This window comes from Rathayibacter sp. AY1G1 (assembly GCF_002932095.1).
Taxonomy (GTDB): Bacteria; Actinomycetota; Actinomycetes; order Actinomycetales; family Microbacteriaceae; genus Rathayibacter.
In genome coordinates this window covers 56966-111430 of record NZ_PSUZ01000011.1, presented here as the reverse complement: position 1 = coordinate 111430, position 54465 = coordinate 56966, and the positions used below count along the sequence as shown (strand labels likewise).

Sequence of the window (54465 nt, the reverse complement as noted above, 5' to 3'; positions counted from 1 at the left end):
AGCGTGGCGACCAGCTGCGAGCCGTAGCGCGCGTCGTGCTCGATGAGCCGCCCGAGCACCAGCTCGACGAACACCGAGCGCAGGTGGTCGGGGACCGCGCTCAGCAGCTGCACGGCGGAGGTGACCTCCCCGGAGTCGCTGACCCGCACCGGAGCGTCGTCGCCCGGAGAGCCCGGCAGCAGCATCCCGTAGCGTGCCGAGCGGAGGGCGCCGCCGAGCGCGGGCAGCGGAGTCGCGGCGCTCGTCCCGACGCGCAGCACGGCGCCCGGCCACGCGGCTCCCGCTCGTCGCAGCGCCGAGGTGACGACGGCGAGCGGATCCGCGCCGGTGGGGATCGCATCGGTCGCCTCGGTGGGCAGCACCGCCACCGCGCAGCCCTGGGCGTCGCGTCCGACCACGGCGCGGCCCAGGTGCGCGGCGGCGTCGACCAGGACACGGCGCGCCAGGTCCGGGGGCGCGTCGCCCTCGAACTCGGCGGCGACCACGGCGCACCGCCCGGCGCCGCCGAGTCCGAGCTGCCGCAGGTACACCGCGGCCTCGGGCTGCTCGCTGTCCTCCTCCACGAGCTCGAGCAGGCGGTCGGCGAGAGCGGAGTCGGCCGAGAGCGCCGCCTCCCGCTGCAGCCGGTAGACCCCCACGACTCCGGCGAGCTCGGTCACGGCGTCCAGCACTGCGGCGGGCCAGTCGTTCCAGTCGCCCCCGACGACGACCAGCCAGGAGGTGGCGCGGTGCTCGCCCGCTCCGGCGACGGTGAGGACCGACAGGGCGCCGCCGCGGGCGTCCGCGACCACGACCGGGCTGCGCCGGGCCGTGAGCGCCGCGTGCACGACCCGCTCGATCTCCCCCAGCCCCAGGGGCGAGGCGGAGGCCGCGGTCCGGCCGGTGGCGGTCAGCACCGACACGGGGAGTCCGAGCTCGCGCGAGGTGCGCGTGACGAGCTCGTCGAGCTGCTGCCCCCGGTAGACCTCCGTCAGCAGCTCCCGCTGGCGGGCGAGGGCGGCCGTCAGCCGGGCCACGCGGTCGCCGGCGAGAGCGTTCGACAGGTGCGCCGTGATCGCGCCGAACGACACATCGGCCGGCACGGCGATCAGCGGGACGTCGTGCTCGCGGCAGGCGACGACGAGGTCGTCCGGCACGAAGCCCAGCAGCCCCTCGCCGGCGAGCAGAGCGCTGGCACCCGAGTCCGCGACCGCGGCGACGAAGGCCGCGCTGTCCTGGGCGTCCCGACGCCAGACCAGACCGGTCAGCACCAGCTGGTCGCGCGAGATGTAGCGGCGCGGATCGAGGAGATCGGTCGTGAAGATGCCGTCGACCGGCCGCGCGAGCGCCCCGTCGCCGGCGACCAGCACGCGCAGCCGCAGCTGCGGCGCGTCGAGGACGTCCTGCAGCTGCATCAGCTGCCCCGGTAGGTCGAGTAGGCGAAGGGGCTGAGCAGGAGCGGGATGTGGAAGTGCGCCTCCTCGTCGTCGAGGCGGAAGGCGACGACGACCTCGGGGTAGAACGACTCGGTGCCCGAGGCGGCGAACCAGGCGCCGGTGTCGAAGACGACCCGGTGCACCCCGGCGGCCAGGCGCTCCGGCCCGAAGGCCGCCACGCGGCCGTCGTCGTCGGTGCGGGCCTCGGCGAGGCGCTCCCAGCCGGAGCCGACACGGGCGTCGAGAGCCACCGGGACCCCGCGCGCGGGGCGGCCGCGGACGGCGTCGAGCACGTGGGTGGTGACGCGGCTGGCGTGCCCGCTCATCGTGCGGCCTCCGCCCGGACGAGGCGCCCGTCGTCGAGGCCGCGGACCCGCAGCACCGTGATCTCCCGCAGCTGCTCCGCGACGATGCGGGCCTCCGTCTCGTCGTCGAGCCCGAGTCTCCGCTCCAGCTCCGCGACGACCTCGGCCCGGTCGCGGCCGGCCGCACGGAGGAGGAACACGCGCCCGAACCGCTCCTCGTAGGCGCGGTTGCCGGCCAGCAGCCGCCGGGTCAGCTCCTCGTCGCCCGTGCGGCTCGCCGCCTGCTCCGCGGCCGAGAACGCGGAGGAGCGCCCCGCGCCCGCGTGCCGCTCGCCGATCCGGGGGTGGTCGGCCAGCGCCGCCTCCACCTCCTCCTCGGTGAGCGTGCGCGCGGCCCGCTCGGCCGCGTCGGCGAGCGCGTCAGCCGACGGGTAGGGCGCGCCGGAGGCGACCTCGTCGGCCCAGCGGGGGACGGCGAGGCACGCGAGCAGCACGTCGCGGGCGGTCTCGGATCGGGTGTCGGTCATGCGGTCTCCTTCGTCCGGCGGAGCAGGGGCTCGGCCTGCGGCACGATGGTCGGATGGATCTGGTCGGGAGTCGGGACCTCGTCGGGCTGGTGCTCGCGGCGGGTGCGGGGCGCCGGGCGGGCGGCCCGAAGGCGCTGCGGTGCGACGCGGCGGGAGTTCCCTGGGTGGAGCGAGCCGTCGAGAGGCTCCGCGCGGTGGGCTGCGAGCGGGTGCTCGTGGTCCTGGGCGCGGAGGCCGGACGGGCGCGCCTCCTGGTGCCGCCGTCCGCGGACGTGGTCGTCGCGGCGGAGTGGGAGACCGGCCTCTCGGCGTCGCTCCGCGCGGGTCTCGCCGCGGCCGAGGGCGTCGCCGCGCTGGTCGCCCTGGTCGACCTGCCCGAGGAGCCGCCGAGCGTGGGGGCCCGGCTGCTCGCGGAGGCGCCGGTCGCGCCGGACGTGCTCGCCCGCGCGGTCTTCCGCGGTCGGCCCGGTCATCCGGTGCTGCTGGGACGGGACCACTGGCCGGAGCTCCTCGAGGGCGTGCACGGCGACTCCGGCGCGCGCGACCTGCTCCGCGCGAGGGGCGCGCGGGGGGTGGAGTGCGGCGATCTGTGGTCGGGAGCCGACCGCGACGGGCCGGACTGAGCGGTTCACGCCAGGCCCGCGTCGTCGAGGGCGGCGGCCAGCGCCCGCCAGGCCAGCGTCGCGCAGACGGAGCGGACGGGGTTGCCCGCCACCGCGAGCAGCGCCTGCTCCTCGCCGGCGAGTGCACCCTCCCGGTGCGCCATCGCCGCGAGGAACGCGTCGATCCGCTCCCGCATGTCCGACGCCGGCAGCCCGTCGAGACCGTCCACGAGCAGCGACGCGGATCCCCGCGAGACCTCGCACCCCCGCCCGCTCCAGGCGAGGCGCACCTGCTCCGCGCCGCCGTCGACGCGCAGCTCGATCCGGTCGCCGCAGGTGGGGGTGATCAGCTCGGCCCGGCCGAGGGCCGGAGTCGGGTCGGCCTGCCCGACGGGGTCCTTGGCGTGCGCGCGGATCAGCTCCGCCGCCTCGCTCACGGCCGGTCCTCCAGCTCGGCGAGCTCCGCGTAGGCCGTGCTGATCCCGGCGATCCGCTCGCGCGACTCCCTCGGCGACGCCCCGAGCACTCCGGAGGCCACGAGCGCGACCGCGCTCATCGCCGCCGCGTAGCTGTCCAGCGCCGTGCCGCTGTCGACCGGGCACTCCAGCCAGACCGCCGCGTGCTCCGCGTAGCGCCGGGCGGGCGGATCCGCGAGGAGCACCACGGGCACCTCGCGCGCGGCGAGCGTCCCGATCAGGGCCGCGAAAGAGGCGGGGCGGCGGCGGAAGCCGACCAGCACCACGACGTCCTCGGCTCCGAGCCCCTCGAGCTCCTCACCGAGCGACTGGCCGGGCTGCGGGGCGATCCGGACGCGTCCGCGCGCCTGCGCGAGCTGCTGGCGCAGGTGCAGCGCCACCGGGTAGCTGTTGCGCAGTCCGATCACGACGACCTCGCGCGCTCCCGCGATCAGCCGCACCGCCTCCTCCAGCCGCCCGTCGCCGAACGCGGCGGCCAGCCGGGCCAGGTTCGCCCCCTCGCTCTCGAGGTGCGCGGCGAGCGGATCCCCCTGTCCCTGCGCGGGACCGACCGGCACACCGGAGGACCGCAGCGTCCGGGCGTGCTCGCGCACCTCCTGCGAGTTCGAGAACCCCAGGCGGCGGAACAGCCGCGAGACCGTGGCCTTGGACACTCCGCTGTGCTGGGCGAGCTCGGTCGCCGTGTAGACGGCCAGGTCGCCGAGGTGGTCGAGGATGAAGTCGGCCGCCCGCTGCTCCTGCCGCGACAGCGCGGCGTAGCCGGCATCGATGCGGTGACCGATGCTCGTCGAGGGGGCCGGGGCGGGGGTCACGCGGTCGGCGTCCCGTCGGCGAGCGCCAGCACGGCCGCCTCGAACGCGTCGAGCGCGGTCGCGACGTCGGCCTCGGTCACGTTCTCGTCCGGGTGGTGGCTGACGCCGCCCTCGCAGCGGAGGAAGAGCATCGCGTACTCGGCGAGGTCGGCGACCGCCATCGCGTCGTGGCCGGCCTTGGAGAACAGCACCATCGGCTCCGCGTCCCCGGTCGCGCGGATGCCCGCCCGCACGACGTCCTGCAGCCGAGAGGAGGCGACGACCGCGGGGGCCGAGTGGGTCTCCTCCACCGTCAGCGCGAGACGGCGGCGCGACGCCGACTCCGACATCGCGTGCTCGATGGCGTCCCACGCCGTGTCGCGCTGGGCGTCGGTCTCGGCGCGGAGGTCGAGGCTGAACTCGACCCGGCCGGGGATGACGTTGACCGCGCCCGGGAAGGTCTCGAGCCGGCCGACCGTGGCGATCACGCCCTGCTCCCGCGCGATGCGCTCCACCGCGAGCACGGCCTCGGCCGCCCCGGTGAGCGCGTCGCGGCGGCGGTCGAGCGGAACTCCGCCCGCGTGCCCGGCCTTGCCGGTGAGGGTGAGTGCGAAGCGGCGGGCGCCCGCTATCGAGGAGACCACGGCGAGGGCGCGGTCAGCCTCCTCCAGGTAGGGGCCCTGCTCGATGTGCGCCTCGAGGTAGGCGAGAACGTCCTGCGTGTCGCGCGCGGCGGTGCGGATGCGCGAGGGGTCCAGCCCGAACTCGTGGAACGCCTCGACGAGCGTCGTCCCGTCGGCGTCCTCGAGCTCCCACCAGTGCTCGTCCCAGGTGCCGGCGAGGGCGCGGGAGCCGAGGAGCGCTGTGCCGAAGCGGGTGCCCTCCTCGTCGCCGAACGCGACGACCTCGACGGCGAACGGCAGGCGCCGGCCCGCCCCCTGCAGGCGCGACACCACGGCGATCGCGAGCATCACGCCGAGGATCCCGTCGTAGCGGCCCGCGTCGGGCACCGAGTCGAGGTGCGAGCCGAGCAGGAGCGCCGGGAGTCCCGGAGTCGCGCCCTCGTAGCGGCCGCACTGGTTGCCGGCCGCGTCCTGCCAGGTGCGCATGCCCGCCTCGGTCATCCAGCGCGCGGCCATCGCGTTCACCCGGGCGTGCTCGGGCGAGAGGTAGACCCGCTCGATGCCGTCGCGGCTGGAGGAGACCGCGGCGAGCTCGTCGCAGCGGGCCATGATCGCGGCGGCGTCGAGGGCGGGGGCGGCGGTGGCGGGCGCGGTGGCGGGGTCCGTGGTGGTGCCGGTCATGCGCGTGCCGCCCCGTAGACCTCGTAGGCCCCCGCGACTCCGCCGCCCACCGGCACGGAGGCGCCCGCGCGGCGCAGCACCGCCTCCAGCGCCGCCAGGGTGGTCAGCACCGCGTCCGTCCGGGCGTTGTAGCCCATCGTGCCGATGCGCCAGACCTTCCCGTGCAGCGGCCCGAAGGACGTGCCGATCTCGATGCCGAAGTCGGCGAGCATCTCCCCGCGCACCGCATCACCGTTCACGCCCTGCGGGATGCGCACCGCGACGACGTTCGTCATCTTGTGCCCGACGTCGCCGAACACCTCGAGATCGAGGCCGCGGACTCCGGCGAGCATCGCCGACCCGTGCAGCGCGTGGCGGGCGACCGTCTCGTCCAGGCCCTCCTCGACGACGATGCGGGCGCACTCGCGGGCGCCGTAGAGCATCGTGGTCGCCTCGGTGTGGTGGTTGAGGCGGCGCGGCCCCCAGTAGTCGAAGATCATCCCGAGGTCGAAGTAGTTGGAGCGGACGCGGCGGGCGCTGACAGTGTCGCCCTCGTCGCGGATCCCCGCCTCGATGCTCCTGCGCGACTCGATCACCGCGACGGCCTTCTCCGAGAAGGTGACGGGAGCCGATCCGGACGGGCCGCCCAGGCACTTCTGGAGCCCCGCGGTGACCGCGTCGAGCCCGAGCTCGTCGGTCGCGAAGGCGTTGCCCGCGAGGGAGGCGGTGACGTCGGTGTAGAAGAGGGCGCCGTGCTTCTCGCAGAGGGCGCCGAGCTCCTCCAGCGGCTGCGCCATGGTGGTCGACGTGTCGCCGTGGACCACGGCCAGCATCTTCGGCTTCACCCGGGCCAGGGCCTCGGCGATCGCCGAGACGGGGAAGACCTGCCCCCACTCGGCCTCGATCACGTGCACCTCCGCGCCGCAGCGCTCCGCGATCTCCCGGAGGAGGTGCCCGAACCGCCCGAAGACCGGCACGAGCACGCGGTCGCCCGGCTCCAGCATCGAGACCAGCGCCGCCTCGATGCCCGCACGGCTCGTGCCGTCGACGAGCATCGTCTTCTCGTTGCGGGTGCGGAACACCTGCCGGTACAGCTCCTGCGTCTCCGTCATCGTCGCCGTCATGAACGGGTCGTACTGCCCGACCAGCTGCGCCGACATCCCACGCAGGACGCGCGGATCCGCGTTGATCGGGCCCGGCCCCATCAGCAGGCGCGGCGGCGGATCGACGGGCAGGAACGGTGCGGGCGCGGTCATGGGCCACCTCTTCACGAGCGGGAGAGAAACAGTCGTTTCACCCGGAGAGCCTATGCGACGGACGTTTCGCCGGTGTTTCGCGGTGTGGGGGGTCGAGATTCTCGACAGACGCTCCTCCACAGGCGTCCTCCGGAAGCGGGTCCTCCCGATCGGACGCACCTGCGGCCCGCGTGTCGGTGGTCTCTGGTTCAATACGGGTATGACGGATGGGATGCGGCAGGGACTCGAGGAGGTCCGCGCCCTCGGCGACCGCGCGGCGCTGCTCGCCCGCTCGGCGGCTCCGCTCCACCTCGCCTCCGCCGAGGCGCTGCACGAGGCGTACACGGCTGCTCTGCGTCGCCCGGAGGCGTTCGCGCGCGGCGGGTCTCCCGCCGAGTCGCGCGACCTCGTGGAGCGCTCCGTCCGGGCCGAGCTCGCCGTCGCACTCGCCGTGTCCGAGCGTGTGGCCGCGCGCGAGCTCGAGCACGCCCGCCTGCTGGTCGACCACCTGCCCTGCACGCGCGCCGCGCTGGCCGAGGCGCGGTTGCGCTGGGAGGCGGGGCAGATCATCTGCGGAGTCGCGGCCACCCTGCCGCCGGCCACCCTCCCGGAGTTCGACGAGCGCGCCGCGGGACTGGCCGCCTCGATGACGCCGACCCAGCTGCGGCGACGCCTCGCCCGGCTGCGGGACGAACTCCACGAGAGTCCTCTGGCCGACCGGCACGCCCGCGCTCGGGAGGACCGGTCGGTCCGGGTCTCGCCCGAGCAGGACGGCATGGCCACGCTCTGCGCGACCCTCCCCGCTCCGGCCGCTTTCGGTGCGCTCGCGCGGCTCGACCGGATCGCCCGCACCCTCCGCGACGGGAGCGGTGCAGCGGAGAAGCGCACGCTCGCGCAGCTGCGGGCCGACGCCCTGGTCGACCTGCTCTGCGACGGCGACGTGTCCGGCACGGCGCCGGGCGACGAGCGTCCGCGCACGTCCGCTCGCGGCATCCGGGCCGAGGTGCGTCTGACCCTCGCCGCGAGCACCGCGGCCGGGCAGGACGAGACCCCCGCGGAACTGGACGGCTACGGCCTCATCCCGGCCGGCGTCGCGCGCGAGCTCCTCGGAGCCGACTCGGCCGTCACCCCGGTGCTCACCCATCCGAGCACGGGCGCCGTGGTCTCCGTCGGACGCACGCACCGCCTCCCTCCCCCGCGGATGCGCCTCGCCCTCCAGCTGCGCGACCGGACATGCCGCTTCCCCGGCTGCACCCGGCCCGCGGCGACCGCCGAGGCCGACCACACGCTCGAATGGCGTCACGGAGGCGCCACCGCCCTCGACAACCTGGCGTCGCTCTGCGTCGCCCACCACCACGTCCGCCACGGCGACCGCTGGACCTACACGCTCCACCCCGACGGATCGGCCGACTGGACCACCCCCACGGGCCGCCGCGTGGTCACCCGTCCACCCGATCCGCCCGCGCCGCCAGCCCCGCCGCAGCGCAGGCCGAGCTTCAGCGATGCGCCGCCCCCGTTCTGACGGCGGAAGGAGCCGCGCTCCTGCGGGCATGCTCCAGCGCGTGCTCCAGCGGGCGTGCTCGTGCACGCCCGCTCGCGCCGCGCGGGTCCGATCCACCGGCCTGTCTCAGCCGAGGGCCGAGCCGTGGAAGACGGTCGTCCGACGCGCCCGCCGACGAACCGGTCCACCGAGCCCGCACTCGCTGCACCCGGGCCCGTTCCACCCTCCGGGCTCGGCGCCCGTGCTCACCGCTGAGATCGCACCCGAGGACAGCGATCACCGCAGCGACTCGGGCGCGACGGCGCAGCTTCCGCCTCGGATCCACGACGAGGGACGGAGCGACGGAGCGACGGAGCGACGGAGGAACGGAGCGAGAGAGCGAGAGAGCGAGAGAGAAAGAGAGCGAGAGAGAAAGAGAGCGAGAGAGAAAGAGTAAGAGAAAGAGAAAGAGAAAGGGGCGGAGAGCGGGAGAACGGGTCACGGCGTCCGCCCCGATTCACGACGAGGGAGAGGACGAGCTCGGGGCGTGGCCCCCTCAGACCGTGCCGGCCAGCTCCAGCAGCGCGAGATCCGACCCCCGCGGTCCCACCAGGCAGAGCCCCACCGGAGCGCCGCCGACACTCGACCGCGGCACCGACAGCGCCGGATACCCGCCGATCCCGGCGACACAGGTCAGGCCGAGCGTCGCCGTCCGCGCCGCGTCGATCGCCTCGGCCGACGCATCGAGGGCCGGCGCCACCGACGACGTCGACGGCAGGAGGAGCACCCGCCCCTCGAGCGCACGGTCGAGCGCCTCCCGGAACCCCGCGACCCGCGCCCGTGCGGCCGCCTCCGTCTGCTCGTCGACGAGCGAGGCCGCGTCGAAGCGCGCCTGGACGTCCGCCGCCAGCACTCCCGGATGCGCCGCGACCCACGAGCCGCTCGACCGCCACGCCTCCGCCGCCTGCACGAGCCGGAACGCCTCGAGCATCTCCGCCACGGGCGGCAGCTCGACCTCGTCGGCGCTCATCCTCTCAACGGCCGATCGGAACGCCGCCATGACGGCCGCGTCCACTCCGCCCAGCAGTGCCGGCGCCACCGCGAGACTCCGGACCGGCGGGCCGGACGGCAGGCAGACCTCGGCCACCCGCCTCAGCGTGCCGAGGTCCCGCGTGAGCCACCCGACGGTGTCGAAGCTCGGCGCCAGCGGCAGCAGCCCCTCGACGGGCACCGCACCGTGGGTCGTCCTCAGCCCCCACAGGCCCTGGTAGGAGGCGGGTACCCGGATCGATCCCGCGGTGTCGGTCGCCAGCCCGACGGCTGCCTGCCCGAGCGACACGGCGGTCGCCGGTCCGCTCGACGATCCGCCCGGGATCGCTCCGGGCACGGCCGGATTGGGCGGCGTCCCGTAGCCGGAGTTCCGGCCGGCGATGCTGTAGGCGAACTCATCGGTCTGAGCGATCCCGCGCACCGACGCTCCCGCTGCGAGCAGCTGCGCGACGGCCGGAGCGGTCGCCGCCTCGATCGGCGCGGAAGCGAGGCGGGCCGGCACTCCCGCGCCGATCCGCTGGCCCTCGATCGCGAAGAGGTCCTTGACCGCGACGTCCAGTCCGTCGAGGGTCCCGGAGCCGGCGGCCGGCACGAGCGGCGCGCCGACGGCCCGCCAGACACGGGGGTCCAGCGCGGGCGAGGGCGCCTGCACCTGCGCGGCGCGCACCCTCCAGGTCCCGCCCTCGCGCGACCACAGCTGCGTGACGAGCCCGCGCCCGCCACGGGCCGGAGCGTTCACGCTGACCACGAGCGCCGTGTCCGCATCGACCGCCCGCACGTGCAGCTCGACCAGCTCCCGCACCGGCGCCCCGCCGCGACGACCCCGGAAGCCGGTGATGACCGCGTGGCCGACGAGCAGTCCGGAGGCGTCGCCCCGGAGCGTCGTCGGCGCGTCCACGAACGCGTCGGCGAGCGCCGCGACGTCGTCAGCCCCGAGCGCCGCCTCGTACGCCAGAACCGCGTCCACCAGCCCGTCCGGCAGGTCACCCTCGAGCGTCGTCACCCGCGGGTCAGTCATCGAAGTCGGCCGTCCGGACGCGGGCGTGCACGCCCTTCACCAGGTCGACGACCTGCGAGATGTCGAAGTCGGTCGCCGCGCTGAGGTAGGCGTAGGCGTGAGCCGGGTCCATCCCGTAGCGGGCCGCCAGCAGCGCGATGGCCGCGCGGACGCACTTCTGCACGGCGACGTCCAGGTCCTCGTCCATCCCGGTGGGCACGAGGAACTCGCCGGTCTCCCCCATCGGCCCGAGCAGCTCCCCGAACGCCGCGATCGCCTCGGCACGCGGGACGACCTCCAGGCGCACCCGGACGCGCAGGCTCGCCTCCATCGCCGTCAGCGCCACCTCGCCGTCGCCCTGCGCGAAGTGGGGATCGCCGACGTACGCGAGCGCGCCCGGGACCTGCACGGGAAGGTAGAGGCTGGTTCCGGCGGTCAGCAGTGCGATGTCGATGTTGCCCCCGTGCGCACCGGGCGGCACGGAGTGCGGGCGCTCCTCCCCTGCGACGGCGACGCCCATGATCCCGAGGAACGGCCGGAGCGGGAACCGGGCGGCCCGCTCTCCTCCCGGCACCAGCGGGATCACGCCGCGGAGACCGCCCTGCGCGTCCTCGTCGACGCGCGCGAAGACGCTGAACGGCCCCTCCTGCAGCGGGTACTCGCCCGGCAGCGCCCCGCGGCCGTGCCGGTTCGAGACGACTCCGTACGGCACGCGCGGCTCGGCCTCGAGGAGGGTCATCCGGAGCAGGTCCCCCGGCAGCGCTCCCCGGACGGCGATCGGCCCCGTGACCACGTGCGGCCCGTCCGTCTCGCCGTCGCGGAACGGCCCGTCCGCGGCGAGCGCGACCGCGTCGCGCAGCACCCCCTCCGGAGCGACTCCGTGGCGGCCGAAGAAGGCGACCGGATCGCGGCCCTGATCCTCCAGCACGCCCTCGTGGCTGAGCGTGTCGATGACGACCTCGGCCCCCGAGTCGACGGTGAGCACGGACACGTCCGCCGCGCACGGCAGGCGCCCCCACAGCACCGAACCCGGCTCGGCCGGCAGGTAGTCCACCCCCGGCGGCACTCCCTCACCGGGCTGCACCGCCCACTCCGTCCACCGCATGCGCGTCCGCCTCCCGCGCGGCCCGTCCGCGCCGTCCGACCCTAACCGCGCCGTGTTTCGAGCATGTGCACGCGTGTGCCACGATTCTCCAGACCCGCCCCCGACGACAGGACTCCTGTGCTCCGACGCCTGCGCACCCGCTCCGAGGGCGCGACCCTCGGCCTGATGCTCGCCCTCACCTTCTCGACCGGCATCATCGACGCCGTCGGGTACCTCGGGCTCGACCGCGTCTTCGCCGGCAACATGACCGGCAACGTCGTCATCCTCGGCATGGCCCTCTCCGGCGCGGCCGACCTGCCCGTGGTCGGGCCCCTGATCGCGCTGGGCGCCTTCATGATCGGCGCCGTGATCGGCGGCCGGGTGCTCCGCCCGGTGAAGAAGGGCTGGACCTCGCGCTCGACCTGGCTCTTCGCGGTGGTCGGCATCCTGCTCGGCGTCCTGGCGATCGTGCTCGCGGTCGTGCCCGAGCACCCCGAGCCGCTCGCCTTCACCGTCACCGGCGTGCTGGGCGGGGCGATGGGCCTCCAGGCCGCGACCGCCCGCCACCTCGCCGTCAAGGACGTCACGACGGTCGTCGTCACCTCGACGATCACGGGCCTCGCTGCGGACTCCCGCCTGGCGGGTGGTTCCGGTCAGCCGTGGTTCCGCCGCGCGGCGGCGATCGTCCTGATCGCCGCGGGTGCCGGAGTCGGCGCGCTCGCCCTGCTGGTCGGACTCTGGCTCGGCCTGGCGATCGCCGCGGTCATCACGCTCGTCGCGACGCTGCTGGGCGAGCTCGTCGTCCACTCCCGGTACGCTCCGGCGCCCGCCGACGCCGCCGCCTGAGGCGGCGCCTCCCGGCGCGTCAGCGCGGCAGCTGCTGGCAGTGCGGGCAGAGGTGCGAGGAGCGGTTCATGAACGGCACCCGCTCGATCGCCGCGCCGCACCGGGCGCACGGCTTCCCCGTCTGCCCGTAGGCGTGCAGGCTGTGCGAGAAGTAGCCGGAGGCACCGTTCACGTTCACGTACTGCGCATCGAAGCTGGTGCCGCCCTCGGCCAGCGCCCGTTCGAGCACCGAGCGCACCTCGGCGAAGAGGCGGCGGATGCGCGCCTCGCCGAGCGACGAGCTCGGCCGCTCCGGGTGCAGCTCCGCCGCCCACAGCGACTCGTCCGCGTAGATGTTCCCGATGCCGCTCACGAGCGTCTGGTCGAGCAGCGCCCGCTTGATCCCGCTGCTCCTCCTCGCCAGCGACGCGACGACCGAGCCCAGGTCGAAGGAGGGGTCGAGCGGATCGCGGGCGATGTGCGCGACCTGCGAGGGCACGGCGCGCAGCCAGCCGCCTCCGCGGACCTCCTCGCCCGCGTAGCCGCCCGGCGCTCCGTCCGGGGTCGGCACCAGAGCGTCGACCGCCATCGAGCCGAAGATCCGCTGGTCGACGAAGTGCAGGGCGAGCTCGCCGTGCTCGGGGTGCTCGATCCCGATCCGGATGCGCGCCAGCCGCGGCAGCGCCGCATCCGCCGTGCGCAGCAGCACCTGGCCGCTCATGCCGAGGTGCACCAGCAGCGCTTCGTCGCGGCCCGCGGGCAGCCAGAGGAACTTCCCGCGCCGCACCGCCGCTTCGAGCCGGCGCCCGACGAGCAGGCGCTCGAAGGTCCCGTGCGGATGCACGTGCCGCTTCAGCGAGCGCTCGTCGACGATCTCGACGCCGGTCACCAGGGAGCCGGTGACCGCGGGAGCGAGACCCGCCCGCACCACCTCGACCTCGGGCAGCTCGGGCACGGTCAGTCCGAGACCGTTGGAGCGACGGGTGCGCCGGGGGCCGCCAGACGCGTCCACGCGTCGAGCGCGGCGGCCATCTCGGCCGCCTTCTTGCTCGTCCCCTCGCCGCGGGCGGTGACGAGTCCGCCGACGATCACGGTGGCGACGAACACCTTGTTGTGGTCGGGGCCGGTGGCGGCGATCTCGTAGCGCGGGGCCGGCGCACCGCGCTCGGCGGCCGCCTCCTGCAGGCTCGTCTTCGGGTCCATCGAGACGCCGAAGCGGAGCGGATCGGCCCGCAGAGGGGCGATCAGGCGCAGCACCAGGTCGCGGGCCGCGTCGGGACCGGTGCCCAGGTAGACGGCGCCGATGATGGCCTCGACGGTGTCGGCGAGGATCGACGCCTTGTCGCGGCCGCCGGTCAGCTCCTCGCCGCGTCCGAGGCGGAGGAACTCGCCCAGGCCGATGCCGCGGGCGATCTCGGCGAGCGCGACGGTCGAGACGAGGCTCGCCCGGCGCTTGGCCAGGTCGCCCTCGCTGAGGGCGGGGTACTCGGTGTAGAGCATGACGGTCACGGCCTGCCCGAGGATCGAGTCGCCGAGGAACTCGAGGCGCTCGTTGTGCGGGATGCCGCCGTGCTCGAAAGCGAACGACCGGTGCGTCAGGGCGAGCTCGAAGAGCTCACCGTCGAGGCTCACGCCGAGCGTGGCCTCCAGACGCGACCGGTCGTCGCTGGAGGGTCGTGCGGAGGTCTGGTTCACCATGGACCGCGGTCCGTTCGTCGAGGGGCGGTGCTCCCCGCGCCGTGCGGACCAGGAGCGGGATCAGACGTCGGCGACCTTGCGGCCCTTGTACTCGAGGAACAGCGCGGTGCCCGCGGAGTCCTCGACGACCTTGGCGCGGTGGGGAAGGCTGTAGACGACCTTGCCGTTCTCGATGGTCTTGACGAGGGTGGGGACCTCGGCCTTCCACTGCGAACGACGGGCGTGGGTGTTCGCGCGGGACTTCTTCCTCTTGGGAACAGCCATGATTCTCTCTTCTCTACCTCTAGTCGGATTCGGTGCGGGCGGTCGCGCCCTCACCGCTGTCTGCGGAAGCTCTGTCGGTGGAAGCTCCGGGCGCTGCGGCCCCGCCGTCCCCCTCGCTCAACCCTGCGAGCGCGGCCCACCGTGAGTCGCGCGGCGCCTCGGGTTCGGGCGTGGAGGAATCGGCCAGCCGCTCCCCCGTGACGGGGTCGAGGCCCGGACAGTCCGGCCGGCAGACCGGCTGGAACGGCAGCGACAGAACCACCGCATCCCTGACCAGAGGTTCAAGATCCACGTGGTCGTCGTGAACCTCATAGTCGAAAGCTTCGTCAGAAGAGTACGCGAAAAGTTCCTGGAACTCGACATCGACAGGCAGGGAGATGTCGGTCAGGCACCGGCTGCACTCGCCGTCGGCCCTCGCCGACACCTCGACACTGGCCAGGATCCCCTCGTGCACGGACTCGAGCCGGACGTCGAGATCGACGGCCGATCCCTTGCGGACCGCGACGATCCCCTCGCCGAACTGCTCCGGCGCCTCGAGCTCGAGGCGGTGCTCGCGCATCTCGCCCGGTCGCCTCACGAGGTCGCGCACGTTCACGGTGAACGGCGTCTTCTTGAAAGTAGTCACAAGGGTCCAGCCTACCCCTCCCGGGCCCCTCCGGGGCGGGAGGGGCCGGGAGGAGCCGGGAGGGGCGGAGTCCGGGCTCAGGCGCCGCCGGCCTCCAGCGTCACGTCGATCGGCGCGTAGTCGGCACCGCTCGTGTCCACTCCCTCGTCGGCGAGCTCCGCGAGCGCCTCCTCGACGTACTCGTTCGAGTAGGCGGTGGCGGGCGGGTCCGCGCTGATGATCGTCGCCCCCGTCTCGTTCTCCGTCTCCTTCGCGATGTCGACCGTCTGCTGCCACGCGGCCTCGTCGATCATCCCGACGCCGCTCGTCGAGGGCCAGATCAGCTTGTTGACCTCGTTGGTCATCCAGAGCTGGTGGCTGGTGCCGAGGGTGGATCCGGCCGCGGTGACGATGTCGGCCGCCGCCTGCGGATCGTCCTTCGCGAAGATCCAGCCCTTGATCGAGGCCTTGATGAAGGCGACCGTCTGCTCGGCGTACGCGTCGTCGTCGGCGAGCCTGCCCGCGTCCGCCCAGATCGCGTCTTGGAGCATCGCGGTGCCCACGTCGTTCCAGCTGATGACGTTCAGATCGTCCGGCCGGTACAGCTCGCCTGTGGCGGGATTCACGGTCTCCAGGACCTGGGCGTACTCGTTGTAGGTCATCGCCTGGGCCGCGTCGATGTCGCCCGCGAGGAAGCCGTTCATGTCGAACTGCTGCTGCACCAGCGAGATGTCGTCGAGGGAGACGCCGTCCTTCTGCATGCCGGCGAACAGCTCCCACTCGTTGCCGTAGCCCCAGCTGCCCACGCTCTTCCCGGCGAGGTCGGCGGGCGAGGTGATCCCCTTGTCCTTGAAGGAGATCTGCGTGGTGGCGCTGCGCTCGAAGATCTGCGCGACGTCGGTGATCCCGGCCCCCTGCTCGATCGAGCCGAGGACCTTGGGCACCCAGGAGATCGCGTAGTCCGCGTCGCCCGAGGCGAGCACGTCCTGAGGGACGATGTCGCCGCCTCCCTCGGCGATCGTCACGTCGAGGCCTTCGTCCTCGTAGTAGCCCTGGTCGAGCGCGGCGTAGTACCCGGCGAACTGCGCCTGGGCCACCCACTGCAGCTGCAGGGTGACCGGCGTGAGGCCGCCGGAACCGGAGTCCGACCCCGGGTCGGAGCCGCCGGAGGCGCTGCAGCCGGTGAGCGCGAGGCCCACGGCCGCGAAGGCGGCGGTCGTCGTCAGGGTGATGCGGGTGCGTCTGGTCACGGGTCCTCCTGGTGCGGTCTGCGGGGTCGCCGGTGCGGCGCGCCCCGTGGTGCGGCGGTGCAGGTGGTGCTGTGGTGCAGGTGGCGCTGATGATGCGGGCGGTGCGGATGGTGCGTCGGGTGGAGTCGGGAATCGGGAGTCGGGAATCGGGAGGACCGAGGAGGGTGCGGGGACGCGCGGCGCCGCGCTCAGCGCAGCCGGCTGCGGCGCAGCGCGAACGCCTCGAGCGCGGCCGTCACGCAGTAGAACGCGAGGCCGACGAGCACGGCGCCCAGGACGTAGGCGTAGGCGAGCGCGTAGTCGCTGCCCGAGGCCGCCGTCGTGATCGACTTGCCGAGCCCGCCCACGGGTCCGCCGAAGTACTCGGCGACCAGCGCCGAGATCACCGCGAGCGAGGAGGCGATGCGGAGCCCCGTGAAGACGTAGGGCACCGCTCCCGGCAGCGTGATCGTGCGGACGGTCTGCCAGGGGGTCGCCGCGTAGGCCTTCAGCAGGTCGCGGTGCACCGGAGCGGCCTGCCTCAGCCCGCGCAGCGTCGTCACGTACACCGGCACGAACACGGCGAGCGCCGCGACGAGCTGCCTCGCGGTCTCGGCGTTCGCTCCGAACATCGTGTAGAGCACCGGAGCGAGGGCGACGATCGGCACGACGGCGGCCGCGGCCACGATCGGCGCGACCAGTCCGTCGAAGACCCGCGCGAGCGCCGAGAGCCCGGCGACCACGACCGCCAGCACCGCGCCGACCAGCAGGCCGACCAGCGCGTTGCGGCCGGTCACCGCGCTGCCCTCGGCGACGGAGCCGAGGTTCGCGGCGAACTCCTGTCCGATCGCCAGCGGCGACGGGAGCACGAACGGCTGGATCGCCAGAGCGGTGACCCCGGCCTGCCAGAGCAGGACCGCGGCGATCCCGAGCACGAGCGGCGCGAGCACGCTGCGCGCCAGCGCCGTCGTGCTCACCGGTTCTCCACTCCGCGCGGCACGGCGGCGGGATCGCCGTGCAGCAGCTCGCGCACGGCGCTCACGTCGCGGAAGAACGCCGTGTCCTCCCTGACCGCCGCGTCGCGCTCGGATGCTCCGGGGAGTCCGACCGGGAGGACGTCGCGGATCCTGCCCGGCCGCGGCGACATCACCACGACGCGGTCCGAGAGGAACACCGCCTCCGGGATCGAGTGGGTGACGAAGACGACGGCGGCGCCGGTCTCGCGCCGGATCCGCAGCAGCTCCGTCTGCATCCGTTCGCGGGTCATCTCGTCGAGCGCCCCGAACGGCTCGTCCATGAGGAGCAGGCGCGGGCTCTCGGCGAGCGCCCGCGCGATGGCGACGCGCTGCTGCATCCCGCCGGAGAGCTGGTCCGGGTAGGAGTCGGCGAAGTCGCCGAGCCCGACCAGTGCCAGCAGCTCGTCGACGCGCGAGCGCCGGGCGGTCGCGGCGACGCCGTGCAGCTCCAGCGGCAGGGCGATGTTCGCCCGGATCGTGCGCCACGGCAGGAGGCCCGCCTGCTGGAACGCGATCCCGTAGTCCTGGTCGAGCCTCGCCTGCCGGGCCGTCTTGCCGAACACCGCGATCGAGCCGGAGTCCGGCTCGTCGAGGTCGGCGATCAGCCGCAGCAGCGTCGACTTGCCGCAGCCGGACGGGCCGATCAGCGAGACGAACTCCCCCGCGGCCACCTCGAGCGAGACGTCCTGGAGCGCCGTGACGCTCGCGGCGCGGGCGGTGGTGAAGGTCCTCGTGACGGAGTCGACGACGACCGCGGATCCTGCAGGGCTCATGCGGGCTGCTCCCCTCGGCGGTACGGACGGAGGAGGGTGCCGAGCAGAGCGACGGAGCCGGCGGCCGCGAGGCCCACCAGCACCGCCCCGAGGATCGGCGCCCAGGGCTTGGCGGGGTCGCCTCCGGCAGCGGAGGCGAACTCGATGATCATGCGGCCGATCCCGCCGCGCAGGCCGATCGAGACCTCGGCGACGATCGTGCCGACGACGGCGCTGACCGCTCCGAGCCGGAGGGCCGGCAGCAGGTAGGGCACGCTCGCCGGGAGCCTCAGGCGCACCAGCGTCTTCCACCAGCCGACGCCGTAGACGTGCATCAGCTCGACCTGGTGGGCCGTCGGCGAGCCGAGCCCGCGGAGCGCCCCGATCGAGACGGGGAAGAACGCGAGGTAGGAGGCGATCAGGGCCACCGACATCCAGTTCTCCCAGGTCACCGGTCCGAGCTCGAGCTGCGACCCCCAGCGCCGCACCAGTGGGGCGATCGCGATCAGGGGCACCGTCTGGCTCAGCACGATCCAGGGCAGCACCGCCGACTCCGCCGTGCGGAACCGCTGCATCAGGAGAGCCAGGAGCAGCCCCACGACCGTGCCGACGACCCAGCCGACCGCGGCGATCCCGAGCGAGAAGGCGCTCGCCCCCACGACGGCCGACCAGAGCGCCGGGGCGTTCCGCGCTCCGGTGACCGGCTCGCCGAGCCGGGCCGCGATCTCCCAGAGGTGGGGCATCGCGATGGCGCTCGTGCGCGGGAGCACCGTGACTCCTCCGACGACCACCCCGGCCTCGGGCCCGAGCGCCTTCCAGCCCTCCCACACCAGCGCGAGCAGGAGGAGCCCGGCGGCGCCGAGCACGAGCCCGCGCGCGAGGGCCGGTCTCATGCGCGGGCCACGATGTGCTCGCGCAGCTCCGGAATGATCCGCTCGCCGTACACGCGCAGCGTCTCCTCCTTGTTGTCGTGCTGGAGGTAGCCCGCGAACTGCGTCACGCCGATGTCGGCGAGCGCCCGGAGCTTCTCGACGTGCTCGTCCGCCGTGCCCAGCACGCAGAAGCGCTCCACGATCTCGTCCGGCACGAAGGCGGTGTGGCTGTTGCCCGCGCGGCCGTGCTCGTTGTAGTCGTAGCCCTCGCGCCCGGCGATGTAGTCCGTCAGCGCCTGCGGCACCGCTCCGGAGGCGCCGTAGCGGCCCACGATGTCGGCCACGTGGTTGCCGACCATCCCGCCGAACCAGCGGCACTGGTCGCGCATGTGCTCCCGGTCGGTGCCGATGTACATCGGCGCCGCGACGCAGAACTGCAGCGACTCGGGATCCCTGCCGGCGTTCGCCGCCGCCTCCTTGACGGCGCCGATCATCCAGCGCGCGATGTCCACGTCGGCCAGCTGCAGGATGAAGCCGTCGCCGACCTCGCCCGCGAGCTTCAGGGCGAGCGGGCCGTAGGCGGCCACCCACATCTCCAGGGACGAGCCCCGGCTCCACGGGAACTGCAGCGTCTGGCCGTTGTACTCGACCGGACGGCTGTTGGCGAGCTCGCGGATGACGTGGATCGACTCCCGCAGCGTCTTGAGCGTCGTCGGAGCTCCTCCGGTCACCCTCACCGCCGAGTCGCCGCGTCCGATCCCGCACACCGTGCGGTTCCCGTACATCTCGTTGAGCGTCGCGTGCAGCGAGGCGATGACCGTCCAGTCGCGCGTGGCGGGGTTGGTGACCATCGGGCCGACCGTGATCCGGTGCGTCCTCTCGAGGATCTGCGAGTAGATCACGTAGGGCTCCTGCCAGAGCAGGTGCGAGTCGAAGGTCCACGCGTAGTCGAAGCCGTGCGTCTCCGCGAGGACGGCGAGCGCGACGGTGCGCGAGGCGGGCGGGTTGGTCTGGAGGACGACTCCGAAGTCCATGGGGTTCCTTCTGCTCGATCAGGTGCTGGCTCGGATCGGGTGCCGGCTCAGATCAGGTACTGGCTCAGACCGCGCGGGATGTACGCCCCGTCGCCCTTCGTGCCGACGTAGGAGCCGTCGTCGACGACGACCCTGCCGCGGGAGATCACCGTGTCGACGTGGCCGTCGATCTCGAAGCCCTCCCAGGCCGAGTAGTCCATGTTCATGTGGTGGCTTCGGCCCTCGCCGATCCCGATCGAGGTGTGCCCGCTCGGGTCGTAGACGACGACGTCGCCGTCGGCCCCGGGCTGGATGACGCCCTTCCTCCCGTACATCCCGAACATCCGCGCAGGGGTGGTCGAGGTGAGCTCGACCCAGCGCGGCAGGGAGATCTGCCCCGACACCACGCCCTGGTACATCAGGTCCATCCGGTGCTCCACCGAGCCGATGCCGTTGGGGATCTTCGAGAAGTCGCCGATCCCCATGTCCTTCTGGCCCTTCATGCAGAAGGGGCAGTGGTCGGTCGAGACCATCTGGATGTCGTTGGTGCGCAGCGACTGCCACATGTGGTGCTGATGCCCCTCCGCCTTCGAGCGCAGCGGCGTGGAGCACACCCACTTCGCGCCCTCGAAGCCCGGCGCGCCGAGCTGCTCCTCGAGCGAGAGGTAGAGGTACTGCGGGCAGGTCTCGCCGAAGACGTTCATGCCGCGGTCGCGGGCCTGCGCGATCTGCTCCACCGCCTGCTTCGCGGAGACATGGACCACGTACAGCGGCGCGCCGGTGAGGTCGGCGATCATGATCGCCCGGTGCGTCGCCTCCTCCTCCGCCTGCCAGGGGCGAGAGGTGCCGTGGAAGTACGGCGCGGTGTTCCCGGCGGCGAGGGTCTGCTTCACCAGTTCGTCGATGAGGGCGCCGTTCTCGGCGTGCATCATCATCATCGCGCCGTTCTCCGCGCCCTTCTGGAACGCCCGGAGGATCTGCCCGTCGTCCGAGAGGAACACGCCCTTGTAGGCCATGAACAGCTTGAAGCTGGTCACCCCCTCGCGCATCAGCTCGTCCATCGCGACGAGCGAGGAGTCCTGCACGTCCGAGAGGATCTGGTGGAAGCCGTAGTCGATCGCGCAGTTGCCGGCCGCCTTCTCCTGCCACGCCTGGAACCGGTCGACGACGCTCTCGCCCGGGTACTGCACCACGAAGTCCACGATCGACGTCGTGCCGCCCCAGGCCGCGGCGCGCGTGCCGGTCTCGAAGGTGTCCGAGGCGGAGGTGCCGCCGAACGGCATCTCCATGTGCGTGTGCGCGTCGATCCCGCCCGGGATGACGTACTTGCCGCTCGCGTCGATCACCCGGTCGACGTGGGCAGTCAGGTCGAAGCCCAGCAGCGTGGAGCCGGGGGCGAGGACGGCGGCGATGGTCTCGCCGTCGATCAGGACGTCTGCGGCTCCGGTGCCGGTCGCGTTGACGACCGTCCCGCCGGTGATGAGGGTCTTCATCGGTCTTCCCCGTCTCGGTCTGCGGTCACGGCTTCGGAATGCTGGTGTACGACTCCGGCCGGCGGTCCCGGTAGAACTGCCAGTCGTCGCGCATCTCCTGCACCATGTCCATCTCGAGGTCGCGGATCAGGATCTCCTCGGTCTCGCCCGAGCCCCGCTCGCCGACGAACTCCCCCCGCGGATCGATGATCTGGCTGGTGCCGTAGAAGTCGACCGCGAGGTCGCCGTACTCGTTGTCCTCCCGGCCGACGCGGTTGGGCTGCAGCACGAAGTAGCCGTTCGCCACCGCGGCCGCCGGGCCCTCGACCTCCCAGAGGCGGTTCGACAGGCCGGGCTTGGTGGCGTTGGGGTTGAAGACGAGGTGAGCGCCGTTCAGGCCCAGCTCCCGCCAGCCCTCCGGGAAGTGGCGGTCGTAGCAGATGTGGACGCCGACCTTGCCGACGGCGGTGTCGAAGACCGGGTAGCCGAGGTTCCCGGGCCGGAAGTAGAACTTCTCCCAGAAGCGGTCCAGGTGCGGGATGTGGTGCTTGCGGTACTTGCCGAGGATCGTCCCGTCGGCGTCGACCACGACCGCGGTGTTGTAGTAGACGCCGGTCTGCTCCTCCTCGTAGATCGGGAGGATCATCACCACGCCCAGCTCCTTCGCGAGGGCCGCGAAGCGCTGCACGATCGGCCCGTCGGCGGGCTCGGCGTAGCGGTAGTACTTCTTGTCCTGGGTGATGCCGAAGTACGGGCCGTAGAACAGCTCCTGGAAGCAGACGATCTGCGCGCCGTCGGCTGCGGCGTCCCGGGCCATCCGCTCGTGCTTGTCGAGCATCGACTCCTTGTCGCCGGTCCAGGTCGTCTGGGTGATCGCTGCGCGGACGATGGTCATCGGTACCTCCATGCTCGGGCGTCCCTGTCCGGCTCCGGTGTGCTCCGCCAGGCGGTGCGGAGCCGGGGACGTGGACCCACTGTGGTCCCCGCCGGGCCCGAAGGCAATGACGGACCGTCCGGCTCCGGGGACAGGGCTTCATCGTCGGGGTTCGACGTTTCCCCGGTGTTTCCGGCGCGGATCCGCAGCATTAAGGCTCGCCGGGGGAGGAATCCGTCGGTGCCGCTAGCGTGGGCGGATGCGCATCACGATCCTGGCCGGAGGCGTCGGCGGCGCCCGCTTCACCTCGGCGGTCCGCGAGCACCTCCGCGATCTCGAGGCCGCCGGCGGCGAGGCGAGCGAGATCACCGTCGTCGTCAACACCGGCGACGACATGTGGCTCACCGGCCTCAAGGTCTGCCCCGACCTCGACTCGATCACCTACGCGCTCGGCGGAGTGAACGACACGGAGCGCGGCTGGGGGCGGGCCGGCGAGAGCGAGCGGGTTTCGGCCGAGCTCACCGCCTTCGGTGTCGGCTGGCCGTGGTTCACCCTGGGCGACCTCGACCTCGGCACCCACATCGCCCGCAGCTCGATGCTGCGCGACGGCCTCACCCTCTCGGAGGCGACCGCCCGGATCATCGCCCGCTGGCCGCTGGGGGTCCGCCTGCTGCCGATGTCGGACCAGGACGTCGAGACCCACGTCGAGGTCGAGCTCCCCGGCGAGGGCGTGCGGCTCCTCCACTTCGAGGAGTGGTGGGTGCGGCTGCGCGCGTCCGCGCCCGCCCGCCGGTTCGTCCAGCAGGGGGTGGAGAGCGCCCGCCCCGCCCCGGGCGTGCTGGAGGCGATCGCCGACACCGACGCGGTGCTCGTCGCCCCCTCCAATCCCGTCGTCTCGATCGGCACGATCCTCGGCGTCCCCGGGATCGCGGACGCCCTCCGCCGGACCTCCGCACCCGTCGTGGGCGTCTCCCCCGTCATCGGAGGCGCGGTGGTGCGCGGCATGGCCGACGCCTGCCTCGCCGCGATCGGCGTCGAGACCTCCGCCGAGGCCGTCGGCCGGCACTACGGAGCCCGGAGCGGGGGCGGCCTCCTCGACGCCTGGCTCGTCGGCGAGGAGGACGCGGACGCGGTCCCGGCGCTCGAGTCGGCGGGGCTCCGCGCCCGCTCCGTGCCGCTCTGGCTGACCGGCCGGGACACCTCCGTGCGGCTCGCCGCCGACGCTCTCGCCGCCGCGAGGGGCTGAGCGGAGCCTCCTCCCGGGGCCGCGCACCGCGTGTCGCAGCGCGGATGCGGTCACGCCTCCCACGGGGCGCCCCGTTCCCTTGTACGGTCGGAGGCGGACGAACTCCCCGATTCACCCCCGCATCGGATCCGGAGCCCCTCGGTCGCGCGCCCGACCGCGTCCTCACCACGTCTCCGAGCCCTGCGGAACCGCGTGCCGTCCCGTCAGGAGGACACCATGGAGCCCAGCTCGAGGATCAGCACCGAGCGGATCGAGCCCGACATCGTGGTGATCCGCCCCGTCGGCCGGCTCGACCTGTCCACGGCGTGGGAGCTCGAAGCGGTCCTCCAGCGCGCGCTCGAGGCGGGAGAGGTCCGCGTGGTCGTCGACCTGGCGGCCGTCGAGTTCCTCGACTCGTCCGGGCTCGGCGTCCTCGTCGCCGGACTCAAGGAGGCGCGGAAGGCGGGCGGCGAGCTGCGCGTGGCCGCCGCCGGCGAGCAGCCCGCCATGGTGCTCGGCCTGTCCAACCTCGACCGCCTGCTCGGGAGCGCCGAGACCGTCGAGGAGGCCTACCGTGCCTGAGCGCTCCTTCGTCGTGCGCACGCCGCCCGAGGACGGCGTCACCGCCGTCCACGAGGCGCTCGAGGAGCTGTGGCTCGAGGAGCCGGGCGTCGCGCCGGTCGACCGGATGTCGTTCGAGACCGCGCTGGTCGAGCTGACCTCGAACATCGTCCAGCACGCCCGGTCGTACCGGCACATCATCTGCCTGGTCGAGATCCGCGTCGACGCGACCGAGCTGCGCGCCTCGCTCAACGACTCCGCCGAGGAGGCGCCCGCCGAGGTCGCCGATCCCCGCGACATGCCGGACGAGTGGGACGAGGCAGGCCGCGGGATCCCGTTCATCCACGCCCTCGTCACCGAGTTCTCCTACCGCCGTGTCGACGGGCAGAACCTCTGGGCACTCGCCCGGACCCGCACGTGAGCGAGCCGACCGAGCGCGCCCGCCTCGCCGCGATCGCCGAGCTCGGGATCGGCCTGAGCACCCCCCAGGAGCGCTTCGACAGGATCACCCGCATCGCCCGCCGGCTCCTGCGCGTCCCCCTCGCCGAGATCAACATCCTCGAGGAGTCGACGCAGTTCACGAAGTCGCCCCAGCGCTCGGCGCGGGCGAGCAGGATGCTGCGCGCCGACTCGATGTGCGACGTCACGGTCCAGCAGGGCGACATCCTCGTCGTCGAGGACGCCACCGCCGATCCGCGGTTCGCCGACCGCGGAGTCGTCACCGGATCCCCTCACGTGCGCTTCTACGCGGGCCGCCCGCTCGTCGTGGGGGACGGCCTCCGCGTCGGCACGATCTGCATCATCGACAGCGAGGTGCGCGGCTTCTCGGAGGAGGAGCGCGAGATCCTCGAGGACCTCGGCCGGTGGGCGGAGCGGGAGCTGCGCGAGATCGCCTTCTCCGGACGCGCGAGCGAGACGCAGGAGCGGCTCCGGCCCCCGCGCCTCGACCTCGGCGAGTGGAGCCTCGACTCGCTGACCACGCCGCTGCACGACGTCGCCGGCGACTACACGGCGTGGCGTCGCAGCGGGGACGATCTCTCCCTCGAGCTGGTCGACGTGATGGGCAAGGGGGTGTCGGCGGCGATCGTCGCCTCCGCGATCCGCTCCGCGTTCCAGGCGCGGCCGGAGCTCCCTCCCGCGGCAGCCGTCGAGGCCGTCAACCGCCAGCTCCTGCCCGACCTGACCGCGACCGGGATGTTCGCGACCGCGCTGATCGCCCGGGTCGACCTCGCGAGCGGCGCCGTCGCGTTCGTGGACAGCGGCCACGGCCTCACCCTCCTGCTGCGCGCCGACGGCACCACGGAGCGGCTCGCCTCCACCGGCGTCCCGCTCGGCATCGCCGCCGACGTCTCCTGGGAGGAGGAGCAGCGCGTGCTCGCCCCCGGCGACGCGCTCTTCTCCTGCAGCGACGGCCTGCTCGACGTCTTCGGCGGGCGCCTCGACGCGCTCGACCGTCTCGCCGAGCTGGTGCGGAGCAACGACGACCCCGCTCTCTTCGAGCGTCTGCATGCTCTCGCAGACGACGCGCACGACGATGTGACAGCGTTGGTGCTGCGGCGCTCCGCAGCGCCCGCCCCCTCCTGATCCTGATCGAAAGGACCTCCCCCATGCCTGGTGCACTCGTCCTCGCCGGCGGCGGCCTCGCCGGAATCGCCTGGGAGCTCGGCGTCCTCCGCGGCCTCGCAGACGCCTCCCCCGAGGCGGCCCGCCTCCTGCTCGATCCGTCGACGACCTTCATCGGCACCTCCGCGGGCTCCGCGGTCGCCGCGCAGCTGAGCACCGGCACCGGCCTCGACGAGTCGTACGAGGCCCAGCTCCAGGAGGAGTCCGCCGAGATCGGAGCGGACGTCGACGGTGAGCGCCTCCAGGCCCTCTTCGCCGCGGCCGTCGAGGGCGCGACCTCGCCCCAGGACGCGCGGCGCCGCATCGGCACCCTCGCGCTCGAGGCCGAGACGCTCCCCGAGGACACCCGCCGGGCCGTCATCTCGGCCCGCGTGGGCGACGCCGACTGGCCCGAGCAGCGTCTGCTCATCACCGCGGTCGACACGGCCACCGGTGAGCTGCGCGTGTTCGACCGCGAGAGCGGTGTCGGCCTCGTCGACGCGATCTCCGCCAGCTGCGCCGTCCCCGGGGTCTGGCCTCCCGTCAGCATCGACGGCGTCCGCTACATGGACGGCGGCGTCCGCTCCGGCAGCAACGCCGACCTCGCCGCGGGAGCCGACTGGGTCCTGATCGTCACTCCGCTGCCCGGAGTCGGCACGCCCGGCGCGGGCCTGATCCCGACCGGCGAGCTCGACGCCCTCGCGGACTCGCGGGTCGAGGTGGTCTACGCCGACGAGGAGTCGGTGCGCGCCTTCGGCCCGAACTCGCTCGACCCGGCCGTCCGCGCCGCCTCCGCCCGCGCCGGACGTGCTCAGGGCGCCCGGCTCGCCTCGCGGATCGCCGCGCTGGTCGGCGCCGAGTAGCCGGTCTCAGCGCCGCACGCTGTAGCGCGTGAAGACCGTGCCGTCGGCGAAGCGGTGCTCCTCGCGCAGGTCGAGGCGCGCATGGAACCCGCACGGGAGGAAGTGGGTCCCGCCGCCCACCGCCACCGGCACCGTGTAGACCTGCACCTCGTCGACGATCCCGGCGAGCAGCGCGTGCCGGGCGAGGGTCGGCCCGCCGATCGAGACGTCGTGGTCGGCGGCGCTGACCTGCGCGGCGACGACGACCGGGTCGAACCCGCCCTGGACGCGGGTGCGGCGGGTCTCGGCCGACTCCAGCGTCGTCGAGTACACGACCTTGTCGGCCGCCCGCCACATCTCCTGGAAGTCGCGGATGAACGCGAACTCCTCCGCCAGTGCCCAGGTCTGCTCCCACGCGCGCATGACCTCGTACATGCGCCGCCCGTACAGGTACGTGCGCACCCGCCCCTCGCGCTCCGTGATGAAGCGGTGCACGGCGGGTCGCGGCTCCGCCCAGGCGAATCCGCCGTCCGCGTCGTTCACGTAGCCGTCGAGCGACGCGATCGAGCTGTAGATGAGCGCGCCCACGTCGGCCTCTCTCCGTGGCCGGCTTCGGGACCGCCCACGGGCGCGACCGTAGGCCTCCCGCCTCCGTCCGGCAATGTCCGCCGGGGCCTCTGGCGCGGATCGACGGGTCGCCGCTGCTCCTGGTGGCGCTCCCGGCGGTCGGCGCCCCCTCCCGGACCGCGTACCGTGGTCGTGCCGCAGGGAGCGGCCGTGAAGGGTTCAGGATGAAGATCAGCCAGCTGCGCCACTTCGTGGCGGTCGCCGAGGAGCTGCACTTCGTGCGCGCCGCCGAGCGCCTCGGCATCTCGCGGCAGAAGCTCGACTCCTCCGTCGCCGCCGTCGAGCTCGACCTCGGCAAGCCGCTCTTCGAGCCCGGTGCCGCCGCCACGACCCTCACCGCGGCCGGGCGGCAGCGCCTCGCCTCGGCCCGCGAGGAGCTCGCCGCGCTCGGCGACGAGCCGGAGGCGGCCCCGAAGTCGGGAGGCAAGGCCAAGGCCTCCAAGGGGACCGGGCGCGCCCCGATCGTCAAGGGCCAGCCGAAGCCCTACAAGCGCCGCCAGTCCCGCTGACGCGCAGCGTCCGATCGACGGAGGTGGTGGGCCCTACCGGGCTCGAACCGATGACATCCACGGTGTAAACGTGGCGCTCTACCAACTGAGCTAAAGGCCCCCGTCGCGGGAGCACCCGCGGACGATCGACTCGATCCTACGGCAGGCGGAGCGGCCCCCTGCGGGCACTAGCCTCGGCACATGACCGCCGACAGCGACTCCCGCGCGAGGCGGCGCGCCGAGAGCCGCTGGCCCGCCTCCGCCGCGATCCTGGTGGCCGTCGCACTGAACGTGGCCGGCCACAGCGCCGACACCTCGGTGGTCCGCCTCGTCGCCGCCGGCATCACGCTCGCGCTGCTCGTGCCGCTGTTCGTCGTGAACCCGCACCGACTCGACAGCGAGACGCGCTGGTCGCGCGGGGTCTCCATCGCCCTGGCGGTCGTGCTCGCCGTGGCGAACCAGGTGAACGTGGTCGCCGTGGTGATCGACCTCGTCGACGGGACGGCCGACGGCCCGCCGCTGCTGCTCACCGCACTCCAGGTCTGGGTCACCAACGTCGTCGCGTACGCGCTGCTGTTCTGGGAGCTCGACCGCGGCGGTCCGGTCGCCCGCGGAACGCTTCCCCGCACCGAGCTGCCGGCGGCCGACTTCGCCTTCCCGCAGGACACCTACCGCGACACCGCGCCCGAGGTCGCCGCGACCTCCTCCGAGCGCGCCGACTGGCGGCCCGGCTTCGTGGACTACCTCTCGGTGTCGACGACGAACACCATGGCGTTCAGCCCGACCGACACGATGCCGCTGTCGAGCCGGATGAAGCTCCTGATGATCGCCGAGGCGTTCACCGGATTCGTCCTGCTGGCCCTCGTGATCTCGCGGGCCGTCAACATCCTCAGCTGACGACCGGGGCGGTCCGCCTCCGGAGGGTCAGACGTGCGCGGGGGCGAGCGCGTCGATCGCGGCGCGGTAGGCGTCGATCGAGCGAGGCTCGCCCGGGGCGGTCATGAACGTGTCCCGGATGACGCCGGCCTTGTCGATGAGGAAGGTCGCGCGGGTCGCGTAGCCCTTCGCCTCGGTGAACACGCCGTACTGCTTGGCGACGTCGCCGTGCGGCCAGAAGTCGGAGAGGAGCGTGAAGTCGTAGCCCTGCTTCTCGCCCCAGGCGCGCAGCGTGTGCTTGGAGTCGACCGAGATGCCGATCAGCTCCACGTCGGCGTGCTCGAAGAGGGAGAGGTTCTCGCGCAGCGCGCAGAACTCGCCCGTGCAGGTGCCGGAGAAGGCGAGGGGGAAGAACACCAGGGCGACGTTGCGCCGCCCGTGGAAGTCGCCCAGCTGGATGCGCTCGCCGTACTGGTTCGCGAGTTCGAAGTCGGGAGCCAGGGTCAGCTTCTCGAGAGCCATCGGTCCGATGTCCTTCCGTGCGCACGAGAGTCGCGCGAGCACGAGGGGCAATGCTAGACCCGCTCCGCGCAGACTCCAAGGAACGGCCCGTCTCCCCCGATCACGGGCCGGTCGACGCGTCCCGTCTGGCGCTCTCCTACAGTCGTCGGCGCACATCCCTCGTGGATCACCACAGTGCGATTCCAGGTTCGGGGCACGGGAATCGCTAGGCTGACGGAGGTGCCCGCGCGCGGCTCGTCATCCGAGCCCCGGATCCGCGGATCCGCACCGCTTCATGAGAGTGATGTCTCGGGCACGATCTGCCCCCAGAGAGAGGTCGAGGGTGACTGTTAACGATCAGGACCCGTATTCCGTCGGTCACGTGGACTCGGACCCCGAGGAAACGTCGGAGTGGAACGAGTCGCTCGATGCGCTCGTCGAGGAGCGGGGCCGGGGTCGCGGGCGCGACGTCATGCTCAGCCTCCTCAAGCGCTCCAAGGAGCTCCACCTCGGCGTGCCGATGGTGCCCACCACGGACTACATCAACACCATCGCGCCCGAGAACGAGCCCGACTTCCCGGGCGACGAGGACGTCGAGCGCCGCTACCGCGCGTGGATCCGCTGGAACGCGGCCATCCTCGTGCACCGCGCGCAGCGTCCCGGCATCGGGGTCGGCGGCCACATCTCGACGTACGCGTCGAGCGCCTCGCTGTACGAGGTCGGCTTCAACCACTTCTTCCGCGGTCAGGACCACCCGGGCGGCGGCGACCAGGTCTTCATCCAGGGCCACGCCTCCCCCGGCCCGTACGCGCGCGCCTTCCTCGAGGGACGCCTGAGCGAGCACCAGCTCGACGGATTCCGCCAGGAGAAGTCGCACCGGGGCGGCGGGCTCTCCAGCTACCCGCACCCGCGGCTCATGCCGGAGTTCTGGCAGTTCCCGACCGTCTCGATGGGCCTCGGCCCGATCAACGCGATCTACCAGGCGCAGGCGAACAAGTACCTCACCAACCGCGGCATCAAGGACGCCTCCGACCAGCAGGTCTGGGCGTTCCTCGGCGACGGCGAGATGGACGAGGTCGAGTCGCGCGGTCAGCTCCAGGTCGCCGCGAACGACGGCCTCGACAACCTGAACTTCATCGTCAACTGCAACCTCCAGCGCCTCGACGGACCCGTCCGCGGCAACGGCAAGATCGTGCAGGAGCTCGAGTCGTACTTCCGCGGCGCGGGCTGGAACGTCATCAAGCTCATCTGGGGCCGCGAGTGGGACGACCTGCTCGCCCGCGACACCGAGGGCGCGCTGCTCGACCTGATGAACAAGACGCCCGACGGCGACTTCCAGACCTACAAGACGGAGGACGGCGCCTACGTCCGCGAGAACTTCTTCGGCCGCGACCCGCGCGCCAAGAAGCTCGTCGAGGGCTACTCCGACGAGCAGATCTGGGGCCTGCGCCGCGGCGGCCACGACTACCGCAAGATCTACGCGGCCATGAAGGCCGCGACGGAGCACAAGGGCCAGCCCACCGTCATCCTCGCCCACACCATCAAGGGCTACGGTCTCGGCCGCAGCTTCGAGGGCCGCAACGCGACCCACCAGATGAAGAAGATGACGCTGGACAACCTCAAGTCGTTCCGCGACACCATGCGCATCCCGATCACGGACGCGCAGCTCGAGGAGAACCCCTACCTCCCGCCGTACTACCACCCCGGTCAGAACGACGAGGCGATCGAGTACCTGCAGGAGCGCCGCCGCGCGCTCGGCGGCTACCTCCCCGAGCGCCGCTCGAAGTACACGCAGCTGAACCTCCCCGAGGACTCGGCGTACGCGGTCGGCAAGAAGGGCTCCGGGACGCAGGAGATCGCCACCACCATGGCGTTCGTCCGCATCCTCAAGGACATCCTCCGGTCGAAGGACTTCGGCAACCGCGTCGTCCCGATCATCCCGGACGAGGCGCGCACCTTCGGCATGGACGCGTTCTTCCCGAACGCGAAGATCTACAACCCGCGCGGCCAGCACTACACGTCGGTCGACCGCGAGCTCCTCCTGGCCTACAAGGAGAGCCCGCAGGGTCAGATCCTCCACGTCGGCATCAACGAGGCGGGCGCCCTCGCGGCGTTCACCGCGATCGGCACCTCGTACTCGACGCAGGGCGAGCCGCTCATCCCGGTCTACGTCTTCTACTCGATGTTCGGGTTCCAGCGCACGGGCGACGCGATCTGGGCGGCCGGCGACATGATGTCGCGCGGCTTCATGATCGGCGCCACCGCAGGACGCACCACGCTGACCGGCGAGGGCCTCCAGCACGCGGACGGGCACTCCCCGATCCTCGCGGCGACCAACCCCGCCGTCGTGAGCTACGACCCGGCCTACGGGTACGAGATCGCGCACATCGTGCAGTCCGGTCTCGAGCGCATGTACGGCGGGAAGCACACCGACCCGAACGTCATGTACTACATCACGGTCTACAACGAGCCGATCGTGCAGCCGAAGGAGCCGGAGGACGTCGACGTCGAGGGCATCGTCCGCGGCATCCACCGCATCTCCTGGGGCCAGTGGGACGGGCCGAAGGCCCAGCTCCTCGCCTCGGGCGTCGCGGTGCCGTGGGCGATCGAGGCGCAGAAGCTCCTCGCCGAGGACTGGGGCGTCTCGGCGGACGTCTGGTCGGTCACCTCGTGGAACGAGCTGCGCCGCGACGGCATCAAGGCCGAGCAGCACAACTTCCTCCACCCCGAGGACGCCGAGCAGGTGCCGTACGTGACGCAGAAGCTGGCCGACGCGAAGGGCCCCTTCGTCGCCGTCTCGGACTTCTCGCACCAGGTCCCCGACCAGCTGCGCCAGTTCATCCCGGGCGACTTCGCGACGCTCGGCGCGGACGACTTCGGCTTCTCGGACACCCGTGCGGCGGCGCGGCGCTACTTCCAGATCGACGGCCCCTCGGTCGTCGTGCGGACGCTGCAGCTGCTCGCCAAGCGCGGCGAGGTCGACCCCTCGCTCGCCGTCCAGGCGATCGAGAAGTACCGCCTCCTCGACGTCAACGCCGGCACCACCGGCAACGCGGGCGGCGAGAGCTGACGGACGAGTCCGTGCTCTCGCAGGAACCCGCACCGTCGAGTGCGCGGGGTCCTGCTCCTGCGGCGGAGCGTCCGGCCACCCGGCCGGGCGCTCCCCGCACGAAGGAGCAGACCCTCGCCTGGCTGCGCACCCTCGCCGGTGAGCTCTCGACGCAGACGATCAAGCGACTCGAGGACACGCTGCCCTGGTACGGCAGCATGCCCCCCGGTCGGCGCTCGGCGGTCGGCCTCGTCGCCCAGGCCGGCATCACCTCGTTCATCTCGTGGTTCGACGACCCGTCGGCCACGCCGTGGATCGCGGCGGACGTGTTCGGAGCCGCTCCCCGCGAGCTGCTGCGCTCCGTCTCGCTGACGCAGACGCTGCAGCTGATCAAGGTGACGGTCGAGGTCGTCGAGGACCGGATCAAGAACGGCGGGGAGGACCTCCGCGAGGCGATCCTCCTCTACTCGCGCGAGATCGCCTTCGCCGCGGCCGACGTCTACGCGCGCGCCGCCGAGGCCCGAGGACTCTGGGACGCGCGCCTGGAGGCGCTGGTCGTCGACTCGATCCTCACGGGCGAGGCCGACGACGAGCTGCCCAGCCGGATCGCCGCCCTCGGCTGGCACGGCCACGGCGAGGTCGCCGTCCTGGTGGGCACCGCCCCCAAGATGCTCGACGTCGACCAGCTGCGCCGCACGGCCCGGCACATGGACGCCGACGTGCTGATCGGCGTGCAGGGCAGCCGGCTCGTCCTGGTCATCGGCCGCGCCGAGCCGAGCGAGAACGCCACGGAGGAGACCGGTCCGCCGGTCGCGTTCCTCGAGATCGCGGAGGCGCTCGAGCCCGGCTTCGGGACGGGCCACCTCGTCCTCGGCCACGAGGTGCCGACCCTGGTCGAGGCGTCCCGCAGCGCCCGCGCGGCCCTCGCCGGGTTCGCGGTCGCCCGCTCCTGGCGGAACGCGCCGCGACCGGTCAACGCCGACGACCTCCTTCCCGAGCGCGCCCTCGCCGGCGACCCGCTCGCCCGCCAGAGCCTCATCACGCAGATCTACCGGCCCCTGCAGAAGCACTCGACCGAGCTTCTGACCACGCTGTGGGCCTACCTCGACAACGGCCGCTCGCTCGAGGCGACCGCCCGCGAGCTGTTCGTGCACCCGAACACGGTGCGCTACCGCCTCAAGCGGGTCGCCGAGGTGATCGGCTGGGACGCGACGGGCGCCCGCGAGGCGCTCATCCTCCAGTCCGCCCTCATCCTCGGCTCCATGAGCGACCCGGACGGCGCCGTCCGCCGGAAGCCGTCCCGACGCTGAGGCCCTCCGCTCGCCGAACCCCTCCCGCCCCTGAACACTTGTAGACCCGCGACAAGCTCTTTGTGCTTTGTCAGTGGCTCCACGCGCCGCACGTGCGAGCGCAGATCGGAAGACTGGATACCGTGATCGTCGTCGTCGCCCCGGGTCAGGGCTCCCAGACCCCCGGATTCCTCGCCCCCTGGCTCGAGATCCCCTCCGTGGCCGAGCAGGTCGCCGCGCACTCGAAGGCGGTCGGCATCGACCTCGCCGCGCACGGCACCGTCTCGGACGCGGACACCATCCGCGACACCGCGGTCGCTCAGCCCCTGATCGTCTCCGCGGGACTCGTGAGCCTCGCCGCCCTCCTCGAGGGTGGACGGCGCGATCGCATCGCGGGCATCGCCGGCCACTCCGTCGGCGAGATCACCGCGGCCGCCGGAGCCGGGGTCCTCACCGAGGCCGACGCGCTGGTGTTCGTCCGCGAGCGCGCCCGTGCCATGGCCGCTGCGGCCGCCGCCGAGCCGACCGCGATGAGCGCGGTCCTCGGCGGCGACGAGCAGGCCCTGATCGCCCGTCTCGACGAGCTCGGCCTCGAGCCGGCCAACTACAACGGCGGCGGGCAGATCGTCGTCGCCGGCGCGGTCGACGCGCTCGAGGCACTCAAGGCGGAGCCGCTCCGCGGGACCCGCGTGATCCCCCTGCAGGTGGCCGGCGCCTTCCACACCCGCTACATGGCGCCCGCCCGCGACTCCCTCGCCGGCGTCGCCGCCGGGCTGACCCCCTCCGACCCGACGCTCCGGCTCTGGACGAACCGCGACGGGTCGGTCGTCGACTCCGGTGCCGCGTTCCTCGAGCTGCTCGTCGGCCAGGTCGCCTCCCCCGTCCGCTGGGACCTCTGCATGGCGGCCTTCGCCGACGCGGGCGTCACCGGGATCATCGAGCTGGCACCCGCCGGCGCGCTGGTCGGCCTCGCCAAGCGCGGCCTCAAGGGCGTGCCGAGCATCGCCATCACGACCCCCGACGACGTGGACGCCGCCCGCGCCTTCCTCGACGAGCACGCCGCCTAGCAGGAGAGACCCCATGACGACCCCTTCCCTCACCCAGTCCAGCGGCAGCGCGTACACCCGGATCCTCGGCATCGGCGCGGCACGCGGCGACCTCGTCGTCCCGAACGACGACCTGATCGAGCCGATCAACTCCTCCGACGAGTGGATCCGCCAGCGCACCGGCATCATCGAGCGCCGCCGCGCCTCCGCCGACATCCACGCGGTCGACCTCGCGACCACCGCCTCCCTCGAGGCGATCGAGAAGGCGGGCATCCGCCCGGACCAGATCGGCGTCGTGCTCGTCTCCACGATCAGCAACACCGTGCAGACCCCGTCGCTGGCCGCGCTCCTCGCGGACCGCATCGGCGCGAACCCCGCCCCGGCGTACGACATCTCGGCCGCCTGCGCCGGCTACACCTACGGCATCGCCCAGGCCGACTCCTTCATCCGCTCCGGCCTGGCCGAGTACGTGCTCGTCGTCGGAGCCGAGAAGCTGTCCGAGCTGGTCAAGTCGACCGACCGCAGCATCTCCTTCCTCCTGGGCGACGGCGCGGGCGCCGCGGTCGTCGGCCCCAGCGACACCGCCGGCATCTCGAAGACCGTGTGGGGATCCGACGGCTCCAAGTGGGACACCGTCGGCATGGACAACCCGCTCGCGGCCTACCGCGACGGCACCGCCGAATGGCCCACCCTCCGCCAGGACGGCCCGTCGGTCTTCCGCTGGGCGGTCTGGGAGATGGCCAAGGTCGCCAAGCAGGCGCTCGCGGAGGCGGGCGTCCAGCCCGAGGACCTCGCCGCGTTCATCCCCCACCAGGCGAACATGCGCATCATCGACGAGCTCGCGAAGCAGCTGAAGCTCCCCGAGACCGTCGCTATCGGCCGCGACATCGAGACCACCGGCAACACCTCCGCCGCGTCGATCCCGCTCGCCACCCACCGCCTGCTCGAGGAGCACCCGGAGCTGCACGGCGGACTCGCGCTGCAGATCGGCTTCGGCGCCGGACTGGTGTTCGGCGCGCAGGTCGTGGTGCTCCCGTGACCGGCGCGACCCCACCCCTAAACTGACCTACGGTCACTGACGAACACCCGAAGAACCCCCAAGGAGAGAACCATGGCACTGTCCAACGAAGAAGTCCTCGCCGGCCTGGCCGAGCTTGTCAACGACGAGACGGGCATCGCCACCGACTCCGTCGAGATGGACAAGTCGTTCACCGACGACCTCGACATCGACTCCATCTCGATGATGACCATCGTCGTCAACGCCGAGGAGAAGTTCGACGTGAAGATCCCCGACGACGAGGTCAAGAACCTCAAGACGGTCGGCGACGCGGTCCGCTTCATCGTCAAGGCGTCCGAGTAGTCGTCGCCCGCGCACCCCGTCCTCGTGGCGGACACCCCGGCCGGCGATCGTCGGCCGGGGTGAGCCCGGCACCCACCCACACGGAACAGAGAAGCTCGTCATGACCAAGAAGATCGTCGTCACCGGAATCGGTGCCAGCACTCCCCTCGGCGGGACCGCCCGGGAGTCCTGGAACGCACTCCTCGCCGGCGAATCAGGCGTCCGCTCCCTCGAGCAGGACTGGGTCGCCCAGTACGACATCCCGGTCACCTTCGCCGCCCAGGCCAAGGTCCGCCCGGAGGAGGTGCTCTCCCGCCCCGAGGCGAAGCGCCTCGACCCCTCCAGCCAGTTCGCGCTCATCTCGGCCCGCGAGGCCTGGGCCGACTCCGGCATCACCGACGTCGACCCGCTCCGCGTGGGCGTCGACTACTCGACCGGCATCGGCGGCCTCTGGACCCTCGTCGACGCGTGGGACACCCTCCGCGAGCGCGGACCCCGCCGGGTCCTCCCGATGACCATCCCGATGCTCATGCCCAACGCGGCCGCCGCCGCCATCAGCATGGCCATCCCCTCCCGCGCCTACGCCCGCACCGACGTGTCGGCCTGCGCCTCCAGCACCGAGGCCCTCGCGAACGCCTACGAGCACATGCAGCTCGGCCTCGCCGACGTGGTCGTCGCCGGCGGCACGGAGTCGGTCGTCCACCCGCTCCCGATCGCCGCCTTCGCGTCGATGCAGGCCCTCTCGCGCCGCAACGACGACCCGGCGACCGCCTCGCGCCCCTACGACGTCTCCCGCGACGGCTTCGTCCTCGGAGAAGGCGCCGCGACGCTCATCCTCGAGACCGAGGAGCACGCCCTCGCCCGCGGAGCCCGCATCTACGCGGAGCTCGCCGGCGGCGCCGTCACCAGCGACTCGTACCACATCACGGCGCCGGACCCCGAGGGCTCCGCCGCCGCCCGCGCCATGATCGGCGCCCTCGAGCAGGCCGGAGCCGCGCTCACCGACGTCACCCACGTCAACGCCCACGCGACGAGCACCCCGGTCGGCGACATCGCCGAGTACCGCGCCCTGCTGCGCGTCTTCGGCGACCACCTCCCGAACATCGCCGTCTCGGCGACCAAGGCGTCCACCGGCCACCTCCTCGGCGGCACCGGCGCGCTCGAGGCCATCTTCACCGTGCTCGCCCTCCACGAGCGCACCGCACCCCCCACCATCAACCTCTTCGAGCAGGACCCCCAGATCCCCCTCGACGTCGTCACCAGCCCCCGCGCCCTCGGCGACGGACCGCTGGTCGCCATCTCGAACTCGTTCGGGTTCGGGGGGCACAATGCTGTTGCCGCTTTCCGGACGGTGTAGCGGGGCGTAGCCCCGCTCCACCGTGCGGAAAGCGGGCTGCGCCGCTCCTTGCGCGGCGCAGGCGCGTCCGCTGGGGAGGGGGGCGGGGTTTCCGAGGGCCGGTGCGGTGCGGCGACGGTGATCCGCTGGAACGCGGATCCCCGGATACGCCTCGTGCCGCGAGGGATCTGCGCCGCCGTCTGGTGCGGGCTGGTGAGCACGCCGTGCTGGTGGGGAGCGCGGGCTTCGCCTCGGGTCGGATGCTCGGATCAACGAAGCTGTCCGGGTGGGAGCGCGGGCTTCGCCGCGACTCGCGTCGGATACTCCGATCGCGGAAGCTGTCCGGGTGGGAGCGCGGGCTTCGCCGCGACTCGGGTCGAAAGCTTCGGTTCAAGCAGCTGTGCTCGAGGGGAGCGCGGGCTTCGCCGCGACTCGGGTCGGATGCTCGGATCAGGGCGGCTGCGCTCGTGGGGAGCGTGCGACTCGCCATTACTCGGGCCGTCGGCGTCGTGCGCGACAGAGGTGCGGGCGGGTCCACGAGTCTTCCGACGCCCTCCGCCGGAACGCGGTGCTCCGCCCACCGTCTGGTCGACGTGCCAGCGAGCGGCAACCGTGAGGCGACGACGCGCCTTCGAGGCGGACCTCTGCCGGAACGGGGGGTCCGCTGGCCGCCTGGTTCAGGGAGGCGGGAGCGAACGATTGCCGCGAGGCGTATCCGCCGATCCGCGTGCCAGCGGATCGGCGTCGCCGGACGCCGGCCGCTCCACGGAACCCGACCACCCGACCGAGCCGACTGCGCGACGCCGCGCGAGGAGCGGCGTCGAATGAACTCAGCCGACCCCGTGCATCCAGACGACGGGGGCGAAGTCGCCGCCGTAGCGGAAGGGCTCGAGCTCGTCCTCCCAGGCCTGGCCGAGGGCGAGGCGCAGCTCGCGGTGCAGCTCGATGGGGTCGGCGCCGGCGAGCTCCATGGCGGAGCGGATGCGGTCCTCGGGCACGACGGTGTTGCCCGCGCTGTCGGTCTGGGCGTAGAAGATGCCGAGCTCGGGCGTGTGCATCCAGCGGCCTCCGTCGACGCCGGGCGAGGGCTCCTCGGTGACCTCGTAGCGGACGTCGGCCCAGCCGCGGAGAGCGGAGGCGATGACGGCACCGGTTCCGACCGGGCCCTCCCAGGCGAATTCGGCGCGCAGTGTGCTGCGGAGCACGGGCTGCTCGATCCAGGCGAAGTTCACGGCACGACCAAGAGCGCGACCTGTCCCCCACTCGAGGTGGGGGCAGAGCGCGCGGGGGGCGGAGTGCACGAAGAGCACACCCCGAGTCTGCTGCGCCACCATGGTGTCCTCCGTTCGTCCCGGTGCGTCTTCCCCAACGACCCGGACCACGGAACACTCTGCGGTGCGCCTTCTTCGATTATGACGGTGGACGTGCCACCACGCCCGATCATGCAGGAGCGGCGGACCTCCGTCAAGGCGGCTCGCCGCGCCTGCTCGACCGGCCGTGGGCGGCTCCTGCCTATACTCGGGTCGTCCGCGCCGCCGGACGCCGCACACCGCCAGACGCCCGCCGGGAGGAGCACCGTGTCCGTCCGCGACGGCCTGCTCGCCCTGCTCACGCTCGGCCCCGCCTACGGCCTCCAGCTGCACGCCGAGCTCCTCGACCGTGCCGCGCACCGGCCCCGGGTCAACGTCGGCCAGATCTACTCGACGCTCGACCGCCTGCGCGAGCGGGGCCTCGTCGTCTCGGCCGGGTCCACCGACGACGGCCTCCCCCTGCACGCGCTCACCGACGAGGGCCGCGCGGAGGCGGCCGCCTGGCTGACGGGTGACGGAGCGTCCCCGGAGGAGGACTGGGACGACGTCCTCGACCGGGTGCTGCTGGCCTCGAGCCTGTCCGGCGCCGACCTCGCCGCCGTCCTCGACGCGTACGAGAGCTCGCTGCCCGCCACCGCCGACGAGCAGGCGGAGGAGGAGGACGCGCACCCGCAGCGCCGCCTCGCCGCGATCGCCGCCCGCGTGCGGGAGGAGGCCCTGCGGCGCCTCCTCGAGGCGGCCCGCGACGAGCTCACGGGCGACGGGCCGGGACGGAGCGTCCGCGGATACGCTCTCGAGCGTCCCCGCCGGGGCCGTCGAGCCTCGAGCTAGGACGAGACAGGCGCGGGTGCCGTCGCCTAGGGTGGTTCGCATGTCCCGCACCCCCCTCGGTCTCCGCGTCCCCTCCCGGGCGCGCCGGCGCCTCGTCGCCGCCGGAGCGGGCACGGTCCTCGTCCTGTGCGCCGCCCTCGCCGCCCCGCTCTCCGCGTCCGCCGCCTACGACCCGTCCGACTACCCCTCGTGGTCCGATGTCGAGGCCGCGAAGTCGAGCGAGAGCGCAACCGCCGCCGAGGTCGACCGCATCACCGCCTTCCTCGCCGACCTGCGCGACCAGGCCGCCGCCCTCACCGACGCCGCCATCAGCCGGGCCGCCGAGGCGGACGCCGCGCAGAGCGCTCTCGACGAGGCGACCCAGCGCGTGAGCGCCCTGGAGGAGCGCGCCTCCGCCGCCCGCTCGGACGCCGACGCAGCGAAGGAGCAGGCCGGCCGTCTCGCCGCGCAGCTCTACCGCAACGGCGGGACCGATGCGACGCTCAACCTCCTCATCGGCGGCGACGAGTCGAGCGAGCTGCTCTACCGCCTCGGCACCATGACGCAGCTCACCCAGCAGACCAGCCGGCTCCAGACCGCGGCGCAGTCGACCGAGAACCAGGCCGTCTCCCTCGCGGCGCAGGCCGAGCAGGCCCGGGGCGAGCGCGTCTCCCTCGCCACCGCCGCGGCCGACGCGCTCTCGGTCGCCCGCTCCGCGCAGGCCGAGGCCGACGCCAAGGTCGCCGACCAGGAGAAGTACAGCCAGGAGCTCTACACCCAGCTCGCCTCGCTCAAGAACACCACCGCCGAGATCGAGCGGGAGTACGCCGACGGCCAGGACGCGAAGTCGGCCTTCGAGGAGCAGCAGCGCCTCTCCCGCCTCGCCGCCGAGGCCGAGGCCGCCCGCCAGCGCGCCGCGTCGGCTCCCGCCGCGGCCGCTGCTCCGGCAGCGCCCTCCAACAGCGGAGGTGGCGGAGGCGGCCCGGTCGAACTCGGCGACGACGACCCGACCGGCGCGCGCAACAGCTCCGCCAAGACCATCGCCGCCCTCGGCACCTACGCCGGACGCACGGACGGCCTCTCCCCCGCGCAGGCCCAGGCCTACGCCCGCACCGCTGTCGGCCGCTTCGGCTGGGGCGCCGACCAGGTCGACCGGTGCCTCATCCCGCTGTGGAACGGCGAGTCGGGGTGGCGCTGGAACGCGCTGAACCGCTCCTCCGGCGCCTACGGCATCCCGCAGGCCCTCCCGGCGAGCAAGATGGCCAACTCGGGAGCCGACTACCAGACGAACGCGGCGACGCAGGTCGACTGGGGGCTCTCGTACATCAAGAGCGCCTACGGCTCGCCCTGCAACGCGTGGTCGAGCTGGAACAACCGCTCGCCGCACTGGTACTGATCCCGCGTCTCACTTCGCCTGGTCGTAGGAGTCGACGACGGCGACGGTGACCGGGAAGTCGACCTCGCCCACTCCGAAGAGCGAGCGTCCGGCGCGCACCGCCGCCTCGCGGACGATCGCGGCGACCCGCTCGCCGACGTCGGCGGGAGCGTGCACGATCACCTCGTCGTGCAGGAAGTAGACGAGGTGCGCCCGGCCGACCGCGCCGCCCTCGGCGCGCAGTCGCGCCCGCAGCTCGCCCATCCAGCAGAGCGCCCACTCGGCCGCGGTCCCCTGCACCACGAAGTTGCGGGTGAAGCGTCCCCACTCGCGCGCTCGCGCCGCATCGGCCGAGAGCCCCTCGGGGCCGGGAGGCGAGCTGCGCCCGAGCCACGTCGAGACGCTCTCGCCGCGCTCCCCCGCCCGAGCCGCCGCCTCGACGTGCGCGACCGAGCGCGGGTAGGCACGGGCGAGCCTCGGGAGCAGCCGTCCGGCCTCCCCGCTCGTCGCCCCGTACATCGCCCCCAGCATCGCGACCTTCGCCCGCGGCCGGTCGGGGACCACGCCGGCGTCGACGATGCCCTGGTAGAGGTCGCGGCCCCGCCCGGCGGCGGCCATGGCCGAGTCGCCCGAGAGCGCGGCGAGGATGCGCGGCTCGAGCTGCGCGGCATCCGCGACCACGAGGCTCCAGCCCGGATCCGCGGTGACCGCGGCGCGGATCTGCCGCGGCAGCTGCAGCGCCCCTCCGCCCGAGGTCGCCCAGCGGCCGGTGACGACGCCGCCCACCACGTACTCCGGCCGGAACCGTCCGTCGCGCACCCACGCGTCGAGCCAGGCCCAGCCGTTGGCGGTGAGCAGCCGGGAGAGCTTCTTGTACTCCAGGAGGGGCGGTACCGCGGGGTGCTCGAGGGACTGCAGCTCCCAGGAGCGCGTCGACTCGACCGGCAGCCCCGCGCGCCGCAGCGCCTTGAGGAGCTCGGCCGGCGAGTCGGGGTTGAGCTCGGGCGCGCCGAGCTCGTCGCGCAGGCGGTCGGCCAGCGCCTCCAACCGGGCCGGGCGGCCGCCGAAGAGCGGGCGGGGGCCGAGCATCCCGGTGAGCACCCGGTCGTGCACATCGGCGCGCCACGGCAGCCCCGCGTGGGCGATCTCGCGAGCGATCAGGGCGCCGACGGATTCGGCGGCGAGCAGCAGGCGGAGCCGGCCGGCCTCGGCGGCGCCGGAGAGCGCCTCCTCCTGCAGGGCCAGCTCGAGGACGGGGTCGAGCTCGTCGGAGCCGCCCGCCGCCTCCTCGAACCCGATCAGCGTGTCCTGCGCGGCGGGGGCCGCGGCTCCCGCGTCCCACGGGTCGAGGGGCGAGCGCGCGAGAGCCGATGAGGCGGCGGAGACCGAGCGGCGGAGGATCGCGCGGGCCAGCCGGAGGTCGTGGCACCGGGCGACGACCACCCCGGCCGACAGCAGTGCGGGGTACCAGCGCGCGGTGTCGTCCCAGACCCAGCGCGGGCGCTCCGGCTCCCGCTCCCGGACGAACGCCGCCAGCTCGGCCGGCCCCCTGCCGCTCCCGGCCTCGGCGCCGCCGACGGGGTCGACCGCCCGCCACGCCCCCGTGGGGCCGCCGACGAGTGCGAGGAGCATCGGGCCATTCTCCCCCGTGGCGGACACGGAGGCCGCCGTCGTGGGGACGGCAGGGCCCCCTCTCGCTGAAGGAGTCACGCCGACGGCCGCGAGGGCGGGTAGCCGGGGAAGGGCTTCTCCTGCGCCGTCGGCGGCTGATGGGCCCACAGGGCGGCCGCGATGGTGTCCATCGAGCGGGAGTAGCCCACGAGCGTCCGCCTCTCCGGCTCGGCCGCCCAGGTCACCGCGCGGAACCAGGTCTCGCGGTACGGGCCGGTCTCGATGCGGCGCACCAGGCCGATCCGGCCGGTGCGCAGGGCGTCGACCATCACCCACTCGTCCTGCCCGCTGCTGCGCAGCATCTGGAGCGGACTCCACTCGATCATCGCGCCTCCCACCGGTCGATCCGCGGCCGTGGCGAGCACGAGCGCCGCGGCGTACACTCGCAGACTATCGAACACATGTTCGAACGGCCAACCGGGTCCGGCGAGTGAACGGGAGCACGACGATGGCGGTGATCGACGAGACGGCGCTGGTCTCGACCGACGGCGAGGGAGTGCCGATCGCGCTCGAGTGGCGGGGCGGGAGCTACCGGGTGACCGACCGGCCGACGGTGTGGACCTGCACGAGCGAGTGGTGGGCGCCCCTCGAGGGGTTCCCGCCGACGTTCGGGCGCACACCGGTGAGCATCGGCGGCTGGCGCTTCCAGGCGACGGACCTCGCGACCGGCGGAGCGTTCGTGCTCGACGTGGTCGCGTCGACGGAGCCGCAGTGGAGCGTGGTGCGGATCTACGAGTAGTGCCGGCGCGAGGCCAGCCGGGCGGCTACTTGTCGGCCGACCAGGGCGCCCGCGTCATGGCGATGAGAGCCGCGACTCCGGAGACGAGGCCGACACCGGCGATGGCGGACACGACGAGCCAGAGAACGAGTTCCATGCCGCCAGTCTACCGAGCCCCGGAGCGGATCCTCTCCGCCCCGCTTCCATCCCCCGGCTATGGAATAGCCTGGGCAGAGTGACCGACGCCCCCACCCGCGCGAGTGTCGGACTGCGCTCGGAGCGCGGCCCGATCCTGCTGTCCCTGATGATCTCGACCGCTCTGGTCGCCCTCGACGCCACGATCCTCTCGACGGCCGTGCCGTCCATCGTCGCCGACCTGGGGGGCTTCGAGCAGTTCCCCTGGCTGTTCTCGATCTACCTGCTGGCCCAGGCGGTCTCGGTCCCCCTCTACGGCAAGCTCGCCGACGTGATCGGGCGCAAGCCCATCATGCTGATCGGCATCGCCCTGTTCCTGGTCGGCTCGCTCCTGTGCGGCCTCGCCTGGAGCATGCCCGCGCTGATCGCGTTCCGAGCCCTGCAGGGCCTGGGGGCCGGAGCGATCCAGCCGATGGGCATCACCATCGCCGGCGACATCTACACGGTCGCCGAGCGTGCGAAGACCCAGGGCTACCTCGCGAGCGTCTGGGGCATCTCCTCTGTCGTCGGGCCGACCCTCGGCGGCGTGCTCTCGGACCTGGGCGCCTGGCGCGGCATCTTCCTCGTCAACATCCCCCTGTGCCTCCTGGCGGCGTTCCTCCTGATCCGCAGCTTCCGCGAGACCACGCGGGGCGAGAAGCAGCGGATCGACGTGGCGGGCGCCTCCGTGCTCGCCGTGGGCACCGCGCTGCTCATCCTCGGGCTGCTCGAGGGCGGCAGCGCCTGGCCGTGGCTCTCCCCCGCCGGAGTCGGCGTGTTCGTCGTCTCGGCCCTCGCGTTCGCCGGCTTCGTCGCGATCGAGCGGCGAGCTGCCGCCCCGGTGCTCCCCCTCTGGGTCCTCACGCGGCGCGTGCTGATCTCGACCAGCCTGGTCTCGGTGACCGTCGGCGCGATCACGCTCGGCGTCACCTCGTACTTCCCGACCTTCGCGCAGGGCGTGCTCGGCAGCTCCGCCCTCGGCGCGGGCTTCGCCGTCGCGGCGATGACGCTCGGCTGGCCGGTCGCGGCGAGCCTGTCGGGCCGGCTCTACCTGCGCATCGGCTTCCGCAACACGGGCTTCCTCGGAGCGGGGCTCGTCGTGATCGGCACGGCGCTGACCATCCTGCTCGGCGCCTCCTCGACGCTGTGGGAGATCGCCGGCTTCTGCGTGCTGATCGGCGCCGGCATGGGGCTCGTGGCGACTCCGACGCTGATCCGGGCGCAGTCGAGCGTCGACTGGAACGAGCGCGGAGTGGTCTCCTCGACCAACTTCTTCGCCCGCAACATCGGCAGCGCCGTCGCCGTGGCCGTGTTCGGCGCGATCGTGAACGCGAAGGCGGGCGGCGGCGTCCCCGCACCGGCGGACCTCGCCGAGGGCACCCGCTTCGTCTGCATCGCGCTCACGGTCCTCGCCGTGGGCATGCTCGCCGCGGTCTGGGCGATGCCGAAGGAGGGGCGCCCCGCGCCCGGAGAGGATCGGGCGGCGGAGGCCGAGCCCGACGCGGCCCGGCCGGACGCGGCCCAGCCCTAGCCGTCAGGCGGCGCCGTCGGTTCTCGTCGTCAGCCGGAGCGGCGCGCCGCGGCCGTCGCTCGCAGGCGGTCGCGGTGGGTGCGGCGCACCCGGTGCGTCCAGCGCTGCAGGGACGACCCCATCCCGGGGTGCCGCGCCAGCGTGTGCAGAGCGCGGTCGAACCGGCGGAGCATGTCGGCGAAGGCGCCGAAGGGGCGGGCCGAGATGCCGACCTCGAGGTGGCGGTCGAGCACGATCCGGTGCCGGAGTCCCAGGTGCACGCTGATCTCGACGTCGTCGTGCACGTAGGCGTCGTGCCGGTGCATCTCCTCCGCGATCTCCTCCCACGCCGACCGGCGGACGGCGCAGTTGGAGCCGAAGAGCGGCCAGTTGGCCAGCGCCGACCCCATCAGCACGAAGTAGGCGTCCATGTAGGCGACCCGCGCGATCACCCGGGCGATCGGGCCGAGCTCGTCGAAGCGTCCGGGACCGGTCACCGCTCCGACCTCGGGATCGGCGAAGTGGCCGGCCAGGCGCGCCAGCCAGTAGGGTCCCGGGCGGGAGTCGGCGTCGAGCCGTGCGAGGACGTCGCCGTGCGCCTCGTCGAAGCCGTGCGCCGTGCTCGCCGGGATCCCGGCTCCGTCGTGCCGCACCACCCGCGCGCCCGCCGCTCGCGCGACGGCGGCGCTGTCGTCGGTGCTCCCGTCGTCGACGACGACGATCTCGAACGGAGCGAGCGTCTGCTCGCGGAGGAGCTCGAGCAGCTGCTCGAGGTGGCGGGCGTCGTCCTTCACGGGGACGACGACCGAGATGCGCCGGTGATCCATCCGCCCAGTCAACGCGATCGGGGCGCTCAGCGGGGACACCGCCACGCGTCTCGCGCGAGCCCGGACCTGTCAACCGGCTCCCGAGCGCGTCGGATCCCCTGATGGGATCGACCCGTGTCCGCCGGATCGGCGGCCCGATCGAGACAGGAGACGACATGACCCAGGGACCTCGAGACTTCCGGCCCACCCGTGCACTGGTGACCGCTTCTGACTCCGGCATCGGCCGGGCGACCGCGGTGGCACTGGCCGAGGCGGGCATGGACGTCGGCATCACCTGGCACAGCGACGAGGAGGGCGCGCAGGGCACGGCGGAGGAGGTGCGCTCCCTCGGCCGGCGCGCCGAGATCGCGCGCCTCGACACGACGGATCTGGAGGGCGCGGGCGACGTGATCGACGACCTCGCGGATCGACTGGGCGGGCTCGACGTCGCCGTCAGCAATGCGGGCGGAGGCGGAGGCGAGCCCTTCCTCGAGCAGAGCCTCGACAGCTGGCGCTCGACCGTCGCCCTGAACCTCGACGGAGCGTTCGTCTGCCTCCAGCGCGCCGCGCGGCGCATGGCGGCCCAGGGCACGGGCGGCAGGATCATCGCGGTCACCAGTGTCCACGAGCACCAGCCGCGGGTCGGCTCCGTCGCCTACACCGCTGCCAAGCACGGGCTGGGCGGCCTGCTGAAGGTGGCCGCACTCGAGCTCGGCTCCCTCGGCATCACCGTCAACGCCGTCGCCCCCGGGGAGATCGCGACGCCGATGAACGACGCCGAGGATGTGGACCCCGTCACGATCGACCGCCCCGGCATCCCCCTTGGCCGCCCCGGCGACGCCCGCGAGATCGCGGCGGTGGTCGCCTTCCTGGCCTCTCCCGCCGCCTCCTACATCACCGGATCCTCGTACGTCGTGGACGGCGGGATGCTGCAGATGGGGCCGCAGGCCGGCTCCCACCTCCGGCAGGACGACTGGCGCGAGGCCTGAGCCGCCGACCACGGCGCCCGCCCGCCGGGTACTCTCGAAGAGGTGCTCCGGCGGGCGGGGCGCCTGCTCCGGGATGTAGGTGACGCACGTGTGGTTCCGGCGTCGACGCAGGTTCAAGATGGAGCCGTACGACCCCGATGAGAACCCGTCGCGCGAGCCCGCCTCCGTCGAGGAGGCCGCCGAGGAGGGCCTGATGCTCGCGCAGTACGCGAGCCGGATGGCCGTGAAGAACCGTGTGCTGATGGACGGCCTCGGTGCTGACGTCCCCTTCGACTCGGGCCGCTACTCCGTCGTCGCCGCGGAGGAGCTCGAGAAGCTGGCGCGCGAGTCCGAGGCAGCCGCCGAGCGCCTGCGCGGCATCGCCGCCGACGTGACCTCGGTGGGCGGCCGCTCCGACCACGTGCACGACTACCGCTCGGCCGACGTCGACAACCTCGACCACCGCGAGCGGCTCTCGCTCCTGGTCGCCGACTCCCTCCACAGGCGGGCGCAGGACGAGGAGTACCTCGCGACGCTCGTCGACGACGCCCGTCAGGACGCGTGGCGCGAGCTCGCGCAGTCGATCGAGGAGACCCTCGACCGCACCTCGCGGATCGACCCGGACGACGAGGAGTACCGCCGCGACCGCTCGGTGCGGATGGCGCTCGTGGTCGTCGACGACCTGGTCAAGCTGGCGGAGGAGCGCGGCGTCAGCCTCGAGGACTGACGGGCTCGTCGTGGGACGCCGGGACGGGGCTCAGGCCCAGCCGGCGCGGAACGACTCGGTCGCCTCGGCGGAGCGCTCCCGGACCGACTCCAGCAGCTCCTCCATGGTGGAGCTGCGGAGGAACGCGAGGCGGTCGAGCTCGGTGACCGGTGCGACGCCGGCGAGCTGCCAAGCGTGCGCGGCCGGATCCTCGGCGAGCTCGACGACCGCGCCGTAGCGCTGCTCGACGAACTCGCTCGCGACCGCCAGTGCCGTGCGGACCGCCGACTCCGCCGCAGCCAGCGCGGGGGCGTGCTTCTCGTCCCACTCCAGATCGGGCAGCAGGCGGACCTCGGCGCGCGGGTACGGGTCGTCCTCGTACCAGCGGACGACCTCGAAGCGCTCCTCGCCCACGGAGTCGAGCGTGACGAACGACTCCGCCCCGTCGATGTTCAGGATGCGCGCGCGGGCGCCGACCGCGAACCGCTGGTCGCCGCCGCCCACCTCCTGGCCGCGCTCGATGAGCACGACGCCGAACGCGAGGGTCTCGTCCTCGAGGACGTCGCCGAGCATCCGCAGGTACCGCGGCTCGAACAGCCGGAGCGGGAGCGGCATGTGCGGCAGGAGCACGGAGCCGAGCGGGAACATCGGAAGATCAGGCACAGGATCAGGCAATCACGTCGAGCGGGGAGCGGCCAGTACGGGCGCGGCGCGTCGGGACGTGCTAGCGCATCGCGCCACCGTGTCGTCCGCTCGCGGATGCTCGCCACGCCCCGGACGATCTCCGACGGCCCGCCCTCACCCGCGAGGCTCCCACTCAGACTGGGAGCATGGATCTCGCCGAACTCCGAGCCGTCGTCCGCGCGGACCTGGCCGCCAAGGGCCACGCCTCCGACCGGCTCACCGTCCTCGTCCTCCGACTCGGGCAGTACTCGAGCTCTCGGAGGACCCGGCTCCCTCTCCACCTCGTCTACCGCCTGGTCGATCTCGTCTGGATCCGCATGATCGTCGGAGCCGAGCTGCCGCCGGCCGCTCAGGTCGGGCCCGGCCTGCGGCTCCCCCACTGGGGCCGCGGTGTGATCCTGCACCCGCGCACGGTGATCGGAAGGAACGCGTTCATCTACCACGGCGTCACCATCGGCGAGTCGAAGGGTCGGACGCCCGTCATCGGCGACGACGTCTACATCGGCGCCCGCGCGACGATCGTCGGGGACGTGACCGTCGGCGACCGTGTGCGGGTCGGAGCCGGCGCCGTCGTCGTCCGCGACGTCGCCTCCGACTCGTCCGCGGTCGGCGTGCCGGCGAGGACCGCGTCGGCGGCGTCCTGAGGCACGGCCCGTCGGCCTGACGGGGCCGGACCGTCCGCTCCGACGAGAACGACATCAGGTGGAGGCCCGACCCGGCGCTGGAGAGAAGGAACCACCGCGGGTGGAGCGGAGTAGGGCGTACGGGACTTGAACCCGTGACCGACGGATTATGAGTGTGATCCGGAACAGATAGCGACGAGAAGCGGTGGAGAGCCGATTAGAGCGAACCGCTCTCGATCCCACTGCTGGCGCGGATCTCAGGCCGACTGGTCGACAACCAATCGCAGCGGACGGATGTCAGCCGTAGCGGCCTCGTGCCCCACGTCCGCCCCACGGCCCGGCTTCTTCTTCCGCTTCGTCGGCTCGGAGAGCGCGGCGAGCACGGCGTCCCGCGGGGTGTCCGCGAGGTGCGCGTACTTCCTCGTCGTCATCGGCGAGACGTGCCCGAGGAGCCGGCCGACCTCCTCGATCGAGACGCCGTCCTGAATGAGCCAGGAGGCGTAGGTGTGCCGGAGGTCGTGGATCCGGGTTGCGCCGATGCCGGAGGCGTCGAGGGCGGGCAGCCAGACGCGGCGCCGCCAGTTCGAGTAGTCGAGGACGTGCCCGTCGACGTCGAAGACGTAGCCACTGCGGCGTCCGGCGACGAGCGGTCGGAGGCGCTTGACGACCCAGTCGGGCAGCGGGACGTCGCGGACCTTCCGTCCCTTCGGGTAGAGCTTGAGCGCGCGGGACTTGTCGTCCCAGACCTCGACGACGCGCAGCACGCCGCGGCCGAGGTCGACGCGGTTCACCTGCAGACCGGCCGCCTCGCCCCATCGGAGGCCGGCGCCGACGAGGAGGGACACGAGCGCGCGGTCGAGGCTCTTCTTCGGGAACTCGTCGAGCAGGTGCGCTGCCTTTTTCCGGGTGAGGTACCGCTCGGTCGCCTGCGCGCCGACGGGGAGCCGGAGGCGGTAGGCCGGGTTGTGCGTGATGATCTGCGCGTCGACGGCCGCGGTGAGCGACGCCGAGAGCAGGTGCACGCATCGCTGAACGGTGGTCGCCGCGAGGCCGTCCGCGGCCAGCTCGACCGCCCACGCCCGGATGTCGTGCCGGGTGATGTCGACGAGCGCCACGTCGCGCCAGCGAGGCATGAGCCGGCCGTCGCGGCGTGAGAGGTCGCGGGCGAGCGTGCCTGGCTCGACGCTGCGGGTCGGCCACCACTCCTCGGACCAGGCCGCCCAGGTGCGCTTCGCCGCGTCGGGGTCGCGCCAGCCGAGCTTCGCGGCGTCGACCTCGGCGGCCATCGCGGACTTGAGCGCCTGCTTCTCCTGGACGTAGGTGCCGGCCGATCGGCGCTTCCCGTCGGGGAGGCGGTAGACGCCGCGGAACCGGCCGGAGGGCAGCTGCTCGGTCCATGCCATGGGGGTGTGCTCCTATGCGGTGCGGTGGTCTCGGAGATAGAGCTCGAGGAGGTGGTCGGTGACGCCGAGCTCGAGGGCCCAGACGCCGGGGTCGGGGCTCATGCGGGCGACATCGGCGAGGTGGTCAGGGGCGATGAGCTTCCGGGCCGCCCACCGGTCGGCGAGGCGCTCGATACGGGGCGTGGTCTCGCAGTGGCCGAGGCACACGTGGCCGAGCTCGTGGGCGAGGGTCTGGCGCTCATGCCAGGCGCGGAGGCCGCGCTTGAGGATGATGACGCGCTCGTCGGGGAGCCAGAGGCCGTTGGCGGAGCGGATCCGTCCGTGGAGGACGGGAATGCCCAGCCGGTCCGCGTGCTCGTACGGGTCGTACGTGCCGGCTGGGCGGTGTGTCATGGGGTCCTGTCGTCGAGGTCCTGCTCGGGGTCGGATCGATCGGCGGCGAGGCGGTCGCCGTAGCGGGCTGCGATCGCGGCGCTCGCCAACACGAGGACCGCGACCGCGGGCTTCATCACCGACAACCTGGGAGTTACAGCCTGATGCCCACCGGATACCGGCAGACCCTGCCCGTCGCGTTCACCGACCTCACCCTTCCGAAGTTCGTCCCCAAGGTCGAGGTCGTCGACAGCTTCAACCGTCCCGACTCGACTACCACGCTCGGAGCGACCGAGCAGGGCGAGAAGACGTGGGAGACCATGATCGCCACCGGCACCGGACCGGTCACGTGGGGGATCAGCTCGAGCTCGGCGCTGTCCCGTTCCAGCAGCACCGGGAACGCGATGATCGACGCCGGCACCGCCTACGGTGTCGCCTCCGTCACGATCGCCGCGATCGCCGCGACCGGTGACGCGTACGGCGGACTCGTGGCACTGGCCTCGCCCACCACGCAGACCCAGTACGTGCTCCTCCTAGACAAGACCACGACCGGCACCGCCCCCGCAAACGTCTACAAGGTGAACCGGCGCGTCGATGGGGCGTACGTCAACCTGTGGACCTCAACCACGGCACCGACCGCGGGAGATGTCCTCTCGGTCGACAGCTCAGCGACCGCGCTCGTGTTCAAGATCAACGGCGTCACCGTGCACTCCGTCCCCAACCCGTCGGGCAGCACCAACACCCGCTTCGGATTCATCGGCCGCAGCGACCGCATCGTCCGCTTCGACAACTTCCGCTTCCTGCCCTAATGAGCGCAACGACGAAACGCCCCCTCGCCCTCCTACGGGAGCGGCGAGGGGGTCTTCTGTGCGTTCTCGGGCAGCGGGCTCGTGTGGCTGATCTTTTTCCTAGCTCGCTCGAGGGGCTTCTCGATCACGATGTGTACCGCCCACGCGAAGGCGACGGCTGCCACAACACCGACGGCGACGGCCGCGAGGTGAGGAAGGGGCAGGTAGCGCTCGGCGAGTTCAAGGGCCGGTCGGTGCGCGAGGTAGAGGGTGTACGAGAGCACCCCGAGGAACGCGACGGGCCGCCAGTTCAGGACCCGACCGGCGATCGAGTCCGGGGCGAGGATCACGGCGGCGAAGATGCCGAAGAGGGCGATGCTCTGCAATGTGTAACCGACCGTCATGCCGAAATCGTTGGGAGCGAGGCTGACGGCGTAGAACGCGACGAAGCTGCCGACGAGGATCAGCGGGAGGGCCCAGCGCTGCCGGGGCGCCCGGATCTCGCGGTACATCGGGTTAGCGCCGATCGCCATGATCGATCCCCACAGGATAGCGTCGGCGCGCGTGTCGGTGGAGAGGTAGAGCCGGTCCCAGCTGGCGCCGTGCGAGGACAGGTAGACGCGCCACAGCATGATCGTGAGGCAGACGGCGACGAGCACGATCACCTGATGGAGGGGGCGCGGCACGAGCCGGCGCAGTCCGATGTAGACGAGGGGGAAGAGGAGGTAGAAGTGCTCCTCGACGGCCAGGGACCACAGAGCGTTCATCGCGGCGGGGAGCCCGGTGCGCCCCTCGAAAACGATGTAGTAGTTCGCCCAGAACGTGCCGCCACTGAGCGCTCCTACAGGTGACATCTCGGAGGGGAGGACACCGGCGAGCGAGAGGATGATGGCGATTGCGAGGACGAGGTAGAGCGAGTCCGGCGGAGGTAGAAGTCTCGGAGCGAGATGCGTCCGCGCCGCTCGGCTTCCACACGCATCAGGTGCGTGATGAGGTAGCCGCTGAGAAAGAAGAACAGGGTGACGCCCGTCGAGCCCTTGATGGGCGTCGGCAAGCCTGCGTGCCCCCACACGACGACGGCGATAGCGACGGCGCGGAGTCCGTCGAGGGACGGGATGCGACCTGGCACGAGTGTTCCCCCTGATTGCATGGGCTGAGCCTACGACGTCCGGTGTCAGTGGTCGGCCGCACTCTTGGGTGATGGGAACGAAGTACGACCCGAACCATCCCCACCGGCCGACCGGCTACCTCGACACGGCGGTCGAGGCGTACCGCGACCATGGCGAGGAGGCGCCCTGGCTGCTCCTCTGGCGCGGCGGAGAGGTCGTCACCAACCCGACCACCGGGCGCTACATGTACGTCTGGGAGGGCGACACCGAGGGGCAGCTGCGAGGCCGCGACGGGCGGCGCCACTGATACTGCAGAGGGACACGCGGAGCAAATGCTGCGTGTCGACGGTCTACGCGTAGAAGGGCTGCGAGATGCCGGAGAATACCGGAAACTCAGAACCCGGATGCTTGCGAATTGTTCCTTGGATGTTGGCGAGCACGATCTGGTTATGGGAGTTACGGCCAAGCCACTGGCGGGCTGAATCAACCATTGTCCTGCAGAAGATTTCGAGATCGATTGACATACCGATAGACGATCCATCGGCCGCTACAAACCGCGGGCCGTGGATGCTCACCTGCTGCTCACCGGGATCCTGCCCGGGTTGAAAGAACATGAGACGAGGCACGTGAGGTTGATGGCCTGGATCCAAGCGGGACTGGTGCACTACCGCGTTGCGGTACTTGTACAGGTTCTTGACGATGTCCTGGTGTCGCCATAGGTCGTCGACCTGGTTCTCCTGAACCCAACGAATGTACTTGTTCTCATTGGTTTTGCCGGACGTATCACCGAGCGCAGCGCAGATGTCCGGCACAAGAAGAGCACCCGTGAGCGCCAGATACCAAAGACGCGCCTTGAGCGCCCCTTCAATCTCGTCGAGAATCGGAATCACGGACACCTCGCTGTCTCGTCATGTCGTACCACACTGCCCCACGTCAGCCCCACGCGAGGGCCATGAAGCCCACACGATTTGCGAGATGTATCGCCTGACCAGGGCTTATCGAGTAGGGCGTACGGGACTTGAACCCGTGACCGACGGATTATGAGTCCGCTGCTCTGACCGGCTGAGCTAACGCCCCGCGGCGGCCGTCCGAGCGGCCGTCAGGTGGCGGCGGGTGCGGACGCTGCGTCGGAGGCCGGATCGGCCACCGGCTCCCCACGATACAGGCTCTCGAAGGTGCTGATCGTGCGGTTGATGTCGTGCGCGGCGACGATTTGGAGGGAGGCGCGCTTCATCGCCTCGAGGTCCTCCTGGTCGGCCGTGAGCACGGCGGTGAGGCGGTCGGCGAGGGCCTCGGCGCTGCCCGGCGCGAAGAGGTAGCCGTTCTCGCCGTCGTGGACGAGGTGCGGGAGGGCCATCGCGTCGGCGGCGACGACGGGGAGGGCCGAGGCCATCGCCTCCATCGTCGCGATGCTCTGCAGCTCGGCGATGGACGGCATGGCGAACACGGTGGCGCGCGTGTACGCCTCCTTGAGCTCGGCGTCCGAGACGTAGCCGGTGAAGCGCACGCGGTCGGCGATGCCGAGGGTCGCGGCGAGCTGCTGGAGGTTGCGCATCTGGTCGCCGCCGCCGACGATCTCGAGCTTCGCGTCGAGCGCCGGATCGAGCAGGGCGACGGCGCGGAGCAGGACGTCGATGTGCTTCTCGCCGGTCACGCGGCCGACGAAGAGGATCGAGTCGCCGGCGCGGGCCGAGAAGTCGGGCGTGTAGTTGTCGGCGTCGATGCCGCAGGAGATGGCGTGGACGCCCCGGAGGCCCGTGTACTTCTCGAGGAACTGCGCGGCCTTGCGGGTCGGCGTGGTGACCGCCTCCGCCCGGCCGAAGGTGCGGCGCGCGGCCCGCCACGCCATTGCCACGGCCTTGGCCTGCACGGCCTTCGGCAGGAGGGTGAACTCGAGCATGTTCTCGGGCATGAAGTGGTTCGTGCCGACGATGCGGATGCCGCGCTTGGCCGCCTCGATCCCGAGGCCGCGGCCGACGATGATGTGCGACTGGAAGTGCACGACGTCGGGCTTCACCTCGTCGAGGATGCGCGCGCTGTTCTGCCGGATGCGCCACGGCATCGCGAAGCGCAGCCAGTCGTGCGGGTACCAGCGCCAGCTGTAGAGCCGGTGCACGATGATCCGTTGGCCCTCGTGCGTCTCGACCCGGGTGCCGCTCCAGCCGTCGGCCGAGGGGGCGACGACGTGGACCTCGTGGCCGCGCTGCGCGAGACCGGCGGCGAGGCGCTCGGCGAACTTCGCGGCTCCGTTCACGTCGGGAGCGAAGGTGTCGCAGCCGATCACGACCGTCAGCGGTCGGGAGTCGGGCGATCCCGGTCGGGACGCGTCGCGGGGATCTGACACGGGAGGTCCTATCGGTGTCGTGCCGCTCGGGGAGAGAAGGGAGCGATCGGCGGAGGTCGGTCGGTTTCGTGGCTCTCGGCGCGGGCCCATTGTAGGCAGAGGAGTCCTCACCACTCGGGATCCCGCGCCGTCAGCGCGCCTGCGGGTGGTGCTTGGCGAGGAGGAAGACGCCGTAGATGGCGACGGCACCGGCCGCGATGAAGAGCGGGATCGCCCACGGGGCCGCGTACTGCGCCTCTCCGAGCACGACGATGCCGATCGCGACGGCGACCAGCGGGTCGATGACGGTGAGGCCCGCCACGACGAGGTCCGGCGGGCCGGAGGAGTAGGCGTTCTGAACGAAGTACCCGCCGAGCGCGGTCGCGGCCAGGAGCGCCACGATGCAGACCACCGTCAGCGGGTCGAACTCGCCGTACTTGATGCGGTTGAGCACGACCTTCGCGAGAGTC

General features: G+C 72.5%; 58 protein-coding genes, 2 tRNA genes and 1 pseudogene (2 of these 61 only partly in view). 25 read left to right on the top strand and 36 right to left on the bottom strand.

Translation table 11 applies throughout. The features are described from left to right. The 3 genes in view from C5C36_RS08165 to uraD are tightly spaced (each overlapping or abutting the next) and all read right to left on the bottom strand, a layout consistent with a single transcriptional unit that may run on beyond the window. Positions 1-1394: the 5' portion of a PucR family transcriptional regulator gene (locus C5C36_RS08165; RefSeq protein ID WP_104288309.1), read on the bottom strand. 169 nt of this gene lie to the left of the window's left edge; only the first 1394 of its 1563 coding nucleotides appear in the window; the start codon lies at positions 1392-1394; the stop codon falls past the left edge of the window. Beyond that, on the bottom strand, positions 1394-1741 hold the full coding sequence (gene uraH, locus C5C36_RS08160) for a hydroxyisourate hydrolase (RefSeq protein ID WP_104223494.1): 348 nt from the start codon (positions 1739-1741) through the stop codon (positions 1394-1396). The genes C5C36_RS08165 and uraH overlap by 1 nt, the downstream gene beginning before the upstream one ends. Beyond that, on the bottom strand, positions 1738-2247 hold the full coding sequence (gene uraD / locus C5C36_RS08155) for a 2-oxo-4-hydroxy-4-carboxy-5-ureidoimidazoline decarboxylase (RefSeq protein WP_104234584.1): 510 nt from the start codon (positions 2245-2247) through the stop codon (positions 1738-1740). The genes uraH and uraD overlap by 4 nt, the downstream gene beginning before the upstream one ends. A 53-nt stretch (positions 2248-2300) precedes the next feature. On the opposite strand from uraD, the gene C5C36_RS08150 reads away from it, so the two are divergent. Beyond that, positions 2301-2870, top strand: a complete 570-nt coding sequence (locus C5C36_RS08150; RefSeq protein ID WP_104223492.1) for an NTP transferase domain-containing protein — start codon at positions 2301-2303, stop codon at positions 2868-2870. Between the two features lie 5 nt (positions 2871-2875). Here the strand turns inward: C5C36_RS08150 and C5C36_RS08145 are convergent, their stop codons facing one another. Genes C5C36_RS08145 through C5C36_RS08130 form a run of 4 tightly spaced genes read right to left on the bottom strand, consistent with a single transcriptional unit; the run spans position 2876 to position 6655 of the window. Next, a complete protein-coding gene (locus C5C36_RS08145) occupies positions 2876-3286 on the bottom strand; it encodes an iron-sulfur cluster assembly scaffold protein (protein ID WP_104260556.1) in 411 nt (136 codons plus the stop codon). Further along, positions 3283-4137 (bottom strand): MurR/RpiR family transcriptional regulator, encoded by an 855-nt coding sequence (locus tag C5C36_RS08140; protein ID WP_219814887.1) that lies wholly within the window; start codon positions 4135-4137, stop codon positions 3283-3285. Before C5C36_RS08140 ends, C5C36_RS08145 begins: the two co-directional genes overlap by 4 nt. Next, positions 4134-5420, bottom strand: a complete 1287-nt coding sequence (locus C5C36_RS08135; protein ID WP_104309548.1) for an allantoate amidohydrolase — start codon at positions 5418-5420, stop codon at positions 4134-4136. The genes C5C36_RS08140 and C5C36_RS08135 overlap by 4 nt, the downstream gene beginning before the upstream one ends. After that, positions 5417-6655: an alanine--glyoxylate aminotransferase family protein gene (locus C5C36_RS08130; RefSeq protein WP_258072234.1), complete on the bottom strand. Its 1239-nt coding sequence runs from the start codon at positions 6653-6655 to the stop codon at positions 5417-5419. Before C5C36_RS08130 ends, C5C36_RS08135 begins: the two co-directional genes overlap by 4 nt. A 199-nt stretch (positions 6656-6854) precedes the next feature. On the opposite strand from C5C36_RS08130, the gene C5C36_RS08125 reads away from it, so the two are divergent. Continuing rightward, on the top strand, positions 6855-8156 hold the full coding sequence (locus tag C5C36_RS08125) for an HNH endonuclease signature motif containing protein (RefSeq protein WP_181133793.1): 1302 nt from the start codon (positions 6855-6857) through the stop codon (positions 8154-8156). A gap of 514 nt (positions 8157-8670) precedes the next feature. On the opposite strand, the gene C5C36_RS08120 is transcribed toward C5C36_RS08125, so the two are convergent. Together C5C36_RS08120 and C5C36_RS08115 are read right to left on the bottom strand one after the other, a co-directional pair. Then, the gene (locus C5C36_RS08120; RefSeq protein ID WP_104309545.1) at positions 8671-10182 is read right to left on the bottom strand and encodes an AtzH-like domain-containing protein; all 1512 of its coding nucleotides are present in this window, start codon (positions 10180-10182) and stop codon (positions 8671-8673) included. After that, on the bottom strand, positions 10175-11266 hold the full coding sequence (locus C5C36_RS08115; RefSeq protein WP_104269248.1) for an acetamidase/formamidase family protein: 1092 nt from the start codon (positions 11264-11266) through the stop codon (positions 10175-10177). The genes C5C36_RS08120 and C5C36_RS08115 overlap by 8 nt, the downstream gene beginning before the upstream one ends. Before the next feature lie 117 nt (positions 11267-11383). Here C5C36_RS08115 and C5C36_RS08110 point away from each other — a divergent pair, with 117 nt between their 5' ends. Beyond that, positions 11384-12091, top strand: a complete 708-nt coding sequence (locus C5C36_RS08110; RefSeq protein WP_308470800.1) for a YoaK family protein — start codon at positions 11384-11386, stop codon at positions 12089-12091. A 19-nt stretch (positions 12092-12110) separates the two neighbouring features. On the opposite strand, the gene mutM is transcribed toward C5C36_RS08110, so the two are convergent. The 11 genes from mutM to C5C36_RS08055 all read right to left on the bottom strand — a co-directional run bounded on the left by mutM (position 12111) and on the right by C5C36_RS08055 (position 21885). Beyond that, positions 12111-13025: a bifunctional DNA-formamidopyrimidine glycosylase/DNA-(apurinic or apyrimidinic site) lyase gene (gene mutM, locus C5C36_RS08105; RefSeq protein ID WP_104309544.1), complete on the bottom strand. Its 915-nt coding sequence runs from the start codon at positions 13023-13025 to the stop codon at positions 12111-12113. Positions 13026-13027: 2 nt separating this feature from the next. Continuing rightward, the gene (gene rnc / locus C5C36_RS08100) at positions 13028-13768 is read right to left on the bottom strand and encodes a ribonuclease III (protein ID WP_104226659.1); all 741 of its coding nucleotides are present in this window, start codon (positions 13766-13768) and stop codon (positions 13028-13030) included. 60 nt (positions 13769-13828) lie between these two features. Continuing rightward, positions 13829-14032 (bottom strand): 50S ribosomal protein L32, encoded by a 204-nt coding sequence (gene rpmF / locus C5C36_RS08095; protein ID WP_104223482.1) that lies wholly within the window; start codon positions 14030-14032, stop codon positions 13829-13831. A 19-nt stretch (positions 14033-14051) separates the two neighbouring features. Further along, positions 14052-14591, bottom strand: a complete 540-nt coding sequence (locus tag C5C36_RS08090) for a DUF177 domain-containing protein (protein WP_104226701.1) — start codon at positions 14589-14591, stop codon at positions 14052-14054. 143 nt (positions 14592-14734) lie between these two features. Next, positions 14735-15886, bottom strand: a complete 1152-nt coding sequence (locus C5C36_RS08085) for an ABC transporter substrate-binding protein (protein ID WP_258072231.1) — start codon at positions 15884-15886, stop codon at positions 14735-14737. A 188-nt stretch (positions 15887-16074) separates the two neighbouring features. Further along, positions 16075-16842, bottom strand: a complete 768-nt coding sequence (locus C5C36_RS08080; protein ID WP_104309543.1) for an ABC transporter permease — start codon at positions 16840-16842, stop codon at positions 16075-16077. Continuing rightward, entirely contained in the window at positions 16839-17654 is an 816-nt protein-coding gene (locus C5C36_RS08075) for an ABC transporter ATP-binding protein (RefSeq protein ID WP_104226661.1), read from the bottom strand. The genes C5C36_RS08080 and C5C36_RS08075 overlap by 4 nt, the downstream gene beginning before the upstream one ends. Continuing rightward, positions 17651-18526: an ABC transporter permease gene (locus C5C36_RS08070; protein ID WP_104226662.1), complete on the bottom strand. Its 876-nt coding sequence runs from the start codon at positions 18524-18526 to the stop codon at positions 17651-17653. Before C5C36_RS08070 ends, C5C36_RS08075 begins: the two co-directional genes overlap by 4 nt. Beyond that, positions 18523-19539 (bottom strand): TIGR03842 family LLM class F420-dependent oxidoreductase, encoded by a 1017-nt coding sequence (locus tag C5C36_RS08065; protein ID WP_104226663.1) that lies wholly within the window; start codon positions 19537-19539, stop codon positions 18523-18525. The genes C5C36_RS08070 and C5C36_RS08065 overlap by 4 nt, the downstream gene beginning before the upstream one ends. Before the next feature lie 47 nt (positions 19540-19586). After that, entirely contained in the window at positions 19587-21011 is a 1425-nt protein-coding gene (hydA, locus tag C5C36_RS08060; RefSeq protein WP_104309542.1) for a dihydropyrimidinase, read from the bottom strand. A gap of 25 nt (positions 21012-21036) precedes the next feature. Continuing rightward, a complete protein-coding gene (locus tag C5C36_RS08055) occupies positions 21037-21885 on the bottom strand; it encodes a nitrilase-related carbon-nitrogen hydrolase (protein ID WP_104309541.1) in 849 nt (282 codons plus the stop codon). Positions 21886-22123: 238 nt separating this feature from the next. Here C5C36_RS08055 and cofD point away from each other — a divergent pair, with 238 nt between their 5' ends. The 5 genes from cofD to C5C36_RS08030 all read left to right on the top strand — a co-directional run bounded on the left by cofD (position 22124) and on the right by C5C36_RS08030 (position 26115). Beyond that, positions 22124-23110 (top strand): 2-phospho-L-lactate transferase, encoded by a 987-nt coding sequence (cofD, locus tag C5C36_RS08050; RefSeq protein WP_104309540.1) that lies wholly within the window; start codon positions 22124-22126, stop codon positions 23108-23110. A gap of 216 nt (positions 23111-23326) precedes the next feature. After that, a complete protein-coding gene (locus C5C36_RS08045; RefSeq protein ID WP_104223474.1) occupies positions 23327-23671 on the top strand; it encodes an STAS domain-containing protein in 345 nt (114 codons plus the stop codon). Continuing rightward, on the top strand, positions 23664-24071 hold the full coding sequence (locus C5C36_RS08040) for an ATP-binding protein (protein WP_104223473.1): 408 nt from the start codon (positions 23664-23666) through the stop codon (positions 24069-24071). The genes C5C36_RS08045 and C5C36_RS08040 overlap by 8 nt, the downstream gene beginning before the upstream one ends. Beyond that, a complete protein-coding gene (locus C5C36_RS08035) occupies positions 24068-25234 on the top strand; it encodes a PP2C family protein-serine/threonine phosphatase (protein ID WP_181133792.1) in 1167 nt (388 codons plus the stop codon). The genes C5C36_RS08040 and C5C36_RS08035 overlap by 4 nt, the downstream gene beginning before the upstream one ends. Positions 25235-25257: 23 nt before the next feature. Continuing rightward, positions 25258-26115 (top strand): patatin-like phospholipase family protein, encoded by an 858-nt coding sequence (locus C5C36_RS08030; RefSeq protein ID WP_104309538.1) that lies wholly within the window; start codon positions 25258-25260, stop codon positions 26113-26115. A 6-nt stretch (positions 26116-26121) separates the two neighbouring features. On the opposite strand, the gene C5C36_RS08025 is transcribed toward C5C36_RS08030, so the two are convergent. Next, positions 26122-26682: a dihydrofolate reductase family protein gene (locus C5C36_RS08025; protein WP_104309537.1), complete on the bottom strand. Its 561-nt coding sequence runs from the start codon at positions 26680-26682 to the stop codon at positions 26122-26124. Between the two features lie 203 nt (positions 26683-26885). Between C5C36_RS08025 and C5C36_RS08020 the strand changes: the two genes are divergently transcribed. Further along, positions 26886-27230, top strand: coding sequence for a LysR family transcriptional regulator (locus C5C36_RS08020; protein WP_104223469.1), 345 nt, complete (start codon positions 26886-26888; stop codon positions 27228-27230). A gap of 24 nt (positions 27231-27254) precedes the next feature. On the opposite strand, the gene C5C36_RS08015 is transcribed toward C5C36_RS08020, so the two are convergent. Beyond that, positions 27255-27330: transfer RNA gene (locus tag C5C36_RS08015), tRNA-Val, on the bottom strand. Positions 27331-27410: 80 nt separating this feature from the next. Here C5C36_RS08015 and C5C36_RS08010 point away from each other — a divergent pair. Further along, on the top strand, positions 27411-28106 hold the full coding sequence (locus C5C36_RS08010) for a hypothetical protein (protein WP_104226669.1): 696 nt from the start codon (positions 27411-27413) through the stop codon (positions 28104-28106). A gap of 27 nt (positions 28107-28133) precedes the next feature. Here C5C36_RS08010 and C5C36_RS08005 read toward each other — a convergent pair whose 3' ends face one another. Beyond that, positions 28134-28607, bottom strand: a complete 474-nt coding sequence (locus C5C36_RS08005; protein WP_104238203.1) for a peroxiredoxin — start codon at positions 28605-28607, stop codon at positions 28134-28136. Between the two features lie 322 nt (positions 28608-28929). On the opposite strand from C5C36_RS08005, the gene aceE reads away from it, so the two are divergent. The 6 genes from aceE (at position 28930) to C5C36_RS07975 (ending at position 36666) form a co-directional block, all read left to right on the top strand. After that, on the top strand, positions 28930-31656 hold the full coding sequence (gene aceE / locus C5C36_RS08000; RefSeq protein WP_104247522.1) for a pyruvate dehydrogenase (acetyl-transferring), homodimeric type: 2727 nt from the start codon (positions 28930-28932) through the stop codon (positions 31654-31656). Between the two features lie 122 nt (positions 31657-31778). After that, on the top strand, positions 31779-32945 hold the full coding sequence (locus C5C36_RS07995; protein WP_181027189.1) for a CdaR family transcriptional regulator: 1167 nt from the start codon (positions 31779-31781) through the stop codon (positions 32943-32945). 122 nt (positions 32946-33067) lie between these two features. Next, positions 33068-33991: an ACP S-malonyltransferase gene (locus C5C36_RS07990; protein WP_104309536.1), complete on the top strand. Its 924-nt coding sequence runs from the start codon at positions 33068-33070 to the stop codon at positions 33989-33991. Positions 33992-34004: 13 nt separating this feature from the next. Further along, positions 34005-35009, top strand: a complete 1005-nt coding sequence (locus C5C36_RS07985; protein ID WP_104223464.1) for a beta-ketoacyl-ACP synthase III — start codon at positions 34005-34007, stop codon at positions 35007-35009. 72 nt (positions 35010-35081) lie between these two features. Then, the gene (locus C5C36_RS07980) at positions 35082-35330 is read left to right on the top strand and encodes an acyl carrier protein (RefSeq protein WP_104223463.1); all 249 of its coding nucleotides are present in this window, start codon (positions 35082-35084) and stop codon (positions 35328-35330) included. Between the two features lie 100 nt (positions 35331-35430). Then, entirely contained in the window at positions 35431-36666 is a 1236-nt protein-coding gene (locus C5C36_RS07975) for a beta-ketoacyl synthase (RefSeq protein ID WP_104226673.1), read from the top strand. A gap of 809 nt (positions 36667-37475) precedes the next feature. Here the strand turns inward: C5C36_RS07975 and C5C36_RS07970 are convergent. Then, on the bottom strand, positions 37476-37979 hold the full coding sequence (locus tag C5C36_RS07970) for a DUF3145 domain-containing protein (RefSeq protein WP_104226674.1): 504 nt from the start codon (positions 37977-37979) through the stop codon (positions 37476-37478). A gap of 243 nt (positions 37980-38222) precedes the next feature. Here C5C36_RS07970 and C5C36_RS07965 point away from each other — a divergent pair, with 243 nt between their 5' ends. Further along, positions 38223-38786 carry a PadR family transcriptional regulator gene (locus C5C36_RS07965; RefSeq protein WP_181133791.1) on the top strand — a complete coding sequence of 188 codons (564 nt, stop codon included), beginning with the start codon at positions 38223-38225 and terminating at the stop codon, positions 38784-38786. Between the two features lie 40 nt (positions 38787-38826). Continuing rightward, positions 38827-40161: a hypothetical protein gene (locus tag C5C36_RS07955; RefSeq protein ID WP_104269256.1), complete on the top strand. Its 1335-nt coding sequence runs from the start codon at positions 38827-38829 to the stop codon at positions 40159-40161. A gap of 9 nt (positions 40162-40170) precedes the next feature. On the opposite strand, the gene C5C36_RS07950 is transcribed toward C5C36_RS07955, so the two are convergent. Both C5C36_RS07950 and C5C36_RS07945 read right to left on the bottom strand, forming a co-directional pair. Further along, positions 40171-41772 carry a bifunctional 3'-5' exonuclease/DNA polymerase gene (locus C5C36_RS07950; RefSeq protein ID WP_104309532.1) on the bottom strand — a complete coding sequence of 534 codons (1602 nt, stop codon included), beginning with the start codon at positions 41770-41772 and terminating at the stop codon, positions 40171-40173. A gap of 74 nt (positions 41773-41846) precedes the next feature. Next, entirely contained in the window at positions 41847-42194 is a 348-nt protein-coding gene (locus tag C5C36_RS07945) for a hypothetical protein (protein ID WP_104260982.1), read from the bottom strand. Between the two features lie 47 nt (positions 42195-42241). Between C5C36_RS07945 and C5C36_RS07940 the strand changes: the two genes are divergently transcribed. Together C5C36_RS07940 and C5C36_RS07935 are read left to right on the top strand one after the other, a co-directional pair. After that, positions 42242-42550: a hypothetical protein gene (locus tag C5C36_RS07940; protein WP_104226677.1), complete on the top strand. Its 309-nt coding sequence runs from the start codon at positions 42242-42244 to the stop codon at positions 42548-42550. A 283-nt stretch (positions 42551-42833) separates the two neighbouring features. Beyond that, positions 42834-44234 carry an MDR family MFS transporter gene (locus tag C5C36_RS07935; RefSeq protein ID WP_104260996.1) on the top strand — a complete coding sequence of 467 codons (1401 nt, stop codon included), beginning with the start codon at positions 42834-42836 and terminating at the stop codon, positions 44232-44234. 29 nt (positions 44235-44263) lie between these two features. Here the strand turns inward: C5C36_RS07935 and C5C36_RS07930 are convergent, their stop codons facing one another. Further along, positions 44264-45040, bottom strand: coding sequence for a glycosyltransferase family 2 protein (locus tag C5C36_RS07930; protein WP_104309531.1), 777 nt, complete (start codon positions 45038-45040; stop codon positions 44264-44266). Between the two features lie 155 nt (positions 45041-45195). Here C5C36_RS07930 and C5C36_RS07925 point away from each other — a divergent pair, with 155 nt between their 5' ends. Both C5C36_RS07925 and C5C36_RS07920 read left to right on the top strand, forming a co-directional pair. Beyond that, complete coding sequence (locus C5C36_RS07925; protein ID WP_104226704.1) at positions 45196-46008, top strand: SDR family oxidoreductase; 813 nt, start codon at positions 45196-45198, stop codon at positions 46006-46008. 118 nt (positions 46009-46126) lie between these two features. Continuing rightward, on the top strand, positions 46127-46714 hold the full coding sequence (locus C5C36_RS07920) for a hypothetical protein (protein WP_104223455.1): 588 nt from the start codon (positions 46127-46129) through the stop codon (positions 46712-46714). 30 nt (positions 46715-46744) lie between these two features. Here the strand turns inward: C5C36_RS07920 and C5C36_RS07915 are convergent, their stop codons facing one another. Beyond that, positions 46745-47356 carry an LON peptidase substrate-binding domain-containing protein gene (locus C5C36_RS07915; protein WP_244229436.1) on the bottom strand — a complete coding sequence of 204 codons (612 nt, stop codon included), beginning with the start codon at positions 47354-47356 and terminating at the stop codon, positions 46745-46747. A gap of 167 nt (positions 47357-47523) precedes the next feature. On the opposite strand from C5C36_RS07915, the gene C5C36_RS07910 reads away from it, so the two are divergent. Beyond that, positions 47524-48021, top strand: a complete 498-nt coding sequence (locus C5C36_RS07910; RefSeq protein WP_104309530.1) for a DapH/DapD/GlmU-related protein — start codon at positions 47524-47526, stop codon at positions 48019-48021. A gap of 236 nt (positions 48022-48257) precedes the next feature. On the opposite strand, the gene C5C36_RS07905 is transcribed toward C5C36_RS07910, so the two are convergent. Together C5C36_RS07905 and C5C36_RS07900 are read right to left on the bottom strand one after the other, a co-directional pair. Then, the gene (locus C5C36_RS07905; RefSeq protein WP_104309529.1) at positions 48258-49403 is read right to left on the bottom strand and encodes a site-specific integrase; all 1146 of its coding nucleotides are present in this window, start codon (positions 49401-49403) and stop codon (positions 48258-48260) included. A gap of 12 nt (positions 49404-49415) precedes the next feature. After that, entirely contained in the window at positions 49416-49796 is a 381-nt protein-coding gene (locus C5C36_RS07900; RefSeq protein WP_104297527.1) for an ImmA/IrrE family metallo-endopeptidase, read from the bottom strand. A 143-nt stretch (positions 49797-49939) separates the two neighbouring features. Between C5C36_RS07900 and C5C36_RS07895 the strand changes: the two genes are divergently transcribed. Further along, positions 49940-50584 (top strand): hypothetical protein, encoded by a 645-nt coding sequence (locus tag C5C36_RS07895; RefSeq protein WP_104297526.1) that lies wholly within the window; start codon positions 49940-49942, stop codon positions 50582-50584. Between the two features lie 32 nt (positions 50585-50616). Here C5C36_RS07895 and C5C36_RS07890 read toward each other — a convergent pair. Together C5C36_RS07890 and C5C36_RS18255 are read right to left on the bottom strand one after the other, a co-directional pair. Next, positions 50617-51462 (bottom strand): annotated as a pseudogene (locus tag C5C36_RS07890) (acyltransferase family protein); the annotation flags it as partial. Next, positions 51405-51713 carry an acyltransferase gene (locus C5C36_RS18255; protein ID WP_104297535.1) on the bottom strand — a complete coding sequence of 103 codons (309 nt, stop codon included), beginning with the start codon at positions 51711-51713 and terminating at the stop codon, positions 51405-51407. The pseudogene C5C36_RS07890 and the gene C5C36_RS18255, both read right to left, overlap by 58 nt. A 50-nt stretch (positions 51714-51763) precedes the next feature. Between C5C36_RS18255 and C5C36_RS07880 the strand changes: the two genes are divergently transcribed. After that, positions 51764-51979, top strand: a complete 216-nt coding sequence (locus C5C36_RS07880) for a hypothetical protein (RefSeq protein ID WP_104297524.1) — start codon at positions 51764-51766, stop codon at positions 51977-51979. Between the two features lie 43 nt (positions 51980-52022). Here C5C36_RS07880 and C5C36_RS07875 read toward each other — a convergent pair whose 3' ends face one another. The 4 genes from C5C36_RS07875 to C5C36_RS07860 all read right to left on the bottom strand — a co-directional run. Then, positions 52023-52562: a hypothetical protein gene (locus tag C5C36_RS07875; protein ID WP_146082405.1), complete on the bottom strand. Its 540-nt coding sequence runs from the start codon at positions 52560-52562 to the stop codon at positions 52023-52025. A 113-nt stretch (positions 52563-52675) separates the two neighbouring features. Next, positions 52676-52749: transfer RNA gene (locus tag C5C36_RS07870), tRNA-Ile, on the bottom strand. Between the two features lie 22 nt (positions 52750-52771). Continuing rightward, entirely contained in the window at positions 52772-54016 is a 1245-nt protein-coding gene (locus C5C36_RS07865; RefSeq protein ID WP_258063521.1) for a glycosyltransferase, read from the bottom strand. 130 nt (positions 54017-54146) lie between these two features. After that, on the bottom strand, positions 54147-54465 hold the final stretch of the coding sequence (locus C5C36_RS07860; RefSeq protein ID WP_104234188.1) for a DMT family transporter. The gene runs 584 nt beyond the window's last position; only the last 319 of its 903 coding nucleotides appear in the window; its start codon lies off the right edge, out of view; its stop codon occupies positions 54147-54149.

Bases quoted from the DNA above. Each gene is read 5' to 3' on its own strand.
- uraH (WP_104223494.1), bottom strand. From the start codon at position 1,741: ATGAGCGGGCACGCCAGCCGCGTCACCACCCACGTGCTCGACGCCGTC.
- uraD (WP_104234584.1), bottom strand. From the start codon at position 2,247: ATGACCGACACCCGATCCGAGACCGCCCGCGACGTGCTGCTCGCGTGC.
- C5C36_RS08150 (WP_104223492.1), top strand. From the start codon at position 2,301: ATGGATCTGGTCGGGAGTCGGGACCTCGTCGGGCTGGTGCTCGCGGCG.
- C5C36_RS08135 (WP_104309548.1), bottom strand. From the start codon at position 5,420: ATGACCGGCACCACCACGGACCCCGCCACCGCGCCCGCCACCGCCGCC.
- C5C36_RS08130 (WP_258072234.1), bottom strand. From the start codon at position 6,655: ATGACCGCGCCCGCACCGTTCCTGCCCGTCGATCCGCCGCCGCGCCTG.
- C5C36_RS08125 (WP_181133793.1), top strand. From the start codon at position 6,855: ATGACGGATGGGATGCGGCAGGGACTCGAGGAGGTCCGCGCCCTCGGC.
- C5C36_RS08120 (WP_104309545.1), bottom strand. From the start codon at position 10,182: ATGACTGACCCGCGGGTGACGACGCTCGAGGGTGACCTGCCGGACGGG.
- C5C36_RS08115 (WP_104269248.1), bottom strand. From the start codon at position 11,266: ATGCGGTGGACGGAGTGGGCGGTGCAGCCCGGTGAGGGAGTGCCGCCG.
- rnc (WP_104226659.1), bottom strand. From the start codon at position 13,768: ATGGTGAACCAGACCTCCGCACGACCCTCCAGCGACGACCGGTCGCGT.
- rpmF (WP_104223482.1), bottom strand. From the start codon at position 14,032: ATGGCTGTTCCCAAGAGGAAGAAGTCCCGCGCGAACACCCACGCCCGT.
- C5C36_RS08090 (WP_104226701.1), bottom strand. From the start codon at position 14,591: ATGCGCGAGCACCGCCTCGAGCTCGAGGCGCCGGAGCAGTTCGGCGAG.
- C5C36_RS08075 (WP_104226661.1), bottom strand. From the start codon at position 17,654: ATGAGCCCTGCAGGATCCGCGGTCGTCGTCGACTCCGTCACGAGGACC.
- C5C36_RS08070 (WP_104226662.1), bottom strand. From the start codon at position 18,526: ATGAGACCGGCCCTCGCGCGCGGGCTCGTGCTCGGCGCCGCCGGGCTC.
- C5C36_RS08065 (WP_104226663.1), bottom strand. From the start codon at position 19,539: ATGGACTTCGGAGTCGTCCTCCAGACCAACCCGCCCGCCTCGCGCACC.
- hydA (WP_104309542.1), bottom strand. From the start codon at position 21,011: ATGAAGACCCTCATCACCGGCGGGACGGTCGTCAACGCGACCGGCACC.
- C5C36_RS08055 (WP_104309541.1), bottom strand. From the start codon at position 21,885: ATGACCATCGTCCGCGCAGCGATCACCCAGACGACCTGGACCGGCGAC.
- cofD (WP_104309540.1), top strand. From the start codon at position 22,124: ATGCGCATCACGATCCTGGCCGGAGGCGTCGGCGGCGCCCGCTTCACC.
- C5C36_RS08045 (WP_104223474.1), top strand. From the start codon at position 23,327: ATGGAGCCCAGCTCGAGGATCAGCACCGAGCGGATCGAGCCCGACATC.
- C5C36_RS08030 (WP_104309538.1), top strand. From the start codon at position 25,258: ATGCCTGGTGCACTCGTCCTCGCCGGCGGCGGCCTCGCCGGAATCGCC.
- C5C36_RS08020 (WP_104223469.1), top strand. From the start codon at position 26,886: ATGAAGATCAGCCAGCTGCGCCACTTCGTGGCGGTCGCCGAGGAGCTG.
- C5C36_RS08010 (WP_104226669.1), top strand. From the start codon at position 27,411: ATGACCGCCGACAGCGACTCCCGCGCGAGGCGGCGCGCCGAGAGCCGC.
- C5C36_RS08005 (WP_104238203.1), bottom strand. From the start codon at position 28,607: ATGGCTCTCGAGAAGCTGACCCTGGCTCCCGACTTCGAACTCGCGAAC.
- C5C36_RS07985 (WP_104223464.1), top strand. From the start codon at position 34,005: ATGACGACCCCTTCCCTCACCCAGTCCAGCGGCAGCGCGTACACCCGG.
- C5C36_RS07980 (WP_104223463.1), top strand. From the start codon at position 35,082: ATGGCACTGTCCAACGAAGAAGTCCTCGCCGGCCTGGCCGAGCTTGTC.
- C5C36_RS07975 (WP_104226673.1), top strand. From the start codon at position 35,431: ATGACCAAGAAGATCGTCGTCACCGGAATCGGTGCCAGCACTCCCCTC.
- C5C36_RS07970 (WP_104226674.1), bottom strand. From the start codon at position 37,979: ATGGTGGCGCAGCAGACTCGGGGTGTGCTCTTCGTGCACTCCGCCCCC.
- C5C36_RS07955 (WP_104269256.1), top strand. From the start codon at position 38,827: ATGTCCCGCACCCCCCTCGGTCTCCGCGTCCCCTCCCGGGCGCGCCGG.
- C5C36_RS07950 (WP_104309532.1), bottom strand. From the start codon at position 41,772: ATGCTCCTCGCACTCGTCGGCGGCCCCACGGGGGCGTGGCGGGCGGTC.
- C5C36_RS07935 (WP_104260996.1), top strand. From the start codon at position 42,834: ATGATCTCGACCGCTCTGGTCGCCCTCGACGCCACGATCCTCTCGACG.
- C5C36_RS07930 (WP_104309531.1), bottom strand. From the start codon at position 45,040: ATGGATCACCGGCGCATCTCGGTCGTCGTCCCCGTGAAGGACGACGCC.
- C5C36_RS07925 (WP_104226704.1), top strand. From the start codon at position 45,196: ATGACCCAGGGACCTCGAGACTTCCGGCCCACCCGTGCACTGGTGACC.
- C5C36_RS07920 (WP_104223455.1), top strand. From the start codon at position 46,127: ATGGAGCCGTACGACCCCGATGAGAACCCGTCGCGCGAGCCCGCCTCC.
- C5C36_RS07910 (WP_104309530.1), top strand. From the start codon at position 47,524: ATGGATCTCGCCGAACTCCGAGCCGTCGTCCGCGCGGACCTGGCCGCC.
- C5C36_RS07905 (WP_104309529.1), bottom strand. From the start codon at position 49,403: ATGGCATGGACCGAGCAGCTGCCCTCCGGCCGGTTCCGCGGCGTCTAC.
- C5C36_RS07900 (WP_104297527.1), bottom strand. From the start codon at position 49,796: ATGACACACCGCCCAGCCGGCACGTACGACCCGTACGAGCACGCGGAC.
- C5C36_RS07895 (WP_104297526.1), top strand. From the start codon at position 49,940: ATGCCCACCGGATACCGGCAGACCCTGCCCGTCGCGTTCACCGACCTC.
- C5C36_RS18255 (WP_104297535.1), bottom strand. From the start codon at position 51,713: ATGCAATCAGGGGGAACACTCGTGCCAGGTCGCATCCCGTCCCTCGAC.
- C5C36_RS07880 (WP_104297524.1), top strand. From the start codon at position 51,764: ATGGGAACGAAGTACGACCCGAACCATCCCCACCGGCCGACCGGCTAC.